Origin of the sequence: Streptomyces sp. NPDC088124 (assembly GCF_040685895.1) — a bacterium.
Classification (GTDB): Bacteria; Actinomycetota; Actinomycetes; order Streptomycetales; family Streptomycetaceae; genus Streptomyces.
On sequence record NZ_JBFBJB010000003.1, the window covers coordinates 225,428 to 267,191 of the forward strand.

Annotated in this window: 37 protein-coding genes and 1 pseudogene (1 of these 38 only partly in view); 20 read left to right on the forward strand and 18 right to left on the reverse strand. The window is 70.6% G+C overall.

From position 1 onward, the window contains the following. From AB0P17_RS03740 to AB0P17_RS03760, 5 genes are all read left to right on the forward strand, one after another. On the forward strand, positions 1–82 hold the 3' end of the coding sequence (locus tag AB0P17_RS03740; RefSeq protein WP_365807257.1) for an aldehyde dehydrogenase family protein. Its footprint begins 1,451 nt before the window's first position; only the last 82 of its 1,533 coding nucleotides appear in the window; its start codon lies beyond the left edge, outside the window; its stop codon occupies positions 80–82. Between the two features lie 115 nt (positions 83–197). Then, on the forward strand, positions 198–1,787 hold the full coding sequence (locus tag AB0P17_RS03745; protein ID WP_365807338.1) for a GMC oxidoreductase: 1,590 nt from the start codon (positions 198–200) through the stop codon (positions 1,785–1,787). Next, entirely contained in the window at positions 1,784–2,974 is a 1,191-nt protein-coding gene (locus tag AB0P17_RS03750) for a glycine betaine/L-proline ABC transporter ATP-binding protein (protein WP_365807259.1), read from the forward strand. Before AB0P17_RS03745 ends, AB0P17_RS03750 begins: the two co-directional genes overlap by 4 nt. Continuing rightward, positions 2,971–4,995, forward strand: coding sequence for an ABC transporter permease subunit (locus tag AB0P17_RS03755; RefSeq protein ID WP_365807261.1), 2,025 nt, complete (start codon positions 2,971–2,973; stop codon positions 4,993–4,995). The genes AB0P17_RS03750 and AB0P17_RS03755 overlap by 4 nt, the downstream gene beginning before the upstream one ends. Position 4,996: 1 nt before the next feature. Continuing rightward, on the forward strand, positions 4,997–5,992 hold the full coding sequence (locus AB0P17_RS03760; RefSeq protein WP_365807263.1) for an ABC transporter substrate-binding protein: 996 nt from the start codon (positions 4,997–4,999) through the stop codon (positions 5,990–5,992). A 103-nt stretch (positions 5,993–6,095) separates the two neighbouring features. Here AB0P17_RS03760 and AB0P17_RS03765 read toward each other — a convergent pair whose 3' ends face one another. After that, positions 6,096–6,608 carry a carboxymuconolactone decarboxylase family protein gene (locus AB0P17_RS03765; RefSeq protein ID WP_365807264.1) on the reverse strand — a complete coding sequence of 171 codons (513 nt, stop codon included), beginning with the start codon at positions 6,606–6,608 and terminating at the stop codon, positions 6,096–6,098. Between the two features lie 47 nt (positions 6,609–6,655). On the opposite strand from AB0P17_RS03765, the gene AB0P17_RS03770 reads away from it, so the two are divergent. Further along, the gene (locus tag AB0P17_RS03770; protein WP_365807266.1) at positions 6,656–8,152 is read left to right on the forward strand and encodes a PLP-dependent aminotransferase family protein; all 1,497 of its coding nucleotides are present in this window, start codon (positions 6,656–6,658) and stop codon (positions 8,150–8,152) included. A gap of 51 nt (positions 8,153–8,203) precedes the next feature. Here AB0P17_RS03770 and AB0P17_RS03775 read toward each other — a convergent pair whose 3' ends face one another. Genes AB0P17_RS03775 through AB0P17_RS03785 form a run of 3 tightly spaced genes read right to left on the reverse strand, consistent with a single transcriptional unit; the run spans position 8,204 to position 10,486 of the window. Then, on the reverse strand, positions 8,204–9,439 hold the full coding sequence (locus AB0P17_RS03775; protein ID WP_365807268.1) for a methyltransferase domain-containing protein: 1,236 nt from the start codon (positions 9,437–9,439) through the stop codon (positions 8,204–8,206). Beyond that, entirely contained in the window at positions 9,439–9,600 is a 162-nt protein-coding gene (locus AB0P17_RS03780; RefSeq protein WP_365807270.1) for a hypothetical protein, read from the reverse strand. Before AB0P17_RS03780 ends, AB0P17_RS03775 begins: the two co-directional genes overlap by 1 nt. A gap of 40 nt (positions 9,601–9,640) precedes the next feature. Beyond that, positions 9,641–10,486, reverse strand: a complete 846-nt coding sequence (locus AB0P17_RS03785) for a hypothetical protein (protein WP_365807272.1) — start codon at positions 10,484–10,486, stop codon at positions 9,641–9,643. Between the two features lie 151 nt (positions 10,487–10,637). Here AB0P17_RS03785 and AB0P17_RS03790 point away from each other — a divergent pair, with 151 nt between their 5' ends. Together AB0P17_RS03790 and AB0P17_RS03795 are read left to right on the forward strand one after the other, a co-directional pair. Next, positions 10,638–10,922, forward strand: a complete 285-nt coding sequence (locus AB0P17_RS03790) for a hypothetical protein (protein WP_365807274.1) — start codon at positions 10,638–10,640, stop codon at positions 10,920–10,922. Beyond that, a complete protein-coding gene (locus tag AB0P17_RS03795) occupies positions 10,922–12,103 on the forward strand; it encodes a glutathionylspermidine synthase family protein (protein ID WP_365807276.1) in 1,182 nt (393 codons plus the stop codon). Before AB0P17_RS03790 ends, AB0P17_RS03795 begins: the two co-directional genes overlap by 1 nt. Positions 12,104–12,202: 99 nt before the next feature. On the opposite strand, the gene rocD is transcribed toward AB0P17_RS03795, so the two are convergent. After that, positions 12,203–13,411, reverse strand: a complete 1,209-nt coding sequence (gene rocD / locus AB0P17_RS03800; RefSeq protein WP_365807278.1) for an ornithine--oxo-acid transaminase — start codon at positions 13,409–13,411, stop codon at positions 12,203–12,205. Positions 13,412–13,576: 165 nt separating this feature from the next. On the opposite strand from rocD, the gene trpS reads away from it, so the two are divergent. Continuing rightward, positions 13,577–14,590, forward strand: a complete 1,014-nt coding sequence (gene trpS, locus AB0P17_RS03805) for a tryptophan--tRNA ligase (protein ID WP_365807279.1) — start codon at positions 13,577–13,579, stop codon at positions 14,588–14,590. Positions 14,591–14,932: 342 nt separating this feature from the next. After that, complete coding sequence (locus tag AB0P17_RS03810) at positions 14,933–15,523, forward strand: 2'-5' RNA ligase family protein (RefSeq protein WP_365807281.1); 591 nt, start codon at positions 14,933–14,935, stop codon at positions 15,521–15,523. Between the two features lie 37 nt (positions 15,524–15,560). On the opposite strand, the gene AB0P17_RS03815 is transcribed toward AB0P17_RS03810, so the two are convergent. Continuing rightward, on the reverse strand, positions 15,561–16,349 hold the full coding sequence (locus tag AB0P17_RS03815; protein ID WP_365807339.1) for an SDR family NAD(P)-dependent oxidoreductase: 789 nt from the start codon (positions 16,347–16,349) through the stop codon (positions 15,561–15,563). Between the two features lie 168 nt (positions 16,350–16,517). Here AB0P17_RS03815 and AB0P17_RS03820 point away from each other — a divergent pair, with 168 nt between their 5' ends. Beyond that, on the forward strand, positions 16,518–17,531 hold the full coding sequence (locus AB0P17_RS03820; RefSeq protein ID WP_365807282.1) for a YihY/virulence factor BrkB family protein: 1,014 nt from the start codon (positions 16,518–16,520) through the stop codon (positions 17,529–17,531). Here AB0P17_RS03820 and AB0P17_RS03825 read toward each other — a convergent pair. Next, on the reverse strand, positions 17,479–18,810 hold the full coding sequence (locus AB0P17_RS03825) for a D-alanyl-D-alanine carboxypeptidase (protein WP_365807284.1): 1,332 nt from the start codon (positions 18,808–18,810) through the stop codon (positions 17,479–17,481). The two genes, AB0P17_RS03820 and AB0P17_RS03825, sit on opposite strands and share 53 nt — an antisense overlap. A 97-nt stretch (positions 18,811–18,907) precedes the next feature. Here AB0P17_RS03825 and AB0P17_RS03830 point away from each other — a divergent pair, with 97 nt between their 5' ends. From AB0P17_RS03830 to AB0P17_RS03840, 3 genes are all read left to right on the forward strand, one after another. Then, positions 18,908–19,165, forward strand: coding sequence for a hypothetical protein (locus tag AB0P17_RS03830; protein WP_365807285.1), 258 nt, complete (start codon positions 18,908–18,910; stop codon positions 19,163–19,165). Between the two features lie 15 nt (positions 19,166–19,180). Next, positions 19,181–20,584, forward strand: a complete 1,404-nt coding sequence (locus AB0P17_RS03835; protein ID WP_365807287.1) for a metallophosphoesterase — start codon at positions 19,181–19,183, stop codon at positions 20,582–20,584. Between the two features lie 229 nt (positions 20,585–20,813). Continuing rightward, positions 20,814–22,370 (forward strand): ABC transporter substrate-binding protein, encoded by a 1,557-nt coding sequence (locus AB0P17_RS03840; protein WP_365807289.1) that lies wholly within the window; start codon positions 20,814–20,816, stop codon positions 22,368–22,370. A gap of 9 nt (positions 22,371–22,379) precedes the next feature. On the opposite strand, the gene AB0P17_RS03845 is transcribed toward AB0P17_RS03840, so the two are convergent. Genes AB0P17_RS03845 through AB0P17_RS03855 form a run of 3 tightly spaced genes read right to left on the reverse strand, consistent with a single transcriptional unit; the run spans position 22,380 to position 24,241 of the window. Further along, positions 22,380–23,141: a TetR family transcriptional regulator gene (locus AB0P17_RS03845; RefSeq protein WP_365807290.1), complete on the reverse strand. Its 762-nt coding sequence runs from the start codon at positions 23,139–23,141 to the stop codon at positions 22,380–22,382. Between the two features lie 57 nt (positions 23,142–23,198). Then, positions 23,199–23,414: a DUF397 domain-containing protein gene (locus AB0P17_RS03850; protein ID WP_365807292.1), complete on the reverse strand. Its 216-nt coding sequence runs from the start codon at positions 23,412–23,414 to the stop codon at positions 23,199–23,201. Continuing rightward, positions 23,411–24,241, reverse strand: a complete 831-nt coding sequence (locus tag AB0P17_RS03855) for a helix-turn-helix transcriptional regulator (RefSeq protein WP_365807294.1) — start codon at positions 24,239–24,241, stop codon at positions 23,411–23,413. Before AB0P17_RS03855 ends, AB0P17_RS03850 begins: the two co-directional genes overlap by 4 nt. Positions 24,242–24,522: 281 nt before the next feature. Here AB0P17_RS03855 and AB0P17_RS03860 point away from each other — a divergent pair, with 281 nt between their 5' ends. Further along, positions 24,523–24,714, forward strand: a complete 192-nt coding sequence (locus AB0P17_RS03860) for a hypothetical protein (RefSeq protein ID WP_365807296.1) — start codon at positions 24,523–24,525, stop codon at positions 24,712–24,714. Positions 24,715–24,754: 40 nt separating this feature from the next. On the opposite strand, the gene AB0P17_RS03865 is transcribed toward AB0P17_RS03860, so the two are convergent. The 6 genes and pseudogenes from AB0P17_RS03865 to AB0P17_RS03890 all read right to left on the reverse strand — a co-directional run. Further along, positions 24,755–25,330 carry a hypothetical protein gene (locus AB0P17_RS03865; RefSeq protein ID WP_365807298.1) on the reverse strand — a complete coding sequence of 192 codons (576 nt, stop codon included), beginning with the start codon at positions 25,328–25,330 and terminating at the stop codon, positions 24,755–24,757. Between the two features lie 122 nt (positions 25,331–25,452). Beyond that, a complete protein-coding gene (locus tag AB0P17_RS03870; protein ID WP_365807299.1) occupies positions 25,453–26,241 on the reverse strand; it encodes a succinate dehydrogenase iron-sulfur subunit in 789 nt (262 codons plus the stop codon). Beyond that, the gene (sdhA, locus tag AB0P17_RS03875) at positions 26,241–27,995 is read right to left on the reverse strand and encodes a succinate dehydrogenase flavoprotein subunit (protein WP_365807300.1); all 1,755 of its coding nucleotides are present in this window, start codon (positions 27,993–27,995) and stop codon (positions 26,241–26,243) included. Before sdhA ends, AB0P17_RS03870 begins: the two co-directional genes overlap by 1 nt. Before the next feature lie 20 nt (positions 27,996–28,015). Continuing rightward, positions 28,016–28,498: a succinate dehydrogenase hydrophobic membrane anchor subunit gene (locus tag AB0P17_RS03880; RefSeq protein ID WP_365807302.1), complete on the reverse strand. Its 483-nt coding sequence runs from the start codon at positions 28,496–28,498 to the stop codon at positions 28,016–28,018. A gap of 7 nt (positions 28,499–28,505) precedes the next feature. Next, positions 28,506–28,886, reverse strand: a complete 381-nt coding sequence (gene sdhC, locus AB0P17_RS03885; RefSeq protein WP_365807303.1) for a succinate dehydrogenase, cytochrome b556 subunit — start codon at positions 28,884–28,886, stop codon at positions 28,506–28,508. Positions 28,887–29,054: 168 nt separating this feature from the next. After that, positions 29,055–29,624: pseudogene (locus AB0P17_RS03890) on the reverse strand (2-oxo-4-hydroxy-4-carboxy-5-ureidoimidazoline decarboxylase); the annotation flags it as partial. Positions 29,625–30,093: 469 nt separating this feature from the next. On the opposite strand from AB0P17_RS03890, the gene AB0P17_RS03895 reads away from it, so the two are divergent. The 3 genes from AB0P17_RS03895 to AB0P17_RS03905 all read left to right on the forward strand — a co-directional run bounded on the left by AB0P17_RS03895 (position 30,094) and on the right by AB0P17_RS03905 (position 33,471). Continuing rightward, positions 30,094–31,689 (forward strand): glycoside hydrolase family 20 protein, encoded by a 1,596-nt coding sequence (locus AB0P17_RS03895; protein WP_365807305.1) that lies wholly within the window; start codon positions 30,094–30,096, stop codon positions 31,687–31,689. 770 nt (positions 31,690–32,459) lie between these two features. Continuing rightward, the gene (locus tag AB0P17_RS03900; protein ID WP_365807307.1) at positions 32,460–32,627 is read left to right on the forward strand and encodes a hypothetical protein; all 168 of its coding nucleotides are present in this window, start codon (positions 32,460–32,462) and stop codon (positions 32,625–32,627) included. A gap of 160 nt (positions 32,628–32,787) precedes the next feature. Continuing rightward, positions 32,788–33,471 carry a hypothetical protein gene (locus AB0P17_RS03905; protein WP_365807308.1) on the forward strand — a complete coding sequence of 228 codons (684 nt, stop codon included), beginning with the start codon at positions 32,788–32,790 and terminating at the stop codon, positions 33,469–33,471. A 118-nt stretch (positions 33,472–33,589) separates the two neighbouring features. Here the strand turns inward: AB0P17_RS03905 and AB0P17_RS03910 are convergent, their stop codons facing one another. Both AB0P17_RS03910 and AB0P17_RS03915 read right to left on the reverse strand, forming a co-directional pair. Beyond that, positions 33,590–34,186 carry an isoprenylcysteine carboxylmethyltransferase family protein gene (locus AB0P17_RS03910; protein WP_365807309.1) on the reverse strand — a complete coding sequence of 199 codons (597 nt, stop codon included), beginning with the start codon at positions 34,184–34,186 and terminating at the stop codon, positions 33,590–33,592. A 5-nt stretch (positions 34,187–34,191) separates the two neighbouring features. Next, the gene (locus AB0P17_RS03915; RefSeq protein ID WP_365807311.1) at positions 34,192–34,374 is read right to left on the reverse strand and encodes a hypothetical protein; all 183 of its coding nucleotides are present in this window, start codon (positions 34,372–34,374) and stop codon (positions 34,192–34,194) included. Positions 34,375–34,497: 123 nt separating this feature from the next. Between AB0P17_RS03915 and AB0P17_RS03920 the strand changes: the two genes are divergently transcribed. Together AB0P17_RS03920 and AB0P17_RS03925 are read left to right on the forward strand one after the other, a co-directional pair. Further along, a complete protein-coding gene (locus AB0P17_RS03920; protein ID WP_365807312.1) occupies positions 34,498–34,878 on the forward strand; it encodes a metalloregulator ArsR/SmtB family transcription factor in 381 nt (126 codons plus the stop codon). Between the two features lie 499 nt (positions 34,879–35,377). Beyond that, on the forward strand, positions 35,378–41,764 hold a 6,387-nt coding region (locus AB0P17_RS03925), incomplete at its 3' end, for an amino acid adenylation domain-containing protein (protein ID WP_365807313.1).

Sequence of the window (41,764 nt, forward strand, 5' to 3'; positions counted from 1 at the left end):
CGCGGGGCTCGCGGAGTACCGCGAGGCCAAGCACGTCTACCAGAACCTCGAACCGCGCCCGGTCCGCTGGTTCGCGGGCTGACGTACGTACGTACCGGCGTACGGGAACCAGCCCGCAACCGCACCGGAACCGCGCTGGAACAGCGCCGCAAGAACCTCGTACGACCCTCCGGCAGAGGAGCAGACCACTCGTGGACATGGCGGACAAGGCGAACAAGGCGGACCTGGCGGATGCGACGGATGCGACGGCGGAGACGTACGACTACGTCGTCGTCGGAGGCGGCACGGCCGGCTCGGTGATCGCCTCCCGGCTCACCGAGCGCCCCGGCGTCACCGTCGCCGTCATCGAGGGCGGCCCCTCCGACGTCGACCGCGAGGACGTACTGACCCTGCGGCGCTGGATGGGGCTGCTGGGCGGCGAGCTGGACTACGACTACCCGACGACCGAGCAGCCGCGCGGCAACTCGCACATCCGGCACAGCCGCGCCCGGGTGCTGGGCGGCTGCTCCTCGCACAACACGCTCATCGCCTTCAAGCCGCTGCCGTCCGACTGGGACGAGTGGGCCGCGGCCGGCGCCGAGGGCTGGGACGCGGGCTCCATGGACCCGTACTTCGCCCGGCTGCGCAACAACGTCGTGCCCGTCGACGAGCGCGACCGCAACGCCATCGCCCGCGACTTCGTCGACGCCGCGCAGGCCGCGCTCGGCGTCCCCCGCGTCGAAGGCTTCAACAGGAAGCCCTTCCACGAGGGCGTCGGCTTCTTCGACCTCGCCTACCACCCGGAGAACAACAAGCGCTCCTCGGCCTCCGTCGCCTACCTCCACCCCTTCCTCGACCGCCCCAATCTCCATCTGCTGCTGGAGACCTGGGCGTACCGGCTGGAGTTCGAGGGCACCCGCGCCACGGGCGTACGGGTGCGGACGGCGGACGGTACGGAGAAGCTGGTCGAGGCCCGCACCGAGGTCCTCGTCTGCGCGGGCGCCGTCGACACGCCCCGGCTGCTGCTGCACTCGGGCATCGGCCCGCGCGCGGACCTGGAGAAGCTCGGCATCCCCGTCGTCCACGACCTGCCGGGCGTCGGCGAGAACCTGCTCGACCACCCCGAGTCGGTGATCGTCTGGGAGACCGACGGACCGATCCCGGAGAACTCGGCGATGGACTCCGACGCGGGGCTGTTCGTCCGGCGCGATCCGGAGACCGAGGGCCCGGACCTGATGTTCCACTTCTACCAGATCCCCTTCACCGACAACCCGGAGCGCCTCGGGTACCAACGCCCCGAGCACGGCGTGTCGATGACCCCGAACATCCCCAAGCCGCGCAGCCGGGGCCGGCTGTACCTCACGAGCGCGGACCCGGAGGTCAAACCCGCCCTGGACTTCCGCTACTTCACCGACGAGGACGATTACGACGGACGTACGCTCGTCGACGGCATCAGGATCGCGCGCCGGGTCGCCGCCGCCGAGCCGCTGTCGGCCTGGCTGAAGCGCGAGGTCGCGCCGGGCCCGGAGATCACCTCCGACGAGGAACTGAGCGAGTACGCCCGTAAGTGCGCCCACACCGTGTACCACCCCGCCGGTACCTGCCGGATGGGTGCCGCCACCGATGAACAGGCCGTCGTCGCACCCGATCTGCGGATCCGGGGACTCGAATCCATCCGTGTCGCCGACGCGTCGGTCTTCCCGACGATGCCGGCGGTGAACCCGATGATCGGGGTCCTGATGGTCGGGGAGAAGTGCGCGGAGCTGCTCATCGAGGCAGCCACCGAGGAGAAAGGGCTGATCCGATGAGCGAACTCGACCGATCCGAAGCCGTCACCGGGAAGAGCGGGGGCGTGAGCGGGGGCGGTACGGACGGACAGCCGCCCGTCTTCGCCGTACGCGACCTGTGGAAGGTCTTCGGCCCGGGGGCCGCCCGCGTACCCGCCGACCCGGAACTCGCCGCGCTCCCCGCGCCCGAGCTGCGGGAACGCACCGGGTGTACCGCCGCCGTACGCGATGTCTCCTTCGACGTCCGCAAGGGCGAGGTCTTCGTCGTCATGGGTCTGTCGGGCTCCGGGAAGTCCACACTCGTACGCTGTCTGACCCGGCTCATCGAGCCGACGTCCGGCGCGATAGCCATCGACGGCGAGGACGTCCTGTCGATGGACCGGACCCGGCTGCGCGCCCTGCGCCGGCACCGGGCCGCCATGGTCTTCCAGCACTTCGGCCTGCTGCCGCACCGCTCCGTGCTCGACAACGTCGCCTACGGCCTGGAGATCCAGGGCGTGGCCCGCGCCGAACGCCGCGCGAAGGCCGCCGAGGTCGTCGGCAAGGTCGGCCTCGACGGACTGGAGGACCGCAGGCCCGGACAGCTCTCCGGCGGCCAGCAGCAGCGCGTCGGGCTGGCCCGCGCGCTCGCCGTCGACCCCGAGGTGCTCCTCTTCGACGAGCCGTTCAGCGCGCTCGACCCGCTGATCCGCCGCGAGATGCAGGAGGAGGTCATCCGGCTGCACCGCGAGGAGGGCCGCACGATGGTCTTCATCACCCATGACCTCAACGAGGCGCTGCGCCTCGGCGACCGCATCGCGCTGATGCGCGACGGCCGGATCGTCCAGCTCGGCACGCCCGAGGAGATCGTCGGGCAGCCGGCCGACGCGTACGTACGGGACTTCGTCCGCGACGTACCCCGCGAGCAGGTCATCACCGTACGCGCGGCCATGCGGCCCGGTGTTCCCGGGGACACCGCCACGGGCCCGGCCCTCGCGCCGACCGCCACCGTCTCCGAGGCGATCGAGGCCGTGGCCCGCTCCGGCGACACGGCGGCGCGGGTCGTCGACGCGGGCCGGCTCGTCGGCGTCGTCGACCACGCGTGCCTGCTCGGCGTGGTCGCCGGTACGGACCCGGCGAGCAGCCCGAGCAGCCAGGGGAGCGGTACGGAGGAGGGTACGGACCCGGCGGCGCGGCCCGGGAACGGAGAGGCGGCGGCCCTCCGATGACCACCGCCACCGGCACCCCCGGAGCCCCCGGAACCCCTGGAGCCTCCCGGACCCTGGGGGCGGCCGCCGCCCTCGCCGCCACGCCGGGCCGCCGGCGCGGGCTCGGCAAGCTGCTGCTGCTCGCGGTCTTCGCCGCCGTCCTCGTCCCGCTGGCCCTGACCCGCTGGCCCGGCACCGTCTGGCCCGAGGCGCTGACCGTCGACCTCTCCGGCCCGCTCGGCGGCGCCAGCGACTGGATCATCGACAACCGCGACAGCCACCCGCTCTTCCTCTACTTCCTCGGCCATGTCAGCAACGCCGTCGTCTTCTCCGTGCGCGCCGTCTACCTGCTGCTCCTCGCCATGGGCTGGGCCGGGGTCACCGCGGCGGCCGGCCTGATCGCCTGGCGCGTCGCGGGCGGGCGCCTCGCCCTCACCACCGCCGGCTCCGTCGCCCTGTGCGGCGTGCTCGGCATGTGGGTGCCGACCATGCAGACGCTCGCGCTGATGGTCGTCGCCGTCGCCGCGTCCGTGGTCGTCGGCGGGCTCCTCGGTCTCGCCGCCGGACTCTCCGACCGGCTCCACCGCGCGCTGCGCCCGGTGTTCGACACCATGCAGGTGCTGCCCGCCTTCGCCTATCTGCTGCCGGTCGTGCTGATCTTCGGCATCGGCGTCCCCGCGGCGGTCCTGGCGACCGTCGTGTACGCGGCCCCGCCGATGGCCCGGCTCACCGCGCTCGGCCTGCGGGGCGCCGACCCCGGCGTGATGGAAGCCGTCACCTCCCTCGGCGCGACGCCGGGGCAGCGGCTGCTGACCGCGCGCCTGCCGCTCGCCCGCAAACAGCTCCTCCTCGGCCTCAACCAGACGATCATGATGGCCCTCTCGATGGCCGTCATCGCCTCCGTGATCGGCGCCGGGGGCCTCGGCGACCGCGTCTACCAGGCGCTGGCCTCGGTCGACGTCGGCGCGGCGCTCGCCGCCGGGCTGCCGATCGTGCTGCTCGCCGTGGTCCTCGACCGGACGACCGCCGCGGCCGGCTCCGGCCTGGACCGCCCCTCCGGTACGCCGTCGGCGGTGGCGGCCCGGTTCCGTACGGGATGGCGCGGCTGGGCCGTGGCGGCCGGGGCCGCCGCCCTCGTCGCGCTCGCCGGACGCCTCCTGGACCGGCTCGACTGGCCGGCGGGGTGGACGCTCGCCATCGCGGGGCCCGTCAACAGCGCCGTCGACTGGATGACCGCCCACCTCTACTCGGGCGTCCCCGTCGTGGGCGGCACCGCCGACTGGGCCGGCCGCTTCACCACCTGGGTGCTCGACCCGCTGCGCGGCGGACTCCAGGGGCTGCCCTGGTGGGCGCTGCTGCTGATCGTCGCCGGGCTCGCCCTGCTCATCGGCACCTGGCGGACCGCGCTCACCGCCGTCCTCGCGCTGGCCGCCATCGGTGTGCTCGGCGTCTGGAAGCCGTCGCTGGACACGCTCTCCCAGGTGCTGGCCGCCGTCGCGGTCACCCTGGTCATCGGCTTCGCCACCGGGATCGCGGCGGCCCGCAGCGCCCGCTTCGAGGCGCTGCTCCGCCCGGTCCTCGACGTCTTCCAGACCCTGCCGCAGTTCGTCTACCTGATCCCCGTCGTGGCGCTCTTCGGCGTGGGCCGGGCCCCCGCGGTGGCCGCGGCCGTCGTCTACGCGCTGCCCGCCGTCGTCCGCATCACCACCCAGGGGCTGCGCCAGGTCGACCCGGCGGCGCTGGAGTCCGCGCGCTCGCTCGGCGCGACCGGCGGCCAGCAGCTGCGCCAGGTCCAACTGCCCCTCGCCGGGCCCGCGCTGCGCCTCGCGCTCAACCAGGGCGTGGTCCTCGTCCTCGCCGTCGTCATCATCGGCGGACTGGTCGGCGGCGGGGCGCTCGGTTACGACGTGGTGTTCGGCCTGGCCCAGGGCGACCTGGCGACCGGCCTGGTCGCGGGCGCCGCGATCGTCTGCCTCGGTCTGATGCTGGACCGGGTGACCCAGCCCACGGAACGCCGTGGCGGAGAGAGGAAGGGGGCCTGACATGGCACGCACCGGAACGCGTTCCCGCGGGCGGGTCCGTCCGCGTACCGCGGGGGTCCTCGCCACGGTGACCGCGCTGCTGGCCGTCACCGGCTGTGGCGCGGCCGACATGACCAAGCAGGCGTCCCCGTACGCCAACGCGCAGGGCTCGAAGACCGTCACCCTCTCCGTGCAGTCGTGGGTGGGGGCCCAGGCCAACGTGGCCGTGGCGACCTATCTCCTCGAACACGAGCTGGGCTACCGCGTGGACACCGTCCAGATCGACGAGGTCCCCGCGTGGGACGCCCTCAGCCAGGGCCGGGTCGACGCGATCCTGGAGGACTGGGGCCACCCCGAACAGGAACAGCGCTACATCGAGGACAAGAAGACCATCACGCCGGGCGGCGGGCTCGGGGTCACCGGCCACATCGGCTGGTTCGTCCCCACGTACTTCGCGAAGCAGCACCCGGACGTGACGGACTGGCGAAACCTCAACAAGTACGCGGACCAGTTCCGTACCCCGGAGAGCGGCGGCAAGGGCCAGTTGCTGGACGGCTCACCGTCGTACGTCACCAACGACAAGGCATTGGTGGCCAATCTGAAACTGGACTACCAAGTGGTCTTCTCGGGCTCCGAGGCGGCCCAGATCACCCAGATCCAGCAGTTCGCCAAGGAGAAGAAGCCCTTCCTGACCTACTGGTACACGCCGCAGTGGCTGTTCCAGAAGGTCCCCATGACGGAGGTGAAGCTCCCGGAGTACAAGGAGGGCTGCGACGCCGACGCGAAGAAGGTCGCCTGCGCCTATCCGCACACCCCCCTCCAGAAGTACCTGAACGCGGACTTCGCGGAGCAGGGCGGCGGAGCGGCGACCCTGCTGAAGAACTTCCGCTGGACGACCGAGGCGCAGAACGAGGTCGCCCTGATGATCGCCGAGCAGAAGCTCACACCGGAGGAAGCGGCGGAGAGGTGGGTCGGGGCGAACGAGCCGACGTGGCGGAAGTGGCTGCCGAAGTCGTAAGCGGACGCCGAAGGCGTAGGAGGCCGGTGCGACGCCGGTGCGACGCATGCGCGAGGCCTGTGCGAGGCGTGCGAGGCCCGTGCGGCCGACGGCGTCCGTTGTGTTACTTGTAGCTGCCCGGGGTGTAGTGGCCCGGGACGCCACGGGTGGTCACGGCGAAGCGGTTCCAGGCGTTGATCACCGTGATCGCCGAGATGAGATGGGCCAGCTCGGTCTCGTCGAAGTGCGCGGCGACCCTCGCGTACACCTCGTCCGGCACGAAGCCGACGGTCAGTACGGTGATCGCCTCGGTCAGCTCGATCGCCGCGATCTCCTTCGCCGTGTAGAAGTGCCGGGACTCCTCCCACGCGCTGAGCTGCACGATCCGCTCCACCGACTCGCCGGCCGCCAGTGCGTCCTTCGAGTGCATGTCGAGGCAGAAGGCGCAGTGGTTGAGCTGCGAGGCACGGATCTTGACCAGTTCGAGCAGGGTCGGGTCCACCCCCTGCCGGGCCGCCGCGTCCAGCCGGACCATGGCCTTGTAGACGTCGGGGACGAGCTTTGCGAGGTCGAGGCGGGGGGTGTGCTCGGGCAGGGTGCCGGTCGTGTTCGTCGTGTCTGTCGTGTCTGTTGTCATGAGTACGACGCTACGCCGCCAGTGGCACAGGGCTATGGTCCATTTCCATGACAGATTCCTGGGCCAATCGGCGCCCCGAGCCCTCGTCCGCAAACGGGCCACTGCCTGCGAACGGGCCATCGGACACGGACCGGCCGCCCGGCCTGACGGTCTCCTTCGGCGGCGACCTCCACCTGGAACTGCGCGGCCCCCGGCTGCGCGCCGGCCTGATGGACGCCCTGCGGGACGCCGTCCGTACGGGCCGGCTCGCGCCCGGCACCCGGCTGCCGTCCTCCCGCTCCCTCGCCGCCGATCTGGGCGTCGCCCGTAACACCGTGGCCGACGCCTACGCCGAACTCGTCGCCGAGGGCTGGCTCGTCGCCCGGCAGGGCTCGGGCACCCGCGTCGCCAGGCGCTCCGCGCCGCGCCGGACCACGCCGGTGGCGATCGGGGGCCGCCGCGACCCGGGCCGCGCCGCGCACAGCCTGCTCGCGGGGACCCCCGACCTCGCCGCGTTCCCCCGCGCGCAGTGGCTGACGGCGGCCCGCCGCGCCCTGACCGCCGCGCCGTACGACGCCTTCGGCTACGGCGACCCGCGCGGCCGGATCGAGCTGCGGACCGTCCTCGCCGACTACCTGGCGCGGGCGCGCGGGGTGGACGTCACCCCGGAGCGGATCGTCGTCTGCGCGGGCTTCGTCCACGGGCTGAGCCTGCTCGCGCAGGTGCTCAGGGCGCGCCGGGTGCGGGCCGTGGCCGTCGAGGCGTACGGGCTGCGGCACCACCGCGCCAAGCTGGCCGGCGCCGGGATCCGCACACCCGCGCTCGGCCTCGACGGGCGCGGCACCCGCACCGAGGAACTGCCGGAACTGGCCCGTACCCAGGGCGTCGGCGCGGTGCTGATGACCCCGGCACACCAGTTCCCGACGGGCGGCGCCCTCCACCCCGACCGGCGTGCGGCGGCGGTCGACTGGGCGCGCGCCACGGGCGGGCTGCTCCTGGAGGACGACTACGACGGGGAGTTCCGCTACGACCGCCAGCGCGTCGGGGCGCTCCAGGGGCTCGACGCGGAGCGGGTGGTCTACCTCGGTACGGCCAGCAAGTCCCTGGCCCCCGGGCTGCGGCTGGGCTGGCTGGTGGTGCCGGACGGGGTGGTGGAGGAAGTGGCGGCGGTGAAGGAGACCACCGGCTGGGCGTCGAGCGCGCTGGACCAGCTCACGCTCGCGGAGTTCATCGCCTCGGGCGCGTACGACCGCCATGTCCGCGCCATGCGGCTGCGCTACCGGCGCCGTCGCGACCAGCTCACCGAGGCCCTCGCGGCCCGGGCCCCCGACGTCCGGGTGACCGGGGTCGCGGCCGGGCTGCACGCCGTCATCGAGCTGCCGCCGGGCATGGAACGCGCGGTGGTCGAGGGCGCGGCCTGGCAGGGCCTGGCCCTGGAAGGCCTGGCCGACTTCCGCCACCCGTCGACACCACCGGGCCCGGACGCCCTGGTCGTCGGCTACGGCACCCCGCCCGACAGCGCGTGGGCGGGCGCCCTGGACGCCCTGTGCCGCGCCCTGCCGTGACGCCGGGCCCGGCGGCGAACGGCCGCGCGGGGCACGGCACCGAACGGCCGGCTACCCGGGCGCCCAGCGGGGCCCCGTCTCCCGGTCGCCGCTCCAGACGTACTGCTCGTCGGGTGTCCGCGTCATGCCGAAGTCGTGGAGCGGCGGCGCGCCCGCGCTCTCCCATCTCCGCCACGCCCGCGCCACCTCGTCGGCCAGCCGCCGGGGCCCGCCCTGACGGGCCACGGTCGGGCGGCCCGCCGTCCCGCCGTGGCGCGCCGAGAGGGTCGCCCAGGAGGAACGGCCGTCGTGCAGCAGCGCGCGCACGCCGTCTCCGCCGGACTCCGTGATGATCCGTACGTCGGGGAGCAGCACCCGCAGCGCGAAGAGCGCGTTCCCGTCCGTGAGCGCCGAAGGGGCCCTGGAGAACGGGGACTCCGTCTCCGGCGGGACGGCATCACGGATCTCGTGGAACCCCGGGCCGGGTCCGGCGGCGTACCGGCTGGGCATGAACATCCCCAGGCCCTGCATCCAGCCGGAGGCCGACCGGCCGTCGTCGGCCACCGTGAGCGCGACATGCCCGAGCCGCCCCCACGGGGTGACGATCCGGCCGCCGGGGCGGGTCTGCGCCACCCAGGCCCAGGGCACCTCCTCCACCGCATAGGTCGCGATCACCCGGTCGTACGGCGCCCCGTCCCGCAGCCCGAGCGACCCGTCACCCACCCGTACCGACACCTCCGCTCCCGCGCTCCTGATCCGCTCCCGCGCGGCGTCCGCGAGCCCCGCGTCGAACTCCACGCTGGCGACCCGCCCGGCGCCCGCGCGCAGCCCGAGCAGAGCCGCGTTCCACCCCGCTCCCGTGCCCAGTTCGAGCACCCGGTGGCCGGGCTCGGGCATCAGCGAGTCGAGCATGTCGGCCACGACGGAGACGCAGGACAGGCTGGAGGTGGGCAGGCCGTCGGTGACCTGGATGACCGTGGAGTCGTACGACCCGGGGTACACGGCGCCCGCCCATCCCCGGGGGTCGGCGGCGCGGTCCACCGGCAGGTACTCCTCGCCGTCCCACACCCAGACCCGCCCGGGGGCGAACCGGTGCCGGGGCAGGGCCTCGACGGCCGAGCGGACCCAGGGCGAGTCCTCCGGCCAGCAGCCCCGGGCCGCCATGTCGTCCGCAAGCCGCCGCCGGTACGCGTCGATGTCCACGGGACCGGTGTCCACGGGACCGGTGTCCAGAGGGCCGGTGTCCACGGGACCGGTGTCCACGGGACCGATGCCCAGAGGGCGGATGCCCACGGGGTCGAGGGCCATCACCCCTGCTTCCTGCGCTTGCCGGTGGGCGGTGGCGGATCGGGCACCTTGCTGTCGGAGTTCCCCGGCGGGGGCTTGCCCTGGGAGGGGGCGGGATCGGGCTTGCTGTGACCACCCATGGTCACCTCCTCTTCCTTCGGATACCGGACATCGTCGCTCACCGTGATCACCATGGGCAATGGCTCGATCACTCTCTGGCATCTACTCGCCAAGCTTTGCCCCCGGCTCGGCAGGTGCCGGCGGTTCGCCGAAGCGGGCCAGGGCCAGCGCTCCCGCCACCGCGACCGCGAAGCCCGTCACCGCCAGCCACGCCAGCCCGTCCCGGGTGCGGTCACCGAGCCAGGCCACGCCCACCAGGGCCGGGCCGACCGTCTCGCCGAGGACCAGGCCCGCCGTCGCCGTGGTCACGGAGCCGCGCTGGAACGCCGAGGTGAGCAGCAGGAACGCGGCTCCGCCGGCCAGCGGCAGCGCCCAGAGCGCGGGGTTCCCGGGGTCGAGGGGATCGGCCGGGTCGATCAGCCGGACCGCCACCTCCACCACCCCGAAGCCGAACCCCGCGCCCAGCCCCAGCACCAGCGCCCGCGCCCGGCCGGGGAGGTGCCCCGCGGCCGCGCCCGCCAGGAGGATCGCCACCACGACGGCCGGCAGGGCCCAACGCAGGGCGGCCGGGCCCGTACCGTGCCCCTCCGCGCCGGAGGCAAGTCCCAGCATCGCCAGGCCGCCGCAGACCACGGCCACCGCGGCCCACTCCGTGGAGCTGAGGCGTACGCGCAGCACCCGCGCGGCGACCACCGCCGTCGCCGCCAGACTCGCGGCGAGCGCCGCGCTCACCGCGTAGATCGGCAGCGCGCGCAGCGCGACGATCTGGAGGACGAACCCCAGCCCGTCCAGGCCGAGTCCGGCCGCGTACCGCCACTGCCGCAACGCCCGCAGCAGCAGTGCCGGATCGACCCCCGACCCCGTCCCGGGCTCCGCGGCGCGCGCCGCGACGGCCTGGAGCACGGACGCGGTGCCGTAACAGACCGCCGAACCCAGTGCGCAGATCATCCCAAGGAACACAAAGCGACCTTAGGTCCTCTCCGGTGGACACATCCGGGCAACAGACGGCGCACCGTCCCTACAAGAGGTCGAACCGGCCATCTAAGGTGTTCGGGCGGCCTCTTGGCCAGAATCGAACACCACGGGGGAGGTGCGGCACATGACCGCACGGGAACGGAAACTGAGGTCGAGCACGGTCGTGCTGGGGTCCATGGGGGTGCTGGCACTCGCCCTCACGTCCTGCGGCTCGGAGCCCGACAAGCGGTGCGCCGACCGTACGACCAAGGAGGCCCTGCCCAGCTCCCAGTGCAAGAGCGGTGGCAGCGGCTCGTACTACTACGGGGGCAACAGCAGCAAGGGCAAGGTCGAGGGCGGCAGTTTCGACAAGGCGGCGGTCGACCGCGGCGGCTTCGGCTGCTCCGGCTCCGGCTCCGGCGGCGGCTGATGAAACGTCACGCCATCGCCCCGCGCCCCGACTGGCAGCGGACCGTCGAGGAACAGGGCGTCGTCTACCCGCTCACCCGCTACCCGGACGGCTCCCTGCGCCCGTACTGGGACGAGAGCGCCTACTACACCTTCACCCTGCCCGAGGTGGAGGCCCTCGAAGAGGTCGTGGAGGAACTGCACGCCCTCTGTCTGGACGCCGCCGCGCACATCGTCGCGCACGACCGGTTCGCCGACCTCGGCGTCACCGACCCCCGGCTGGCCGCGCTGATCTCCGAGTCCTGGCGGCGCCGCGCCGAACTGCCCTCCCTGTACGGCCGGTTCGACCTGCACTACGACGGCTCGGGGCCGGCGAAAATGCTGGAGTACAACGCCGACACCCCCACCTCGCTGGTCGAGGCCGCGAGCGCCCAGTGGTTCTGGATGGAGGACCGTTTCCCCGGGGCCGACCAGTGGAACTCCCTCCACGAACGCCTCGTCGACGCCTGGCGGCGGCAGGCCGCCCTGCTGCCGCCGGGCCCGGTCCACTTCGCGCACTCCGACAGCGATGAACTGGGCGAGGACCTGATGACCGTCGCGTATCTGCGCGAGACCGCGGCACAGGCCGGTCTGACGACCGAGGCGCTCTCCGTCGAGGAGATCGGCTGGGACCGGCTCTCCGGCCGTTTCGTCGACGAACGGCTCCGCTACATCCGCACCTGCTTCAAGCTCTACCCCTGGGAGTGGCTGGCCACCGACCGGTTCGGCCCGCACGTCCTGGACACCCTCGACAACGGCGGCGGTACGGGCACCACCTGCTGGATCGAACCCGCCTGGAAGATGCTCCTCTCCAACAAGGCGCTCCTCGCGATCCTCTGGGAGCTGAACCCGGGCCACCCCCACCTCCTCCCCGCCCACCTCGACGGCCCCCGCGAACTCGCCGCCTCCCGCGGCTATGTCGCCAAGCCGCTGCTGGGCCGGGAGGGCGCCGGGGTCACGATCCACGAGCCGGACGGCCGTCCGGTGGTACGGGACGAGGCGTGCTGCTACCAGGAACTGGCCCCGCTGCCCGCCTTCGACGGCAACCACGTGGTGCTCGGCGCGTGGGTGGTCGGGGACGAGGCGGCGGGGCTCGGCATCCGGGAGTCGTCGGGCCTGATCACGGACGAGTACGCGCGCTTCCTGCCCCACGTCATCCTCTGAGCCGACCTCCCGATCCGAGCCGACACCGCGACAGGGGGCACGGCTGTTACATGGGGCCCGGCTACTGCATAGGGCCCCGGCTGCTGCATGGGGCCCCGGCTACCGCTCCGCGAGCACCGCCCGCAGCTGGTCGAGCCCCCAGTCCAGGTCCTCCTTGCTGATCACCAGAGGCGGAGCGATCCGGATCGTCGAGCCGTGCGTGTCCTTCACCAGGACGCCCCGCTCCATCAGCCGCTCCGAGATCTCCCGCCCCGTGCCGTGCGACGGCACGATGTCCACCCCGGCCCACAGCCCCCGGCCGCGCACCGCCGCCACCGCCCCGCCGCCCGTCAGCAGCCCCAGCTCCCGGTGGAGATGGTCGCCCAGCTCCGCCGCCCGCTGCTGGAACTCGCCGGTCCGCAGCATCGCGATGACCTCCAGCGCCACCGCGCAGGCCAGCGGGTTCCCACCGAACGTCGACCCGTGCTCGCCGGGCCGGTGCACGCCCAGCACCGCCGCCGAGGAGACGACCGCCGAGACCGGCACCACCCCGCCGCCGAGCGCCTTGCCGAGCACGTACATGTCCGGCACCACGCCCTCGTGCTCACAGGCGAAGGTCGCGCCCGTCCTGCCGAGCCCCGACTGGATCTCGTCCGCGACGAAGAGCACGTTCCGCGCCCGGGTCAGCTCCCGCACCCCGGCGAGATAGCCCGGCGGCGGCACCAGCACCCCGGCCTCGCCCTGGATGGGCTCCAGCAGCACGGCCACGGTGTTCTCGGTCAGCGCCGCCTCCATGGCGGTGAGGTCCCCGTACGGCACGATCTCGAACCCCGGGGTGTACGGGCCGAAGTCCGCGCGGGCCTCCGCGTCCGTGGAGAAGCTGATGATCGTCGTCGTACGGCCGTGGAAGTTGTTGCCCGCCACGACGATCTTCGCCATGCCGTCCGGCACGCCCTTGACGCGGTACCCCCACTTCCGCGCGGTCTTCACCGCCGTCTCCACCGCCTCCGCGCCGGTGTTCATCGGCAGGACCATCTCCATGCCGCAGAGCGCGGCCAGCTCCGTGCAGAACTCCGCGAACCGGTCGTGGTGGAAGGCCCGGGACGTCAGCGTCACCCTCTCCAACTGGGCTTTGGCGGCGTCGATGAGCCGCCGGTTGCCATGGCCGAAATTGAGTGCCGAGTACCCGGCGAGCATGTCGAGGAAGCGCCGTCCCTCGACATCGGTCATCCACGCGCCCTCCGCCGAGGCGACGACGACGGGCAGCGGATGGTAATTGTGCGCACTGTGGGCTTCCGCCGAGGCGATGGCACTCTCCGTTGTCGACACGGGTCTCTCCGATCCGTCAGGGCAGACTGGCAAAGCTCTGCCGCGTCCGCGGGGCTCGGCCCCACTTTCTTTCGTCCCGCGCAGTCCGGACGATGAAAGCTTTCCCGCGGTGTCGCCCGGCTGAACAGTTTCGAGCTGTCGGTCCCACCTGAGACAATGCTGAACATGGCCTCAGAAAGTCCTCGCGCCCTCTCCGGCATCCAGCCCACCGCGGGCTCGTTCCACCTCGGGAACTACCTCGGTGCGGTGCGCCAGTACGTGGCGCTGCAAGAGACCCACGACGCGTTCTACATGGTCGTGGACCTGCACGCGATCACGATGCCGCAGGACCCCGCCGCGCTGCGCGCCAACACACGGCTGGCCGTCGCCCAACTGCTGGCCGCCGGGCTCGATCCGCAGCGGTGCACGCTCTTCGTCCAGAGCCATGTCCCCGAGCACGCGCAGCTCGCCTGGGTCATGAACTGCATCACGGGCTTCGGCGAGGCCTCCCGGATGACGCAGTTCAAGGACAAGTCCGCCAAGGAGGGCGCGGACCGTGCCACGGTCGGCCTCTTCACGTACCCGATCCTCCAGGTCGCGGACATCCTGCTCTACCAGGCCGACGCCGTCCCGGTCGGCGAGGACCAGCGCCAGCACATCGAGCTGACCCGCGACCTCGCCGAGCGCTTCAACTCCCGCTTCGGAGAGACGTTCACGGTCCCCGCGCCGCACATCGTCAGGGAGGTCGCCAAGATCTACGACCTCCAGGACCCCGCGATCAAGATGAGCAAGTCGGCGTCCACGCCGAAGGGCCTGATCAATCTGCTCGACGAGCCGAAGGCCACCGCGAAGAAGATCAAGAGCGCGGTCACGGACACCGGCACGGAGATCCGCTTCGACGCGGTGGCCAAGCCCGGCGTGAGCAATCTGCTGACGATCTACTCGACCCTCACGGAGACGCCCGTCGCGGATCTGGAGCAGCGGTACGAGGGCAAGGGGTACGGCGCCCTGAAGACGGATCTGGCGGAGGTGATGGTCGAATTCGTCACACCCTTCCGGACCCGCACCCAGGAATATCTGGACGATCCCGAGACGTTGGACGCCGTCCTGGCCGCGGGCGCCGAGAAGGCCCGTGCGGTCGCGGCGGAGACGCTGGCCCAGGCGTACGAGAGAGTGGGGTTCCTGCCCGCCAAGCACTGAGCCAGGTGGCCGGACCGGGTGTCCGGAGGGGCCACGAAGGGGCCACCGTATGGACGAATCCGTGTGACGCGGGTACGTCAGACGGTTACGCCATGTACTGATGCCGGCCCCCGGTCCGGCGAGCGCTGGCCAGCACGGCGGTGCGACCGTCACACTGGCGGGCGGCGGATGCCCGGCAGAACCCGGCGGCACGGAAGCCGCCCCGGACCGGCCCGGAGGCCGGCGCGGGGACCGACCCGGACCGGCCAGCCGGACCGGCACAGACCGGTTCGGACCGACCCCGGACCGACACAGAGACCGACAACAGACCGACAGACCGACAGAGAGACTGAGGAGAACGACGTGGGGACCGTAACGCTCGGCGTTTCGATCGCGGTCCCGGAGCCCTACGGCACTCTGATCCAGGAGCGGCGTGCGGGCTTCGGTGACCCCGCCGCACACTCCATCCCCACGCATGTCACGCTGCTGCCTCCCACCGAGGTGGACACGTCCGCGCTGCCCGCGATCGAGGCGCACCTCGCCGCCGTCGCGGAGGCCGGCCGGCCCTTCCCCATGCGGCTCTCCGGCACCGGTACGTTCCGCCCGCTCTCCCCGGTCGTCTACATCCAGGTCGTCGAGGGCGCCTCGGCCTGCGCCTGGCTCCAGAAGCGGGTCAGGGACTCCTCCGGGCCGCTCGTCCGTGAGCTGCAGTTCCCGTACCACCCGCATGTGACCGTCGCGCACGGCATCACGGAAGAGGCGATGGACCGGGCCTTCGAGGAGCTGTCGGAGTACGCGGCGGAGTGGAGCTGCGCCTCCTTCGCCCTCTACGAGCAGGGCACGGACGGCGTCTGGCGCAAGGTGCAGGAGTACGCGTTCGGTGGCGGTACGGAGACCCCGGGGGTGCCCTCCCAGTCCACCCCCGCCGACCGCCCCGCCTCCCTGAGCCCCTGAGCCTCCGCCCCCGGGCTCCTGAGCGGCCGAGGGCCCGTCAGATGGGGAGCCTGCGGAAGAGCGGACGCGGCAGCAGCCGGAGCGCCGCCGCCAGCACCCGCAGCGCCCCCGGCACCCACACCGTCTCCGCGCCCCGCCGCAGCCCCGCCTCGACCGCCACGGCCACCTCCCCGGGCGTCGCCGCCATCGTCAGGGCCGTCGGCGCCTGCGCCCGGTCCCGGGAGGGCTGCCCGGGCCGCGCCGGCGTCCACGGCCGTACGAAGCCGGGCCGTACGACCATGACCCGCACCCCGGTGCCCTGCATCGCGTCCCCCAGCCCCTGCGTGAACGCGTCGAGGCCCGCCTTGCCCGACCCGTAGAGGAAGTCGGCGCGCCGGGCCCGCTCCGCCGCCACCGACGAGAACACCACGAGCGCGCCGTGCCCCTGGGCCTGCAGCGCCGCCGCGCAGACCAGCCCGGCCGAGACCCCGCCGGTGTAGTTCGTCTGCGCCACCCGCGCCGCCGCCGGCGGATCCGCCTCGTCCCGCGCCTGGTCGCCCGGCACCCCGAAGGCGAGCAGCACCAGACCGACCGGACCCTCGGCGAAGACCTTCCCCAGCGCCTCCGCGTGCGCGCCGGGATCCAGGGCGTCGAACGGGACGGTACGCACCTCCGCGCCCAGCGTCCGCAGCCCGGCCGCGGCGGCCTCCAGCGCGGGGGAGGGGCGGCCCGCCAGCCAGACCGTACGGGCGCCGCGGACGATCAGCCGACGCGCGGTGGCCAGGCCGATCTCCGACGTTCCGCCGAGCAGGAGCAGGGACCGCGGGATACCGGAGGCCTGCGGGATACCGGAGCCGTGGGGGATACCGGAGGCGTGCGAGGTGCCGGAGGCGTCCTTCATCGGTGAGCGCATGGACGCGACCGTATCGCCAGGCTCGCCCCATATCTCACTCTTGAGCGCCTTTGTCGTGATGGCCGCAGGGATACTCGTATGAATGGGGGTAGGGACCTCCGCATGGACTGGCTGAAAAACCTCCCCGTCATCGGCCCGGTCGTGGCGCGTCTGATGCGGACCCACGCCTGGCGCTCGTACGAGAGGCTCGACCGGGTCCACTGGACACGCCTCGCCGCCGCCATCACGTTCATCAGCTTCATCGCGCTCTTCCCGCTGATCACCGTGGGCGCGGCGATCGGCGCCGCGCTGCTGAGCCAGGGGCAGCTCGACCGGCTCCAGGAGAGCATCGCGAAGCAGGTGCCCGGCATCTCGCAGCAGCTCGACCTCAACGCCCTCGTCGCCAACGCGGGCACCGTCGGGGTGGTGGCCGGCGCGCTGCTGCTCCTCACCGGCATCGGCTGGATCGGCTCGATGCGGGAGTGCCTGCGGGCCGTCTGGGAGCTGGAGGACCCGCAGGACGGCAACCCGATCCTGCTCAAGGCCAAGGACGCCGTGGTCCTGCTGGGCCTCGGCGCGGCAGGGCTCGCCTCGGTCGGCGCCTCGTGGCTCGGCTCGACGGCCGTCGGCTGGAGCGCCGAGCAGCTCTCCATCCCCCGGGGCGGGGCGGGCGGCGTACTCCTGCAGGCCGCCGCCCTCGCGGTCGCGGTCGTCGCCGACTTCCTGCTCCTCCTCTACGTCCTGACCCTGCTGCCCCGCGTCCATCCGCCGCGCCGCCGCCTCGTCGTCGCCGCGCTGCTCGGGGCCGTCGGCTTCGAACTGCTGAAGCTGCTGCTCGGCGGCTACATGAGCGGCGTGGCGACGAAGAGCCTGTACGGCGCGTTCGGGGTGCCGGTGGCGCTGCTGCTGTGGATCAACTTCACGGCGAAGCTGCTGCTGTTCTGCGCCGCCTGGACGGCGACGGGCGGCAAACCGGCGGCGGAGCCGGAGCGGACGGAGTCCGGCGACGACGGCGACGGCGACGGGGGCAGGGGCGGCGACGGCGGCAGGGGCGGCGACGGCGGCAAGGAGGCGTACGGGGGTGCTACGCGCGCGGGCGGCGCCGGACCAGGTCGGGCAGCGGCCAGCGCCGGTTGACCAGATACGCCGTACCCGCGAGCAGGACCAGCGCCCCGCCCGTGATGCCGAGCGCGACCCCGGCCCCGCCCGTACCGCCGCTGTTCGCCGCCGCCACGGGCCGGCCGTCGTGGCCGGCACTGTCATCGGATCCCACCTGCGTGGGGTTCGGCGACGCGTTCGTACGGGCCGACTTCGGCGGCACCAGCACCCCCACCGGCTTCACCTTGCCGCTCGCCGTGAACCCCCAGTCCAGCAGCCGGGCCGTCTCCTGGTAGACCGCGTGGGCCTCCGTGGACGACGGGTTCATGACCGTGACCAGCAGCTTCTTGCCGTCGCGCTCGGCGACCCCGGTGAAGGTGTTCCCCGCGTGGGTGGTGCTGCCGTTCTTGACGCCCGCGATGCCCCGGTACTGGGCGACACCGCCCGCGCCGGTCAGCAGCCGGTTGGTGTTCTGGATCTCGAAGTTCTCCCGTACCGGCTTGAAGCCCTCCTTCTTCTCGCCCTCCTTGGGCTTCGAGAACTCGCCGGGGAACTTGGCCGTCTGCGTCGAGCTGTACTCCCGGAACTCCTTCTTCTGGAGGCCGGAACGGGCGATCAGCGTCAGGTCGTACGCGCTGGAGACCTGGCCCTTCTCGTCGTAACCGTCGGGCGTGACCACGTGCGTGTCCAGCGCCTGCAACTCCTCGGCCTGCGCCTGCATCTCGCCGACCGTCTTCTCCACCCCGCCGTTCATGGCGGAGAGCACATGGACGGCGTCGTTGCCGGAGCGCAGGAACACCCCCAGCCACAGGTCGTGGACGGTGTACGTGAGGTTCTCCTTCACCCCGACCAGGCTGCTGCCCGCGCCCACGCCCGCGAGGTCGGTGTTGGTCACCTTGTACTCCTCCGTCGCGGACAGCTTGGGCAGCAGCGTGTCCGCGAAGAGCATCTTGAGCGTGGAGGCCGGCGGCAGCCGCCAGTGCGCGTTGTGCGACGCCAGTACGTCGCCGGTCTCGGCGTCCGCGACGATCCAGGACCGGCCGCTCAGCTTCTTGGGCAGCACCGGCACGCCCGCGCCGAGATTCACCTGCGTCCCCGCCTTGCCGAGCAGCGCCCCGCCCACGGTGGACATCGAGGCGGGCGGCTGGGGCTGCTGCTTGCCGGACGCGCCGGCGGCGTCGGACCCGCTGTCCGCGGAGGCCGCGGGTGCCTCGGGCGTCGCGGGGACCGCGTAGGCCGCCGAGGCGGGCAGCACGGTCAGAACAGGCAGCAGGGCGGCGGTGAGGACCGTCACAGCGGTCTTTTTCAGAGCGGGCACGACCGAGAACGTACATGCCCCGGCCATGGACACAGACACCGGCGGAACTCCCGGACCCCGCTGCCGCCGCCCGGAGGGCGACGGCGATACTGAATCCATGAAGCTCAGCCGCCCCGTGTCCTGGTTCCTGCTCGCGTTCGGGGTCTGGAGCTGGTTCATCTGGATCACTTTCGTGAAAAATCTCTGGCAGGACGGCAGCGGGCTCGCTTTCGACGACGCCGGCGACCCGACGGGATATTTCTGGGTGCACCTGACGCTCGCCGTCGTGTCCTTTCTTCTGGGGACGGCGATCGGCGTGCTCGGGTTCCGTGGCGTCCGCGCACTCCGGCGCGAACAGCCTGAACAACAGGTATAGGGGCGGGGTCTCTTCGTGGTTGTCGTAGTCGTTCTGGCGGTGCTCGCGGTTGTCGCGGTGCTGGTCGCGGCGCACTGGTACGTGTGGCGGCGCCTGGTGCGCGACACGACGGCGGCGCCCGGGCCCGCCCGCAGACTGGGAACGGTTGCGATTATTCTGCTGCCAGTTCTCTCGGTCGGCGCTATGACTTCGAGTCGTTCCGAGGCACCGTTCCTGCTCCAGCAGGCCCTGGCCTGGCCGGGGTTCCTGTGGCTGGCGACGCTGCTGTACCTGGTGCTGGCACTGGCGGTGGCGGAAATCGGGCGCCCGTTGCTGCGCCGCTACCTGGCCCGGCGGGACACGGCGGAAAACACACCGGAGCCCACTACTCCGACAGGGCAACGGGAACCGGCCGCGACCGCGACGACGCCTGCCGCGACCGAGAAGGCGCCTGCCGCCGCCGGGACGACGCCTTCCGTCGCTGAGGAAACCCCGGCCGCCGCTGAGGAAACGCCGGGCACGGCCACCGTCACCGCCACCGCCTCCATCCCCGTCTCCGCACCCCCTTCCTCCACCGCGTCCACCGCGACCACCGCTTCCACCGCGCCCACGGGCCCCTCCCGCCGGCTCTTCGTCTCCCGCGTCGTCGGCGGCGCCGCCGCCACCGCCGGGCTCGCCACCGTCGGGTACGGCACGTACGGCGTCCTGCGCGGCCCCCGCGTCAAGCGCGTCACCGTCCCGCTCGCCAAGCTGCCGCGCTCCGCCCACGGCTTCCGTATCGCCGTCGTCAGCGACATCCACCTCGGCCCGATCCTGGGCAGCGGCCACTCCCGGCGCATCGTCCACGCGATCAACTCCACCCGGCCCGACCTGATCGCCGTCGTCGGCGACATGGTCGACGGCAGCGTCCAGGACCTGGGCCCGGCCGCCGAACCCCTCGCCGGTCTGGAGGCGCGGCACGGCTCCTTCTTCGTGACCGGCAACCACGAGTACTTCTCGGGCGCCGCCGCCTGGGTCGACCACGTACGCGAGCTGGGCATGCGGCCCCTGGAGAACGAGCGCGTCGAGATCGCCGGATTCGATCTCGCCGGGGTCAACGACATCGCGGGCGAGAGCGAGGGCGACGGCCCCGACTTCGTGAAGGCGCTCGGGGACCGCGACCAGGCCAGGGCCTCCGTGCTCCTCGCGCACCAGCCCGTCGTCATCCACGACGCCGTACGCCACGGCGTCGACCTCCAGCTCTCCGGCCACACCCACGGCGGCCAGGTCTGGCCCGGCAGCCTCCTCGCGGGCTTCGCCAACCCCACCGTCGCCGGTCTGGAGCGGTACGAGGACACCCAGCTCTACGTGTCGCGCGGCGCGGGTGCCTGGGGCCCGCCGGTACGGGTCGGGGCGCCCTCCGACATCACCGTCGTCGAACTGGCCTCGCGCCAGGCGTGACCCCCGGGGTGGGGAGGGGCGGGGCCCGGTGCCCCGCCCCTCCCCACCCCCTTTTTTTCATGGCTCCGAACCGGCCATTTCCACAGTTGCCAACAGCTACTCACCGGTTGTCTCGACTTAACGCGACTGTTTCCCGCAAGAGCCCCCATTTCTCTTCCACAGGTGGAGACCTGTGTGGTTGGGTATGCGCCATCGCGGTCAGGGGTGGGCGCGACAGAGGGGCACAGCGATGCGTTCGGTCCGGGTACGGATACTCATCACATGTCTGGTTCTGGCGGTCGCGGGCGTGGGCGGCTGGCAGCTGCTTCCGGCCAACCGGGCGGAGCCGAAGGCGATCACCGTCGGTACGACGGACGTCGTCTCGTCGCTCGACCCGGCGGGGGCGTACGACGCGGGCTCCTGGGCGCTGTTCAGCAACATCTACCAGTCGCTGCTCACGTTCAAGCCCGCCTCGGTCACCCCCGTACCGGACGCGGCCCGCTCCTGCGCCTTCACCGGTACGGAACTCACCACCTACCGCTGCGAGCTGCGGGACGACATCACCTTCCCCAGCGGCGCGCGGATGACAGCGGAGGACGTCAAGTACTCCTTCGACCGCGTCCTGGCCATCAAGGCGGACGCCGGCCCCGCGCCCCTCTTCGCCACGCTCAAGTCGGTGACCGCGAAGGGCCGGACCGTCACCTTCCAGCTCCGCTCCCGTGACGCGACGTTCCCGCTCAAGGTGGCCACCGGGGCGGGCTCGATCGTCGACCGCACCCAGTACCCGGCGGACGCGCTGCTCGACGGCGACGTGACCGGCGGTACGGGACCGTACCGCCTCGACCGCTACCTGCCGGGCTCCTCCGCCCACCTGGAGCCCAACACCCGCTACCGGGGCGCGATCGAGGAGACCGGCGGCCCGGTGGACATCGAGTACTTCAAGACCTCCGACGCCCTCGCCACCGCCTGGCAGGCCGGCACGGTCGATGTCACCCACCGCCAGCTCCCGCCGTCCGAGATCGCCACGCTGGAGGGCGGGTCCGACGGCGGTCGGGTCAACGAGTCCGACAGCGCCGCCATCCGCAACCTCGTCCTCAACACACGGTCCGGATCGCCGTTGGCCGACAAGGCGGTGCGCCAGGCGGTCGCCGCCGTGATCGACCGGCCCAGGATCGTCTCCGACGTGTACGAGTCGACGGTCGAACCCCTCTACTCACTGATCCCGCAGGGCATCACCTCCCACAGCACCCCGTTCTTCGACACCTACCCGGAGCCGGACACGGAGCGCGCCCGCACCCTCCTGGAGGACGACGCGGACGTGCGGATACCGGTCAGCCTCACCCTCGGATACGCGCAGGGCGGCGCGGCGGAGCCGGAGGCCGCCGAACTGCGCCGGCAGCTCGAAGCGACCAAGCTGTTCAAGGTGAAGGTGGTCGAGAAGGAGTGGACGCAGTTCCAGAAGAGCTACTCCGGCGGCGAGTTCGACGCGTACACCATCGGCTGGGTGCCGGACTTCCCCGACCCCGACAACTTCATCCAGCCCCTCATCGGACGCGACTCGATCCTGCACAACGGCTACGCGAGCGAGCAGACCGACGAGCTGATCCGCTCGACGCAGCAGTACGGCGAACGGGGGCGCGCCGCCGAGGACTTCAAGTCCCTCCAGCGCGTGGTGGCCGAGGACGTGCCGATCGTGCCGCTCTGGCAGAAGAAGGACTACGTCCTCAGCGGCGAGGACGTGACCGGCGCGCAGTACCTCTCGGACGGCACGGGCGCCTGGCGGCTGTGGCGGCTCGGCCGGCTCTGACCGGCCGGTTCAGCTCTCCTTCCGGAGCACGCCGTTGTCCTTGCGGGCGGCGGCGGCCCGGGCCATGCCGGGCAGGAACTCCGTGACCAGCTCCTGCAGTTCGCGTACGAGCGGCCTCAGCACCCGGAAGCGGGAGAGCGCGGTGCCGCGCGCGATCAGCCGGGCGCCGCGCAGGGCGAGCCGGTGGGACCGCTCGCACCCCTCCGAGCGGTCGTAGACCCAGTACAGCACCAGACCCATCTGGGCCAGCCACATCAACTCCGGCAGCGAGTCGGCGAGTTCCGGGTCCATCTTGGTGCCGGACCCGGCCAGCACCGCGTGGTGCACGGAGATGGCCGCCTCCCGGGTGGGTTCCGACTCGGGGGAGAAGGGGCTCAGCGGGCTGTCCGGGTCGGCGGCGTTCCTGAAGAACTGCGCCGAGAACTCGTGGTACGGCTCCGCGATCTCCAGCCACGCCGTCAGCACCCCGCCGAGGCGCGCCTCCAGACCGGTCTCCCGGTCGAGCACGGGCCTGATCGCCGCCCGGTGCTCCGTGGCGATCCGGTCGTAGAAGCCCTGGACGAGATGTTCCTTGGAGGAGAAGTAGTAGTACGCGTTCCCGACGGAGACCCCGGCCTCCTGCGCGATGGCCCGCATCGTCGTCCGGTCGTAACCGCGCTCCTGGAAGAGCCGCAGCGCCGTTTCGAGGATGAGCGTGCGGGTCTGCTCGCTCTTGGACACGGCGGGGGCCCTGACGTCCTTCCGGCCTCTCTGGTCCTTCTGGTCCTTCACACTGCCCGAGCCTAGTGGGACGACGGACCGGGCCCGGCGCCGCCACCTGGACGCGGCTCAGGAGGCGGTGAATTCGCCTCCGCGTACGGCGTGGATGAAGGTGCTGAAGGTGGCGTGGGGGAAGGCGAGGTGGGGGGCTTCGGGGGTCTTGGAATCCCGGACGGGGACGGTGCGGGGGATGCCGTCGGCCACCTCGACACACTCGCCGCCGTTGCTCTGGCTGAAGGAGGAACTCCGCCAGTTCTCTTCGGGGATGAAGGCGGGATTCGTCATGAGTAGCAGTCCTTCATGATGGAGCCGATCATTTCTGCCGACTCGTGCGGCGAGAGAGCTGTTGCCTTGAGCAGATCATAGGCATCGTTTGCGGCCACCACATCATCAGTGTCCGCCAGAAGGTAGCCCCGGGGGAACCCATCGACATGGACCACGTCGGCAGCTCCTTCGCCGAACGACAACAGGCCAAACGGGCTGGCCGCGATGTGGTTGGTGGTGCGGGTCGGCACGATCTGGACGACGTGCGGTGGCTTGTCCGCCAGATCCCGGAGGTGGGAGAGCTGTTCGTACATCACGGTCTCGCTGCCTACGGTGTTTCGCAGAACGAACTCGTTCAGGACGAGCCACAACCGGGTTGGTTTCTCTCGCTCAAGGATGCGTTGCCGTTCTGTGCGAGCCGTGACGAGATCTTCGAGGTTGACCGGACGGCCGGCGCGCAGCACCGTCCGCGCGTACTCCTCCGTCTGCGCGATGCCGGGCACCAACAAGGGGTGGAACATGTGCAATGAGGTCGCGGTCCACTCCAGTTCCACGTACCTGCGGAACCACGGCGGAAAGGCCCACCGCAAAGCAAGCGGCCAGAGCCTGACGAACCGCCCGTTGGCATGCGGGAACACCCGGTCGCACGCCTCCGCGAAGTTCAACGGCGGTACTTGTGTCCCGGATTCGATCTTCGCCACGAGCGAGTAGCTGCAGCACGCCTCCTTGCCCAGCGCCTCGCGCGTCATGCCCAGGCGTTCACGGTCCAGCCGGACCTCGGCGCCGAAATGGGCGAGAGGGGAGACGGTCGGGTCGGCCGTCTCCCCGGTTTCGTCTTCGACAGTCACTCGAACCCCCGAATGATCATTGGACGCCTTCCGCGGTCCAGCCTGCCCCTCTGTTGGGCACGCTTGCCGGTGCCGAAGCTTGAGTACGGAAAGCGAGCGTTTGATAACGGAAGGTACATCCCCATGTGTGAGCAAGCCACCGGTACGAGCGTGAACGACTCGGACGAGTTGGCCGCACTGATCGAGAGCGGAGGCTTCTGGCGCCTCGTGCCCGACTGGGTTCCCCGGCGATTCGCCCCGCCCACGCGAGAGAACTCCACACAGGCCCTAGGGAGGCCGGAATGACGGGCAGCGAGGTGCGACAGCGCCTGTCCACGCTGATCGCGACCTTCGGGGTCGACGGCACACTCGTGGTACGGAAGGGCTCCGGCGCGGAGGGCGCCGATCTGGCGCCCGGGTCGGCGCTGAAGTGGCCGCCGTGCCGGTGCGGCAGCCCGAAGTGCCCGGACTACGAACCGTCGCCCCCGCCCTGACCCGCACCCGGCGGAAGGCGGATCGGGTGTGCGGGCTTCGTTACATGGCGCTCAGGGACCGGGCGTAACTGATCTGGCTCATGACCATCTGGAACGTTCCCGCGTCGTTGGCCGGGATCATCGCCGCGTGGTGCTTGCCGCCGCTGGTCACCGTCACCTGGATGAAGCCGGTCGTCGTCTTCTCCTTCATCAGGAGGAAGAGCAGACCCAGCAGACAGAAGATGAAGAAGATGATCGCCAGGATGATGGCGTGCGTCGGGATCTTCTCCTCCGTGCGGGACATGTCCGTCGCGTTCCAGACCGCGCCCCGCAGCGGCAGCGTGCCCGACGGCGTGATGATCGAGTCGCCCACGACCGTGATGTCACCGAGCGTCACCAGTGGTGCACCGGCCTGACCGCCCATCGGCACGGGGTGCGGTGCGCCCGTCTGCGGCGGGTAGCCGTATCCCGGAGGGGTGAACGACTGGCCATCGGCGAGGGTCGGGGGCGGGAAGTTGTACTGCGGGGCACCCGCCGCGGGCGTGCCCGGTGCCGGCGTGCCGGGTGCCGGCGCGCCGGGCTGCTGGGCCGGACCCCACCTGTACTCTCCGTCGCCGTACGGATTCGGCTCACTCATGTTCATTCCCCGCTTCCCCGGGCCCGGTGGGCCTACTCGGCTTTCCGGAACCGATCCTGACACATCAAAGGCCCGTTCCCGTACGGGGTGCGTAACGGAAACGGGCCTTTGGACGGCGGTGGTCAGAAACGGCGCGTGATCAGCGCGCGCTTGACTTCCTGGATCGCCTTCGTGACCTCGATACCGCGCGGGCAGGCGTCCGTGCAGTTGAACGTCGTGCGGCAACGCCACACGCCGTCCTTGTCGTTGAGGATCTCCAGGCGCTGCTCGCCCGCCTCGTCACGCGAGTCGAAGATGAAGCGGTGCGCGTTGACGATCGCGGCCGGGCCGAAGTACTGGCCGTCGTTCCAGAACACCGGGCAGGACGACGTGCACGCGGCGCACAGGATGCACTTGGTGGTGTCGTCGAAGCGCTCGCGGTCCTCGGCGGACTGCAGGCGCTCCCGCGTCGGCTCGTTGCCGCTGGTGACCAGGAAGGGCATCACGTCGCGGTACGCCTGGAAGAACGGGTCCATGTCGACGATGAGGTCCTTGAGGACCGTCAGCCCCTTTATGGCCTCGATGGTGACCGGCTTGGTGACCGCGCCGCTCTTGTCCGTCGAGACGATGTCCTTGATCAGCGTCTTGCACGCCAGCCGGTTACGGCCGTTGATCCGCATCGCGTCGGAGCCGCAGATGCCGTGGGCGCAGGAACGCCGGAACGTGAGCGTTCCGTCGACATCCCACTTGATCTTGTGGAGGGCGTCGAGCACGCGCTCCTTCGGGTCGATGTCGATCCGGAAGTCCTGCCACTCGGCCTCCGCGGAGACCTCGGGGTTGAACCGGCGGATCCGGAACGTGACCGCGATGAGGTGCGAGGAGGTGGAGTCCGCCTCCAGCGCGTCGAGCTTGTCCAGGGTCGGGGTAGCCATCAGTACTTACGCTCCATCGGCTGGTAGCGGGTCTGGACGACCGGCTTGTAGTCGAGACGGATGGACTCGTTGCCGTCGTCGCCGACCTCGCGGTACGCCATGGTGTGGCGCATGAAGTTCACGTCGTCACGGTTGGGGAAGTCCTCGCGGTAGTGACCGCCGCGCGACTCCTTGCGGGCGAGCGCGGAGACGGCCATCACCTCGGCCAGGTCGAGCAGGTTGCCCAGCTCGATGGCCTCCAGCAGGTCCGTGTTGAACCGCTTGCCCTTGTCCTGGACGGACACGTTCAGGTAGCGCTCGCGCAGCTCGGCGATCTTCTCGACGGCCGTCTTGATGGTCTGCTCCGTACGGAACACCATCACGTTGGCGTCCATGCACTCCTGGAGCTCCAGGCGCAGCGCGGCGACCCGCTCCTTGCCCGTGGACGCGCGCAGCCGCTCGACCTGGGCCTCGACCAGCGACGCCGGGTCCTCGGGAAGCTCGACGTAGTCGTTCTTCGCGGCGTACTCGGCCGCGGCGATGCCCGACCTGCGGCCGAAGACGTTGATGTCGAGCAGCGAGTTGGTGCCGAGGCGGTTGGCGCCGTGCACCGACACGCAGGCCACCTCGCCGGCCGCGTACAGCCCGGGGACGACCGTCGTGTTGTCGAGGAGGACCTCGCCCTGGACGTTGGTGGGGATGCCGCCCATGGCGTAGTGCGCGGTCGGCTGGATCGGGATCGGGTCCGTGTACGGCTCGATGCCCAGGTAGGTCCGCGCGAACTCGGTGATGTCGGGCAGCTTCGCGTCGAGCTGCTCCGGCGGCAGGTGCGTCAGGTCCAGGTAGACGTGGTCGCCCTCGGGACCGCAGCCGCGGCCCTCGCGGATCTCCGTGTAGATGGAGCGCGAGACGACGTCACGCGAGGCGAGGTCCTTCATGACGGGCGCGTACTTCTCCATGAAGCGCTCGCCGTCCTTGTTGCGGAGGATGCCGCCCTCACCGCGGGCGCCCTCCGTCAGCAGGATGCCCATGCGCCAGATGCCCGTCGGGTGGAACTGGAAGAACTCCATGTCCTCCAGCGGCAGTCCGCGGCGGTAGCACGCGGCCTGGCCGTCACCGGTCAGGGTGTGCGCGTTGGAGGTCACCTTGAAGAACTTGCCGGTGCCGCCGGACGCGTAGATGACCGACTTCGCCTGGAAGACGTGGATCTCGCCGGTGGCCAGCTCGTACGCGACGACGCCGGCCGACTTCTTGACCCCGTCGACCTCGGTGAGGAGCTGGTCCAGGACGTAGAACTCGTTGAAGAACTCCACGCCCTCCTTGACGCAGTTCTGGTACAGCGTCTGGAGGATCATGTGGCCCGTGCGGTCCGCGGCGTAGCAGGACCGGCGGACCGGCGCCTCGCCGTGGTTACGGGAGTGGCCGCCGAAGCGGCGCTGGTCGATGGTGCCGTCCGGGGTGCGGTTGAACGGCAGGCCCATCTTCTCCAGGTCGAGGACCGCGTCGATGGCCTCCTTCGCCAGGATCTCGGCGGCGTCCTGGTCGACCAGGTAGTCGCCGCCCTTGATCGTGTCGAAGGTGTGCCACTCCCAGTTGTCCTCCTCCACGTTGGCGAGCGCGGCGGCCATGCCGCCCTGCGCCGCGCCCGTGTGGGAGCGGGTCGGGTAGAGCTTCGTCAGCACCGCCGTACGGCTGCGCTTGGTCGACTCGATGGCCGCGCGCATCCCGGCGCCGCCGGCGCCGACGATGACGGTGTCGTACTTGTGGATCTTCATAGGTCTCGTCTGCCCCGGCTCTAGCGGATGTTCGGGTCGAAGGTGAAGATCACCAGCGAGCCCAGAAGGATGGTGAACACCGTGGCGGTGTACAGCAGGCCCTTGAGCCACAGGCGCGTGTTGGGGCGCTCCGCGTAGTCGTTGATGATCGTGCGGAGGCCGTTGGCGCCGTGCAGCATCGCCAGCCAGAGCATCAGCAGATCCCAGACCTGCCAGAACGGCGAGGCCCAGCGGCCGGCCACGAAGGCGAAGCCGATCTTGGACACGCCGCCGTCCAGTACGAGCTGGATGAGCAGGTGGCCGATGACCAGGACGACGAGGACGACCCCGGAGAGCCGCATGAAGAGCCATGCGGCCATCTCGAAGTTGCCGCGGGTCGACTTCGGGGTCTTGCCGGTGCGCTTGCGGGGCGGCTCGATCACGGGAGCCGGGTGCTCCACGCTGTAGAGGCTCTCGCCCTCCGCCTCGACGGGGCTGATCGCGGAAGTGGTGTCGGTCGACATCGGTCTCTCAGCTCCCGAAGACTTCGCGTACGGCGTGGCCGAGCACGGGGTAGAGGGCACCGACCATCAGGACGACCCAGATGCCCACGACGGACCAGAGCATCTGCTTCTGGTAGCGGGGGCCCTTGGACCAGAAGTCCACGGCGATGACACGCAGGCCGTTGAGCGCGTGGAAGAGAATCGCGGCCACCAGGCCGTATTCGAGCAGCGCCACGAGCGGTGTCTTGTAGGTCGCCACCACGTCGTCGTACGCCTCTGGTGAGACGCGGACGAGAGCGGTGTCCAGTACGTGTACGAACAGGAAGAAGAAGATGAGCACGCCGGTGACTCGATGAGCCACCCACGACCACATTCCTTCCCGGCCGCGGTACAGCGTTCCAGCCGGCACGGAAAAACCCTCCGGGAGCGGGGATCGGGGCCGGCCGCCATCTTCTACTCAATCAAGCACAGTGGTGTCGGTCGCGCCCGGCCGGGTACGGTCCACCGGCCCCGGCAATGGTAGCGACGACTTGTCGGTTCCTCCGCGCGGGGTCCATAGATGTGATCAAACAGGCAATCAAACAGCCACGGACGGGCTATCGCTCCACCCTGAACAGCCTGGTCGTCCCGGGCGGCCCGCGGGCCGGGACGCGGACCGGCCCGTCGCCTGGCCGGGCAGCGCCCCGGGCTCCGGCGCCGAGAGCAGCCGGACGATCCGGCCCCGGGCGCACCGCCGCAGCTCGTCGGCGGAGACGGAGCGCTCCAGGTCGGGATCGTGCGAGAGCCGGGCGCGGATACCGGCCAGGACATGGTCGAGCTGCTCCTCGGGCCGGTGGCCGTCGAGGCTGATCACGAAGGCGTGGCCGAAGCTGCTCTCGTACGCGGCGTGCGCGGCGTGCAGCGCGGTCCTGGCGGCGGGCGGCGCGGGGTGCGGCGGCACGGCGGAGGACTCGGCGGCGAGCGCCTCGGCGAGGTCGGGCACGGGGAGGTCGTACCCCGCCTCGTCGGAGGCGGCGAGCAGGGAATCGAGATCGGGGTACGGGCGGTGCGCGGCGACGCGCTGGGCCCAGCGGCGGCTGCCGCAGCACGTGAGCAGCGCGGCCACGGCGTCGGCCCCCGGGGCGGCGTTGAAGCGGTCGAGGCCGGTGGGACGGTCGGTGCTGTTGGGGTGGCCGGTGCCGTTCGGGTGGCCGGCGTCTGGTGCGCGGGACAGCGGAGGCTCCTCGAACGCGGTGGGTCGGCAGCGGTCGGGCCCGTACCCCTGGGGCGGGTGCCGAGGGGATGGGGCGTGATGTGACCATCGGACGGGTCGGGTGGTGAAGGGTGGCGGGTGGTACGACAGGGGCGTCTGGCGTGGACACCTGTCACCGGTGCTCACACGCGCGACCTGCACATACGACCCGCACAAAGTCAGACGTGATCGCACACGAAATGGTTGAGCTCGAAGGGGCAGATGCGTCGTAAACGTTATCGATGCCTTGAGCGAGACGTCCGACAACTGCACGAAATTCACCCGGATGGGAGAGTTTCGGCGCGCGGAATGGACGCCGCCGTGGGACCTTCGCCGTAATCGTGTCGTGCTTATGCCGTACATCCGCACATGGGAGGTTTGAGTGATGTGGTCATCCCCGGGTATCCGGGCCGCCGGCGCGGCGGCCGTAGCCCTGGCCACCGCCGTCACCGTCGGGGGGTGCTCCGGGAGCGGGAACGCCGGCTCCTCGGACGACAGCACGGACCGCTCCGCCGCGAGCGCCGCGGCCACGCCGTCACCCACACGGTCCTACCCGCTCTCCACCGCACCGGAGGTCATACCCTCCGTGCGCAAGCACGAGGCGGCCCGAGGGCCCGGCTGGAAGCCGGGGCCCGACAGCGGCGTCGTCATAGCCAAGGGCAGTGAGGGGCTGGCCGACGAGGGGAAGCTGCTCTCCCAGGAGCTGAAGATCTCCTACCGGGGCGCGGCCGCCGCCCGGGCCGGCGACGTGGAGCTGGCGCTCGCGAGCGGCAGCGGCGCCGCCGAGTCGTACACCCTCACCGCCCGTGACGACAAGGTGCGGATCACCGGCCCGGACGAGGCCGGGGTCTTCTACGGCACCCGCACGCTCAAGCAGTCCGTACGGGCCGCCGGTGTGATGCCGGAAGGCGTCGTACGGGACGCGCCGGCCTTCCCGCAGCGCGGGCTCAACCTCGACATCGCCCGCAAGTACTACACGCCGGGCTGGATCGAGGACCGGCTGCGCGAGATGGCAGACCTCAAGCTCAACCAGCTGGGCCTGCACTTCTCCGACGACCAGGGCTTCCGGATCGAGTCCACGACCCACCCCGAGGTCGTCTCCCAGCAGCACCTCACCAAGGCCCAGGTCCGCCAGATCCTGGCGCTCGCCGACCGGCTGCACATCACCGTCGTCCCGGAGATCGACTCCCCCGGACACCTCGGCGCCGTGATGCGCCCGCACCCCTCCCTCCAGCTCCGCAACGTCAACGGGAAGCCGACCCAGGGCGCGATCGACATCTCGCAGCCCGCGGCCGCGAAGATCGTGGACGACCTCCAGAGCGAGTTCGCCCAGCTCTTCCCCGGCCGGTGGTGGAACCTCGGCGCCGACGAGTACCAGGCGCTGGTGGTCTCCAACCCCGAGGCGTCGTACCCGAAGCTGGCCGAACTGGCGGTCCAGAAGTACGGCCCCAACGCGCGCATCCAGGACCTGACCACGGCCTGGACGAACGACCGGGGCGCGGCGCTCGGCCCGTACGGCAAGAAGCTCAAGGTCTGGAACGACGGCCTGTTCAAGGGCGGCGTCGTGAAGGCGAACCCGGACATGGAGGTTCAGTACTGGACGGGCAGGGAACTCGGGGCGCGCGAGCCGGTCGAGTACCTGAGCGAGGGGCGCAAGGTCGTGAACTTCAACGACGAGTACCTCTACTACGTGCTCGGCCAGCCGAACAACTTCGTCTACCCGACGGGCAAGCGGATCTACGAGCAGTGGACGCCGCTGGTCCTGCGCGGCACGAAGCCGGTGCCCGCGAAGTACCTGCCGCAGATCCAGGGCGGGGTGTTCGCGATCTGGGGCGACTTCCCGAACGCGCAGACACAGGACCAGGTCGCCCAGGGCATCCGGCTGCCCCTGGCGGCGGTGGCGCAGAAGACGTGGAACCCGGACAAGCCGCCGCTGAGCTGGAGCGCGTTCACGGCGCTCGCGGACAAGCTGGGCGTCTGAACCGTCCGGACCGTCTCTGAATCGTCCGGACGGCGGGGGCCCCGGACGGTCCGGGCCACCACCGGCCCGGACCGTCCGGGCCACCACAGGTCCGGACCGTCCGGACCGTCCGGACCACCGGAGCGGCCGGAATCCTGTGGACAGGGCGCCCGCGGGCACATATGTTCCCCGGGCGCCCGGGGTGGGCGCAGGACAGGCCCGCAGGGCCTTGGGCGGGCCCGCTCCGGGCCCCGGGGGGTTGACGTCACCGGGATTCTCCGAGGATGCCCCGGCCTTCAGGTCGGGGAGGAATCGGACTCCTGCGGAGCAGGGCAGGAAACGGGGTTTCGCCTCCAGGGCGAAAGACCGCCCGCATCGTCGGATACCCTGGATGTCGTGCGTTGCGAGAACCAAGCGCGTACGACGTGTTGAGCGAGAACCAAGCCAACACGACGGTCACTTTGCTTTGCTGTGCAAACCGGGCAGGTTCCGTCCCGGCTGGTGCTGAGGGAGTAAGACCTTTCAGGTTGTCAACCTGTGAGGCTTCCTGAGTCAGGAATCCCCCTGCTTTAGCTGGGGGAGGGTTCAAATGCTGTGTTCCCAGTGCCGCCCGCGCGAGAGCCGCGACCACCACGGAAGGCCACTGCGCCGAGTGCGCCGCGGCCCGGTGGAGCGCCGGGCTGCGGCTCGCCTCGCCGGTCGGCCTGGGCACGGCGCTGGTCGCCCTGTTCTGCGCCGTCATCGCCGCCGACCTCTTCTCGCTGCTGGCCGGGGCCCGGGTGCACGGGCTGATGACCGATGTCGTCAACGAGGACTTCGACGCCTTCACCGACGAGGACCTGGACCGCGCCGACCTGCTCCACGCCGCCTCCGGGGTGGTGCAGTTCGCCACGGTGGTCGCGACGGCCGTGGTCTTCCTCGTCATGCAGCACGCGAAGGCGACCGGCGCCCCGGCCTGACCCGCCTCGGCGGTATCCCCGGACGCGGCCATTGGAAGATGGTTGATGCATGCATGGGTGTTCCACGGCCTATGGGTGGTCTACGCGCGATCTCGGAGTGACGTTTTCCGGATGATTGACGCAGTACTGGTCAGTACAGCGTCCGTGACAGGAGACGTCCATGAGTCTGGTGAAACTGATCGCGCAAGCGGACGAGCGCGGCCTGGCCGCGAGCGGCCTCGCCTGCCTCGACCGGTGCCTGCCGCCGGGTGCCGGGGAGGCCGAGCCGCTGCGGCCGCTGTGGGCGGGCGCCGCCGCGGGCGCGGACGAGTGGCCGGCCCGGCTGGCGGAGGCGCGGGACGGCTTGGACGCGGTCATCGCGGCGGAGTCGGCACCGGAGCCGGATCCGGTCCCGGCTCCGGGTGGAGCGGCGGGCGACGGATCCGGGGCCGGTACGGGCGTCACGCTCGCGCTCGTACGGACGCTGCTCGGCTCCGCGCCGTCCCGGTGGGAGGCCGAGCCGCTGCGGGCGTGGGCGGACACCTGCTCCGTGGTGGCGCTGGAGATCCATCAGAAGCTCGACGTGGTCGGCGAGAGCGGCAGCGCCGCGGCCGCGGAGTGGCTGGCACGGTGCCGCGAGGACCCGGCGGCCGTGGCCGACGCGGTGGACGGCGCGGAGGGCGGCGATGGCGTCGGCCCGCTGGTCGCCGGGGAACTGCGGCGCCAGATCCGGATCCTGGAGATCCTCTCCGAGCCGACGGGCGCCGCGGGCGCGGGCGCGATGCGCCGGGCGATGGACCTGTCGACCGAGGGCCAGCGTGTGCTGCGTGCGGTGGTCTCGCGCAGGGCGCGGGCACGGAACTGACGGCGGCGGTGGGGCGGCCGTGCGTCGGCCGATGGGGCGTTCGTCGCCCGACCGGCGCCCGGCACCCCGGTCAAGCGGGTCGTACGGCCGTGAACGTAACGTACCGTCGTCGCGGCCATCAGCGGAGCCTGCCGAGGCCGGGTAGGAAGCGGCCGGTGCGGGCGGTGTACTGGTGCCAGGCGATGCCGTGGATGCGTTCCAGGTAGGGCTCTTCGATCCGGCGGACCTGGAGCTCGATGCCGATGATCATGGCGGCCAGGCCCACCAGGGAGAGCGTGCTCGGGACGGCGAGGGCCAGCCCGGCGGTCATCGTGGTCAGCGCGGTGTAGATGGGGTTGCGCACCAGGCGGAACGGTCCGGAGGTGACCAGCCCCGGGCGCTCGCCGGGGTCGACCGTGGTGCGCCAGGAGGCGCCCATGGCGAGCTGGCAGCCGAAGACCGCCAGGATTGCCAGTCCCGCCAGCACCGCCCCGCCCACGCGTGGTACCGGCCGGTCCAGGGCGGGCAGCGGGTCGAGGCCGAGGAGCTCCGCCACCGGGGCCACGACGCCGGCGACGATGCCGCCGAGCGCACTGGTCAGCCGCGCGCCCCAGTGGAAGATCCCCACCGGGAGGCGCACCCCGTTCTCCCCGGTACGGCGCCGTTGGACCGCGGCGCGCACGCCGCCGTCCAGCAGCAGGAACACGGCGAACAGCGCCAGCGCCACGGCAGGCATCGCCCTCACCCCCGCTTCCGGTTCTGCGGGCGGACCGTGCCGGGCAGGTGGCCGCGCCGGCTCCTGGTGCCTGCGAGGGACGGGTCGATCGTGGCGAGACGCGTGGCGCGGAAGTCTGGGACCTCGTAGAAGTGTTGCGACGCCGGCCGGGCGGGATGGCCGACCGCCGCCTTCCCCAAGTGGTTCATCACCATGACATGACCCCCATGGATGACATCGGATTGCGAAGCTATCATCGTTGCGCGACGATGAATAGGGGGTGAACATCCGTGCCCACGGCCGTCGTTGTGCGGGCTGGCTATCATCGTCCTATGGCGATGAGTAGCGTGGAGGCCGGGCCGGCGGCCGGCGCCCCGTGCGGAGCACCCTCGGCGGCGGTGGCCCTGTTCCGCTCCCTCGGCGACCCGGCTCGCCTCGCGATACTGAGGCGCCTGGCCGAGGGGGAGGCCAAGGTCGTGGACCTGGTCGGCTGCGTGGGCCTGGCGCAGTCGACGGTATCGGCGCACCTGTCCTGCCTGCGCGACTGCGGTTTGGTCGACTACCGTCCGCAGGGCCGGGCCTCCCTGTACTTCCTGGCCCGGCCGGAGTTGCTGGATCTGCTGGCCTCCGCCGAGCAGTTGCTCGCCGCGACCGGCGAGGCTGTCGACCTGTGCCCCACCTACGGCACGGCGACGCTGTCGACCCCGAAGTAGGGCAGAGGCGCCCGATGAGCGACGCGCGCGGCCGCGGTCACGAGAACGCGATGTGATGTCGGACGCGTAGGCGCGCTCCCTGTTCCAGGGAGCGCTTTCGCCCCGGCCGCCGGACCGTTTCTCGGTATTGATGCCTCTGCGGCGGCGATTTCATGCGTATCGACCTGAATGTGCGGATGTTTTAACGCCGCAATATATGTGGTGGATCGGTCTCTTGGTCCACGCCTTACGTGTTCCTTTCTTGGGCGGTTTCAGGCGTTTCGTTCTGTAAGCGTCGGCGGCAAATGTGACGGAACAGTAAACGGGCTTCGCAAATAAGCATCAAACGCCCTCTAAATGCCTACTTTGCCGAGAACGTTGACAGTGTCCAGTTCGGCTTGAGAGGGTTAAGTGGATCAACATTGCTGTCAAACTGCTTAATTGGTCGCTCCTGGTGTGGGGCGCGAGTGGTGACCGGGGTGTGGAGATGTCTGGATCGCGTGGTGGCCGTCGTGAATTGATGGCCGGGCAGCTTGGTGTATGGCATGCGCAGCAACTGGATCCGGATAATCCCATCTACAACATGGGTGAATACATAGAGATTCACGGAAAGGTGAACACGCGCTTATTTGAGGCGGCCACACGAAGGGCCGTCCAGGAAGTCGACTGTTTTCACCTGCACTTCGAGGGAATCGCCGGCGAAGTCCCGCAGCAGTATTTCGACCCGCGGAGCGATTGGCCGTTTCACGTGATCGACGTGAGCGGTGAGGAGGATCCCCGTTCCGTCGCGGAGAGTTGGATGCGGACGGACATGCGACGTCCGGTGGACCTCCAGGGCGATGCGCTCTTCACCCAAGCTTTATTCAGGGTGGACGAAGATCTCTTCTTCTGGTACCAGCGAATACACCACATCATCGCGGACGGACTCGCAGGGTCCCTGATAGCCGGCCGAGTGGCTGCGGTTTACACGGCACTGCTGGTCGGCGAACCCCTCACAGAGGGTGCGCTTCCCTCAAGTTCCGTACTGATGGACGCCGATGACGACTACCGGATGTCCGAAGAATTCGAACTGGACCGGAAGTACTGGACGGAGCGTCTTTCCGATCGCCCTCGAACGGTCAGCTTGAGCGGCCGGGAACCTTCCGCCACGCCCCATGAACTGACACGCCATACGCTCCACATCCCTCCCGACGCCGCCACGGAACTCAGAAGCTCCGCACGTCGGCTCGGAACGAGCCTCTCGGGTCTGGCCATAGCCGCGAGCGCTGCCTACCTGCATCGCGCCACGGGGCAGGAGGACATCATTCTCGGGGTCCCCGTGATGGGTAGATCACGTGCACTGCGGGACATCCCTGGAATGACGGCGAACATCGTGCCTCTGCGCCTCACCGTGCAGCCGAAGGCCACGGTGAGAGAACTCGTGAAGCAGGTGTCCCGCGGAGTGAGAGATGCCTTGCGGCATCAGCGATACCGCTACGAGGACATCCTCAGAGACCTGAAGCTCGTAGGGCGCAGCGGACTTTACCCTCTACTCGTCAACATCGTCTCCTTCGACTACGATGTGAGATTTGGTGACGCTCCCAGCACTCCGCACAGCCTCGGTGGCATAAATTTCAATGACCTGTCGATTTCCGTGTACGACAGGTCGTCCGACGGAAGCATGTCCGTGGTGGTGGATGCCAACCCGGATCTCTACCGTCGGGGAGCAGCGCATGAGCATGCTGCGAAATTCCTTGACGTGATGAACTGGATGGCGCGTTCCGCTGCGGAGGAACGCGTACACCGGATCACATTGATGAGCCGCTCCGAGCAGCGTCTGGTTCTCACGGACTGGAACGACACGGCCCGGGAGGTGCCCGCGGCGACGCTGCCGGAGCTGTTCCAGGTCCAGACCGCTCGTACTCCGGATGCGACCGCCGTCGTCTTCGAGGGCGTGGAGCTGAGTTATGCGGAGCTCAGTGCGCGGGCGAATCGTCTTGCGCGGTTGCTGATGGATCGGGGTGTGGGGCCGGAGTCGCTGGTCGCGGTGATGATGCACCGGTCGGTCGATCTGGTGGTCGCTCTGCTTGCGGTGGTCAAGGCCGGAGGCGCGTATGTGCCTGTTGACCCGGACTATCCCGCCGAGCGGATCACGTACGTCCTCACCGACGCCCAGCCCCTCCTGGTGCTCACCAGCGCGGGCCTGGCCTCTCGCCTCACCGACCGGCACCCGCCGTACGTGGCTCTCGACGACCCGCGGACCACGGCCGCACTCGCGGACCTCCGGGACACCGACCTCGCCGACACCGAGCGCCGCGCCGCCTTGCTGCCCGCCCACCCCGCCTATGTCATCTACACCTCCGGCTCCACCGGACAGCCGAAGGGCGTGACCGTACCCCACGCGGGTATCGTCAACTGGCTGACGTGGATGCAGGGCGCCTACAACTTGGCCGCCTCGGAACGGGTGTTGCAGAAGACCCCCTTCGGTTTCGATGTGTCGGTACGGGAGTTCTTCTGGCCGCTGCTCCAGGGTGCGACCTTGGTGGTCGCCAAGCCCTCGGGCCACCGTGACCCCGCGTACCTGGCCGAGTTGATCCAACGCGAACGTGTCACGATCGCGCACTTCGTCCCCTCCCTGCTGCAGGTCTTCCTCCGCGAACCGGCCGCGGCCGCCTGTACCGACCTGCGCGCCGTGTTCTGCAGCGGTGAAGCGCTTCCCAGTGACGTCGCCGGGCAGTTGCGGAACGTACTGGACGTTCCGCTTCATAATCTCTACGGCCCCACCGAGGCGTCGGTCGAGGTCACCGCATGGACCTGTGACAGCGACACCAGCAGGAGCAGCCTCCCCATCGGACGTCCGGTCTGGAACACCCAGGTCTATGTACTCGACGCGGCGTTGCGTCCGGTTCCGGTGGGTGTCGCGGGTGAGTTGTATCTGGCCGGTGTGCAGTTGGCCCGTGGCTATCTGGACCGGCCGGGGTTGACCGCGCAGCGGTTTGTGGCCAACCCGTTCACTTCGGGTGAGCGGATGTACCGGACCGGTGACCTGGCCCGGTGGAACGCCGAGGGGCAGTTGGAGTATCTGGGCCGTACGGATGATCAGGTGAAGGTGCGTGGTTTCCGGATCGAGTTGGGTGAGGTCGAGGCGGCGCTGAGCGCACATCGGTCCGTGGCCGGGTCGGCGGTGGTGGTGCGTGAGGACCGCCCCGGTGACAGGCGTCTGGTCGGCTATCTCGTTCCGACGGGCGGTCCGGAGGGTGTGGACCTTGCCGTAGTACGTGGGCATCTGCAGGGTGTGCTGCCGGAGTACATGGTGCCGTCGGCGCTGGTGGTGCTGGAGGCTCTGCCCCTGACGGTCAACGGCAAGCTGGACCGCAGGGCCCTGCCCGCTCCGGACTACCGGCCGACCGATGATCGGCGGGGGCCGGTGACGGTGCAGGAGGAGATCCTGTGCTCGGTATTCGCCGAGGTCCTGGGCCTGTCCACGGTCGGGGTGGAGGACAACTTCTTCGAGCTGGGCGGCCACTCACTGCTGGCGACCCGGTTGGTGAGCCGTATCCGGTCGGTCTTCGGGGCCGAGGTGCCGATCCGGGCGCTGTTCGAGGCGCCCACTCCGGCTGCCCTGGCGGGCCGGTTGACCTCCTCAGGAGCGAGGCGGCAACCGCTGGCGCGGGTGGAGCGTGCGGAGCGGGTGCCGTTGTCGTTCGCGCAGCAGCGATTGTGGTTCCTGGGCGAGTTGGAAGGCCCGTCGGCCACGTACAACATGCCCCTCGCCCTGCGACTGACCGGAGCGCTGGATGTCGACGCTCTGAAGGCCGCCCTGCGTGATGTGATCGGCCGGCACGAGGTCCTGCGCACCGTGTTCGCGACGGTGGACGGTCAGCCCTACCAGCAGATCCTGCCGACGGAGAACACTCCGGTCCCACTCGCGGTCGAACGGGCGGCCGACCTTGAGGCCGCGATCACCGGGATCGCAGGTCACCACTTCGATCTCGCCAAGGAGATCCCGCTGCGGGCCCGGCTGTTCGAAGCCGGTCCTGACGAGCACGTCCTGATGATCACGGTGCACCACATCGCGGGTGACGGGTGGTCCCTGGCCCCGCTGACGCGGGATCTGTCGGCCGCGTACACGGCCCGTTCCACTGGCCAGGCCCTGGAACGGGTGCCGTTGCCGGTGCAGTATGCCGACTACAGCCTGTGGCAGCGCGAGCTGCTGGGTGAGGAGACCGACCCCGACAGCCTCCTGACCGAGCAGTTGACCTACTGGCGCCAGGCGCTGGCCGACCTGCCGGAGGAGCTGACGCTGCCGTTCGACCGGCCGCGTCCCCCGGTCGTCTCCCATCGGGGTGGCAGTGCCGGACTGACCATTGACGCGCGGACGCACCAGAAGTTGGTCGAGCTGGCCCGGGTACAGGGCGTGACGGTGTTCATGGTGGTGCAGGCGGCTTTGGCCGTCCTGCTGCACCGGCTGGGGGCCGGAGACGACATTCCGGTCGGCACCCCGATCGCCGGCCGCACCGACGAGGCACTGGACGATCTGGTGGGGCTCTTCGTCAACACCCTCGTCCTGCGCTCGGACCTGTCCGGCGATCCGACCTTCCTGCAACTGCTGGACAGAACACGGGAAACGGACCTCGGCGCCTACACGCACCAGGATGTGCCGTTCGAGCGGCTGGTGGAGGACCTGGCCCCGGCCCGGTCGATGGCCCGCCACCCGCTGTTCCAGGTCATGCTCACCCTGCAGAACACCGCCGAAGCCCGTCTCGGCCTGCCCGGGCTGACCGTCGAGACACTGCCTGCGGGCGTCCTTCCCGCCAAGTTCGACCTGGACTTCCAGATCGCCGAGCAGTTCACCGACGGCGGCACCCCGGCGGGCCTGACCGGACTGATCACGTACGCCACCGACCTGTTCGATCCGGCGAGTGTCGAGGCGATCGTACGGCGCTTCCTCATGGTCCTGGAGACGGTGACCGCGGATCCGTCGCTGCCGGTCAGCCGCATCGATGTCCTGGACACCGCGGAGCGGGAGCGGATCCTGTCCGGGTGGAACGGCACCACCCACGAGGTTCCGCCGACCACACTGGCCGAACTGTTCGAGGCCCAGGTCAGCCGCACCCCCGACGCGACCGCGGTGGTCTTCGACGGCACCGAGGTGACCTATGCGGAGTTGAACGCGCGGGCCAACCGGCTGGCCCGCGTCCTCGTGGACGGGGGCGCCCGGCCGGAAGAACGTGTGGCGGTGCTGATGGACCGCTCCACCGACCTGGTCGTCGCACTCCTCGCAGTGGTCAAGACCGGGGCCGCGTACGTCCCGATCGACCCGGCCCACCCCGCCGACCGCATCACCTACACGCTCAGCGACGCCCAGGCCACGCTGCTGGTCACCCACCAGGCCATGACAGGCGCAGTGGATGACGGTGCCGGTGTGACGCGCATCGTGACGGATGCCCCGGACACCATGACGGCCCTGTCCGCCCTGGCCGGGGAGAACCTCACGGACCACGAGCGCCGCACCCCCCTCCTGCCCGCCCACCCCGCCTACGTCATCTACACCTCCGGCTCCACGGGACGCCCCAAGGGCGTCGTGGTGAGCCACGCGGCAGTCTCCGCCTACCTCATCTGGGCGCGCGGCGCGTACCCCGGGTTGAGCGGCCGGACCGTGCTGCACTCGTCGGCCGCGTTCGACCTGACCGTCACACCGCTGTACGGCACGCTGATCTCGGGCGGTGCCCTGCATGTCGCGGATATCCGGGAGGGGCTTCCCGCCGGACCGGCGCCCACCTTCCTGAAAGTGACGCCGAGCCACCTGGGCCTGCTGTCCGAGGAGCCCGCCGTGTCCTTCGCCCGGGGAGACCTCGTCGTCGGCGGCGAGAGCCTGGCAGGCGAGCAGCTCACACGGTGGCGGTCCGCGCACCGCGACGTCCTGATCACGAATGAGTACGGTCCGACCGAGGCGGCCGTCGGATGCGTCACCTTCACCGTCCGTCCCGGGGACCCGGATGCGCCGGGCGGCGTCCCCATCGGCCGTTCCGTTCCGAACATGCGGGTCTTCGTGCTGGACGCGGGGTTGCGTCCGGTTCCGGTGGGTGTCGCGGGTGAGTTGTATCTGGCCGGTGTGCAGTTGGCCCGTGGCTATCTGGACCGGCCGGGGTTGACCGCGGAGCGGTTTGTGGCGAGTCCGTTCGCTTCGGGTGAGCGGATGTACCGTACCGGCGACCTCGCTCGGTGGAGCGTCGACGGGCAGTTGGAGTATCTCGGGCGGACCGATGACCAGGTGAAGATCCGGGGCTTCCGGATCGAGCTGGGTGAGGTCGAGGCCGTACTGGCCGGGCAGCCGGATGTGGGCGGGTCGGCGGTGGTGGTGCGTGAGGACCGACCCGGCGACAAGCGACTGGTCGGCTACCTTGTCCCGGCGAGTGGTCCGGAGGGGATGGATCTCGCCGCGCTGCGTGCTCGTCTTGGTGAGGTGTTGCCGGAGTACATGGTGCCGTCGGCGCTGGTGGTGCTGGATGTGCTGCCGCTGACGGTGAACGGCAAGCTGGACCGCAGGGCTCTGCCCGCTCCGGACTATCACGCGACCGGTGGTGGGCGGGAGCGGGCGACGGTGCAGGAGGAGCTTCTGTGCACCGTGTTCGCCGAGGTCCTGGGGTTGCCTGTGGTCGGGGTGGAGGACAACTTCTTCGAGTTGGGCGGTCACTCACTGCTGGCGACCCGGTTGGTGAGCCGTATCCGGTCGGTCTTCGGGGCCGAGGTGTCGATCCGGGCGCTGTTCGAGGCGCCCACTCCGGCTGCCCTGGCGGGCCGGTTGACCTCCTCAGGAGCGAGGCGGCAACCGCTGGTGGCGATGGTACGGCCCGAGGTGGTGCCGGTGTCGTTTGCGCAGCAGCGGTTGTGGTTTCTGGGTGAGTTGGAGGGGCGGTCGGCGACT

Bases quoted from the DNA above. Each gene is read 5' to 3' on its own strand.
- AB0P17_RS03860 (WP_365807296.1), top strand. From the start codon at position 24,523: ATGACGGGCAGCGAGGTGCGACAGCGCCTGTCCACGCTGATCGCGACC.
- AB0P17_RS03750 (WP_365807259.1), top strand. From the start codon at position 1,784: ATGAGCGAACTCGACCGATCCGAAGCCGTCACCGGGAAGAGCGGGGGC.
- trpS (WP_365807279.1), top strand. From the start codon at position 13,577: ATGGCCTCAGAAAGTCCTCGCGCCCTCTCCGGCATCCAGCCCACCGCG.
- AB0P17_RS03790 (WP_365807274.1), top strand. From the start codon at position 10,638: ATGACCGCACGGGAACGGAAACTGAGGTCGAGCACGGTCGTGCTGGGG.
- AB0P17_RS03850 (WP_365807292.1), bottom strand. From the start codon at position 23,414: ATGACGAATCCCGCCTTCATCCCCGAAGAGAACTGGCGGAGTTCCTCC.
- AB0P17_RS03745 (WP_365807338.1), top strand. From the start codon at position 198: ATGGCGGACAAGGCGAACAAGGCGGACCTGGCGGATGCGACGGATGCG.
- AB0P17_RS03920 (WP_365807312.1), top strand. From the start codon at position 34,498: ATGGCGATGAGTAGCGTGGAGGCCGGGCCGGCGGCCGGCGCCCCGTGC.
- AB0P17_RS03900 (WP_365807307.1), top strand. From the start codon at position 32,460: ATGACCGATGTCGTCAACGAGGACTTCGACGCCTTCACCGACGAGGAC.
- AB0P17_RS03760 (WP_365807263.1), top strand. From the start codon at position 4,997: ATGGCACGCACCGGAACGCGTTCCCGCGGGCGGGTCCGTCCGCGTACC.
- AB0P17_RS03820 (WP_365807282.1), top strand. From the start codon at position 16,518: ATGGACTGGCTGAAAAACCTCCCCGTCATCGGCCCGGTCGTGGCGCGT.
- AB0P17_RS03895 (WP_365807305.1), top strand. From the start codon at position 30,094: ATGTGGTCATCCCCGGGTATCCGGGCCGCCGGCGCGGCGGCCGTAGCC.
- sdhA (WP_365807300.1), bottom strand. From the start codon at position 27,995: ATGAAGATCCACAAGTACGACACCGTCATCGTCGGCGCCGGCGGCGCC.
- AB0P17_RS03905 (WP_365807308.1), top strand. From the start codon at position 32,788: ATGAGTCTGGTGAAACTGATCGCGCAAGCGGACGAGCGCGGCCTGGCC.
- AB0P17_RS03915 (WP_365807311.1), bottom strand. From the start codon at position 34,374: ATGAACCACTTGGGGAAGGCGGCGGTCGGCCATCCCGCCCGGCCGGCG.
- AB0P17_RS03755 (WP_365807261.1), top strand. From the start codon at position 2,971: ATGACCACCGCCACCGGCACCCCCGGAGCCCCCGGAACCCCTGGAGCC.
- AB0P17_RS03785 (WP_365807272.1), bottom strand. From the start codon at position 10,486: ATGATCTGCGCACTGGGTTCGGCGGTCTGTTACGGCACCGCGTCCGTG.
- AB0P17_RS03830 (WP_365807285.1), top strand. From the start codon at position 18,908: ATGAAGCTCAGCCGCCCCGTGTCCTGGTTCCTGCTCGCGTTCGGGGTC.
- AB0P17_RS03870 (WP_365807299.1), bottom strand. From the start codon at position 26,241: ATGGCTACCCCGACCCTGGACAAGCTCGACGCGCTGGAGGCGGACTCC.
- AB0P17_RS03765 (WP_365807264.1), bottom strand. From the start codon at position 6,608: ATGACAACAGACACGACAGACACGACGAACACGACCGGCACCCTGCCC.
- AB0P17_RS03795 (WP_365807276.1), top strand. From the start codon at position 10,922: ATGAAACGTCACGCCATCGCCCCGCGCCCCGACTGGCAGCGGACCGTC.
- AB0P17_RS03770 (WP_365807266.1), top strand. From the start codon at position 6,656: ATGACAGATTCCTGGGCCAATCGGCGCCCCGAGCCCTCGTCCGCAAAC.
- AB0P17_RS03840 (WP_365807289.1), top strand. From the start codon at position 20,814: ATGCGTTCGGTCCGGGTACGGATACTCATCACATGTCTGGTTCTGGCG.
- AB0P17_RS03880 (WP_365807302.1), bottom strand. From the start codon at position 28,498: ATGTCGACCGACACCACTTCCGCGATCAGCCCCGTCGAGGCGGAGGGC.
- AB0P17_RS03775 (WP_365807268.1), bottom strand. From the start codon at position 9,439: ATGGCCCTCGACCCCGTGGGCATCCGCCCTCTGGGCATCGGTCCCGTG.
- AB0P17_RS03865 (WP_365807298.1), bottom strand. From the start codon at position 25,330: ATGAGTGAGCCGAATCCGTACGGCGACGGAGAGTACAGGTGGGGTCCG.
- AB0P17_RS03910 (WP_365807309.1), bottom strand. From the start codon at position 34,186: ATGCCTGCCGTGGCGCTGGCGCTGTTCGCCGTGTTCCTGCTGCTGGAC.